Consider the following 57,671-nt stretch of genomic DNA (forward strand, 5'->3'; position numbering starts at 1 on the left):
CCCGCCTCACCTACCACCCCGCCTCACCTACCACCATGACACCGGCGGGTGGCGCCCAGGTCAGCGCGGCTCAGCGGTCTGCTTCCTATGGTGTCCGGGGGCGGACTGGCTACATAGCCCAACGAATTTCCTCTGCAGCGCCATTTAGCCCGTATTCGGCAACGTTTCAGGTCAGTATGGATCTGTCTCACTTCCAGAGCCCGCGCGGTTTGCCCCCGCCCGATTGGCGTCGGGTGGTGTCGTAGCGAATTGGCCGCAAGCCGCTCGGCGTCCATCCGACGGACGAAGCCGGCTCGGAAGGTGAGGCGCGGCCTCAATTGCGCGAACGATTCGGTTCCTCCTCCGCATCGTTGTGACCTACCGTTGGCCAGCTCCACCACGGTTCACAGGTGCGGGGCGGAGCAGGGATCGGCGTCGTGACGGCGGGCCGTAGGGCGGGGGCAGCGGTGACCGGACAAAGATCAAAGACAACCGGGGCGAGAGAAGCCGGATCAGAGATCCCGAGCGGAGGTCCGGATCTGGCGGCTCAGGCACCCGCCGGCCTCCGCCTGTTACTCGGCGGGGTAGTCGTCGCGTCGCTGGTGATCGTTGCGGTCATGCTCGGCGGGTCGTTGTCCCAGATGACCCCGACCGCGGATGTCGAGAACGAGCAGGGGTCGAGGGCGGCAGACGGCGTCGGTGGCCACGAAGGCTCGACCCCGGGGCTCCCGTCGCCGGACGGGGGCATCGACGGCGTTGCACCCGTGCCAGGCGAAGTCTCCGCACTGGAGACGGCGAACGGCGACTTGGGGCTGGAGGTGCCGATCTCCTCTCCTGCGTGCGACGGCACCTGGATCGTCTTCCTGGGCGCGGCGATCGACGCCGCCACCTATGAGAGCGACATCAGCCGACTACTCGCCGGCCAACCGGACGCGAAGTACCTGCTGACCGAGGGTGGCTGCTCCTCGATGCGGCAGCGGCTGCCTGACGGAAGCCTCATCTACTCGGCGTACATCGGCCCGTATCCCGACCAAGCTGCCGCGTGCGCGGCGAGGGCTGCGGTCGGCGGCGGCGCCTACGTAAAGCGGATGGACAACGTGACGTCGGCCGAGCAGCTATGGGAGTGCTGAACCGCTCGGGAGCGGCTCGCGTGAGGTTCCAGTGAGCGAGGCTCCGAGGGGCCTGAGTCGGCGTGCGTTCATCCGGCGCTGCTCCGCGGCCGCTCTGGCGATTCCGCTGTCGTTCGCGCTGGCGGACGCGGCCGTGGCCGAGCCGCCTTCGCTCCCGGGTGTCGAGGTCCGCCCCCGGTCGGCGTGGGCGCAGGGCCTGCCAACCCCCGGGCCGCTCGAGCAGGAGCAACCAACCGACGTCCGCTTCCTGATCGTGCACCACTCCGCGTCGCCGAACGGCTATGCGCCGGGTGAGGTCCCGGCAGTGCTCCGCGGTTTCCACGCCTTTCACACAGGTCCGGACAAGGGCTGGTCGGACGTCGCGTACAACTTCTTCATCGACCGATACGGCGCCGTGTGGGAGGGCCGGGCCGGCAGCATTGCCGGGCCGATCAAGCCTGACGCGACGGGCGGCAGCCAGGGCTTCTCGCAGATCTGCTGCTTCATCGGTGATCACACGGTCGAGCCGCCCACACTCGAGGCCCGCCAGGCGATGACGTTACTGCTGGCCGGGCTCGCCGACCGGTACGTCCTTGATCCGTTGGCGACGACCACGTTCATTTCGCGCGGGTCCAATAGGTGGCCCGCCGGCACGTCGGTTAACACTCGCACGATCGCCGGCCACCGAGATATGTCCATGACTACTTGCCCGGGTGATGCGGCGTATCCGCTGGTCCGAGATGATTTTCCCGGCGACGTGGCCGCGATCCTGGCAACGCGCTCAGCCCAGAGCGCGAGCAGTCCACCGGAGCCGACGGCCGGGCCCCCGGTGCCGCCGACGGCCGACGGTGCACCGCCGAGTACCCCGTCATCGACCTCCGAGTCCCTGACCGCCGGCGGCGGCACCCCGGGGGAAGGGGAAGGTGTCCAGCCGATCGCCGTGGCGCTGGTCGCAGCCGGGGTTGTCGCGGCCGGTACGACGTTGGGCTTGGTGCAGCACGTCCGGCACCGGCAGGCGTCGGTCAAGAAGGTCGAGGGCACCGTCTCGGGCACCCGGCCGACTCCGGGTTCGGACGACGCCGGCAATGGGCCGGGTGGCCCCTGACGACCGGGGGCTGAGACTGCCGGCGCGGCCTCGGCCAAAAGGGGCCCGTCCATCGGGAGCACCAAGCCGTCGTCGACGCGACTACCGTCGCGCCGTCCAGCTGGTGTTCATCGGCTCGGTGGCTGCGCACGGCGTCGGCCGATCTACGACCAGCTCCCGTTCCGAGACGGCTTCACATCGATGAATGCCTAACGCTATTGACAGGCCCCTAGCCAGGCGATGGACTGTGCCGCCCCGGGAACGATTCCGGGATGAACGGGGGGAGGGTGCGGGATAACGCTGTGTTCGCGCGCACGCTCTCCGCAGCCGACGACTCAAGTGTGTGCACCTGCTCGCATCCGGGGGGGAGTCATCGAGTGCTGACGCAGTCTTGGCTTGCTCCGCCTCCCGTCGGCACAGCCAGCATCTCCACGGGCTAAACGACCGCGCCCCGAGAGGTCGCAGCCGCAGATGTACCGGACTCCTCTTTCACGCGGACGCATCGAGGCAGGTATGACTGAATACACCGTTCGCGCCGACGCCGCGCAGATCGAGCCGGACGAGGCGCTGGCAGCCGCCGCGCGCGCGTCAGTTCACGACAGCGGAGCCGTGGCCCCAGTCGGGCGCGAAGCGGCACCGAGCGAGACCCTGGACGGCTCCACCTCACCAGCAGGTGAGCCCCGACAGGCTTTCGCACTGAGCCTCGAGGCTCAGACGGCGGAACTGCGTGATCTGCGCCTTCAGGTGCAGCGATTCCACGACCGCTCGCGGGCGCAGGAGGACGTCATCGAGCGCATGCAGACGCGGATCGAGAATCTGCAGGCGGACCAAGTGCGTGCGCTGCTAGGGCCGGTGGCGACCGAGTTGGCGACCCTGCACGGGGAGCTGTCCGAGATCGCCTCGCGCGACCCCGACACCCTGACCGTGGAGCGGGTCACCAAGGAGATTGCCTTGCTGGTCCAGCGCGTCGAGTCCGGCCTGGAACTGCTCGGCATGGAGCCGGTCGGCGCGGCACCCGGCGTCACGTTCGACCGACGGTGGCACAGCGCCACGGGGCGCGTGCCGACCGACGACCCCGACCGGGACCAGACGATTGCATCGGTGGTGAGACAGGGGTTCGGCGCCGAGGGCGCCGCCCGGGCCACCGTCATGGCACGCGTCGCCGTCTACCAGTACGACCCGCAACTCGCCGCGCCGCAGGACAGCCGGCCGGACCCCGCTGCCGACGGCCCCGCTCCGCCCGTCGAGTCCCCGTTCGCCGAGTCCCTGCCCGTCGAGCAGGCGGCCGTTGTTGCCCCGCCAGAGACCGTCGACGTGGCCGCGCCATCCCGGCCGGCGCCCAGTCCCCCCGACGTCCCTCGTCCGCCCACACCGCCCGGTTACGACGAAAGCTGAGCAGAGCATGAGCAATCCCGTCTTCGGCATCGACCTCGGCACCACCTACTCGGCGATCGCCTACATCAACGACTACGGCCGGCCCGAGGTCATCCGGAACAGCGAGGGTGCCGAGACGACCCCGTCGGTCGTCTTCTTCGAGAGCGAGTCGAACTACGTGGTCGGCAAGGAGGCGAAGAACGGTGCTCTCGTCTATCGCGACCAGACCGTCTCGCTGATCAAGCGACAAATGGGCACGGCGACGAAGCTCGAGTTCTTCGGGCAGCCGTTCTTCCCCGAGACCGTCTCCGCGCTCATCCTCAAGGACCTGGTCGCCGGGGCACGCGACATCACGGGGATCGACACCAACGACGTGGTCATCACGGTGCCGGCCTACTTCGGTCTCGCCGAGAAGGAGGCCACCCGCCAGGCCGGGGAGATCGCCGGGCTGAACGTCGTCGGCATCATCACCGAGCCGGTCGCCGCCGCGCTCTCGGCGGGCCTGCGGCACGAGGAGAGCAAGTCGCTGCTCGTGTACGACCTCGGTGGCGGGACGTTCGACTGCACGATCATGCGGGTCTCGCCCGAGGGCGTGGAGGTGCTGGTGACCGACGGCAACCGGCTGCTCGGCGGCGCCGACTGGGACTCTGTGCTCTTCGACGTGGTGGCCGAGAAGTTCAAGGTCCAGGCCGGCCTGGACGAGGACCCGGTGGACGACGAGGACTTCGCGCAGCGCCTGATCACCGAGGTGGAGGCCTGCAAGATGACGCTGAGCCGCAAGGAGAAGGCCAGCATCAAGTGCAGCTTCGGCAGCGCGATCGAGATGGTCGAGGTCACCCGCGCCGAGTTCGAGGCGGCGACCCGACACCTGGTGGATCAGACGCTGGAGATCGTCGCCCGCGCGATGGAGGCGGCGCAGGAGAAGAGCCCCGGCCTTGGCTACGACGAGGTGCTGCTCGTCGGCGGATCCGCGCGCATGCCGATGATCGAGGCCTCGTTGCGGGAGCGGTTCGGCTGGTCGCTGACCAAGACGGAGTTCGACCTCGCGGTAGCCAAGGGCGCGGCCATCTACGGCCAGGGCGCGGCCGACTGGGTCGACTCGATCCCGGCGCGCGGTTCCGCCACGTCGCCGGAGGCGGCGGTCGCCCAGGACGACGCCCAGGGGCGGCCGCTGATGATCGGCGGGCGGAAGATGACCATCGCCAACGTGCTGTCCCGCAGCATCGGCGTGCAGTTCGTCCGTGACGGCGCGAACGGCCAGGTGGAGGAGTACATCGGCTTCCTGGCGCATGCCCAGGACTCGCTGCCGCTGGACATCCGCGAGACGCCGGTGACCTACAGCGACGACACCACAGAGCTGATGATCCGCATCTTCGAGCAGAGCGGGGAGAAGGAATCCGACGTCGTCGCGGACAACCGGGAGATCACGCCGGACTCCGGGGCCACCTTCACCGGCCTGCCACGGCTGCCGAAGGGGTCACCCGTCGAGGTGAACCTGGCGATCGATGCCGAGGGCCTGGCGACCCTCTCGGCGGTCGAACCGCGCAGCGGCCAGCAATTGACGGTCACCGCAACCCTGTCGGTCATGCAGAAGGAGCAACTCGAGGCGGCCACGAAGATCGTCGCGGGCATGCAGCGAGCCGAGTGACATGGCCTTCTCCCCTGAGGATGCCGCGGAGTACCGCAAGCGTGTCTTGACGCCCTTCAAGAACCAGCGTCTCCCCGAGCTCCAGGCCGGCCTCCGGGAGCTGAAGAACGACCCGAAGGTCAAGGTCCCATCAGCGCTGGACATCGTCGACCTCTACGACGTCTTCACGGTCGGTTCGGACGCGGCGGCGGCCGCACAGGTCGCCGGTGTGTCCGACGTCTTCAACAAGAGCCATACGAACAAGAGCTTCAACAAGATTGGCCCCACGCTGACCGACCTGCACCAGTTGCTGGCCGAGCGCAACCCCGATCTGAGCACCGCCGCCTTCTGGCAGGCGCGGCTCGGTGAACGATCTTCCCGCGGCCGTCAGCGGCTGACCGAGTTTGTGGAGGTGGTCAGAGCCGAGGCGGGGGTGCTCGGGCTCGTCACGAAGCCCAAGCTCGAAGAGCTGGCCCGAGGGGTCGGGATCGGCGGGTCCGTACCGCTGGAGGAGATCGAGGCGGCCGTGCAGGCGGCCGGCATCGACGTCGTCGCGCCAGTGACGCCGCCGCCGACGGCGGTGCCGGCGGCAGTGCTCAAGGAGCTCGGCACCACCTCGTGCGCCAGCATCGTCGATGCGATCTTCCTGCAGGCGCCGCCGGCCGGCTTCCGGGTGCTCGACGGGTTCGCCGGCGCGGGCGGCGAGCGGCTCTCCCTGGCCATGGTGGTGGCCAGCCGGGAGATCACCGAGAAGCGTTCGTCCAACGACAACGAGAACGGCGCGATCAAGAAAGCACTGGGCGTCCTCGGCGCACTGTCGGACGACCGCACCCTCGAGCAAGTCGTTCAGGCGTGGTTCATCGAGGTTGGCCGGCAGGCCGCGCAGATCGAGCCGGCGCTGGCCCTCGCACTGAAGCGCCTGACCGACACCCGCCTCGACAGGCGCGACGCGGCGCGGATCCTCACGCTCTTCGCCGGCGGTCAGAGCAAGGCGGGGTTCCCCGAAGTCCAGCAGCGGGTGGCCGCCGGAGAGCTCAAGGACGCCCGGCGACTGTTCGAAGCGCTGTGCGACGCGGCCGGCGGCTCGGTCACCGACGTGCGTACCGAGGCGCAGAAGACGCTGGAAGGGGCCGAGCGGCGGGTCGCCGAGTTGCGCACCCGCGCGCAGACGGCGGTCGAGACCGGCGATCTCGCGACCGCGGCGCAGGCACTCAACGAGGCCCTCACCATCTGCACGGACGACGATTCCCTCGCGGAGATGCAGGCCGCGCTGCCCCCGGCCGCCCCCCTGAACCTCGTCGTGACGACCGCTGAGGACGGCCGGACCGTGCAGGTCACGTGGGAGCCAGGCTTCGGCAGCACGGCTGACGTGCACTACGTCGTCGTGTGCCGGGCCGGAACCGCACCCAAGAACGCGCACGACGGCACCGTCGTCGCCAAGGACGTCGCTGCCACCCGGTTCGACCACCGCAGCCCTGAGCTGGCCACGCAGCTGTACTACGGCGTTGCCGCGACACGAGGAGCCGGGTTCTCGCCGGTTGTGTCCCGGACGATCACGGTGCTGCCGCCGGTGCGCGATGTCCGGGTCGACGCCGACCCGGACAGCGTCGCCCTCAGCTGGAATCCGCCGGCCGGGGCACGCGCCGTGCGCGTCGTGCAGGTCGGCCCCGACGGACGGCAGACCGAGCTGAAGCCCAACTCCCACGGCTCGGTGTCATCGGTGGGGCTGACGACCGGGGCCACCTACACATACCTGCTCACGGCGCTGTACGCGACGGCCGCCGGTGAGCTGGCCGCCCAGCCGTGCCGGGTCACCGGCACGCCGCGGGGTCAGGTGAAACCGGTGCCGTTCGTCAACGTCCGCCTGCGGTCGGCGAGCTCGGGGGACACGGAGCTCGAGGTCACCTGGGCGCCGGTGACGGGGTTCGACGTCGAGATTTGGCACACCGCCGGCAAGCCACGCTGGTCCTACGGCTCCCGCGTCCCGATGGACGAGATCGCCGCGGAGGCGGTGCGGTTGACCGGCGCCTCCGCCGGAGGCGGCCGACGCGAGGGCGTGCGAGGCGTGGTCGCGCCGGGACTGCGCCACTACGTCGCCGTAACGCGTGACGGCGACAGCGGGGTGATCGGTCAGAGCAACGAAGTCGGGGTCTGCCCCCGGCTCAGCGACGTGACGGCGGAGCGCTTCCACGACGTGGTGCTCCTCAGCTGGCCCTGGCCCGGTGAGGCGTTCGACGTCCAGGCCTCCTGGGAGGGCCCGCGGCCCGGCGAGCGGCGCATCAGCCGCCCGCAGTACGCCGCCGAGGGTGGCCTGCGGATCGCCACGGGGACCGGTCGCACCCGCGTCCGGTTGCAGACGGTGCCCGCTTCGGGTGAGGAGATCTGGTCGTCCCCCGAGACGGTCGTGGAGGTCGACGGTGCGGCGCCCGGCGTGCGCTACACGACCTCCTGGCACAAGCGGCTCCTGCGTCCGCCGGGCGCGGTCACCTTGACGTTCGCGTGCGAGGAACGGCCGTCGGCCGTGCCCGTCGTGGTGGTCGGGCAGGCCGGGCAGATCATGCCGTACGCGAAGGACAGCGGCGTCGTGCTGGCCGAGGAGACGCTGGACCTCTCCACCGGGACGGCGTCGCTGACCGTCGAGCTCCGGGGACTCGGCCCCGCCTTCTGGGTGCGGGCGTTCTCGCAGCGCCCCTCCGAGCACCGACTCATCGACCCCCCGACCCGAGACCTGCGAGGAGCCTGATGCTCAACGGCAAGCGGCTGGCCCCCTGCCCCTACTGCTACGAGGGGGTGGACACCGCGATGCCGGCCTTCCGTTGCACCGGGCGCCCCGCCCCCGGTCGCAACCCGTGCGAGAAGCAGCAGGACGACGTCCGCGTGAAAGTCCTCGACGACGCGACGCCGGTGTTCCCGGCGTTCCGGCCGGACCGCGGACGGCGGATCGGCCCGGAGGTGGAGGCAGAGTGCCCGCACTGCTTCGGGCGGACCGGCATCCGGCTCTGCCCGAACTGCCACTCGATCCTGCCGGCCAACTTCACCGCCAGCAGCCCGATGTTCGGACTCGTCGGCGTTCGTGGCAGCGGCAAGACCGTGCTGCTCTCGGTGCTCTCCAAGGAGCTGACCAGCAGCGTCGCCCGTCGCTTCGGGGCCTCGATCGACACCGTGGGCAGCTCGGCGCTGCTCGCCCGCCTCGACGGATACCGGAAGGACCTGGCGCCCGGGGGCAGCGGGATCCTTCCTCCGCAGACCGCGGCGTTCCGCAAGGCGGAGACGGTGCCGGCGGTGTTCGAGTGGCAGATGACGAAGCAGCGCTGGGGGCTCGGGGCCGGGACGGCCTCGACGATCCTGTCGTTCTACGACACCTCCGGTGAGGATCTGAGCACCCTCGACAAGGCCCGGGAGCAGCACTACCTGGCGGCGACCGACGGGCTGATCCTGCTGCTCGACCCGTTCGGCCTGCCCGCCAACCGTGATTCCGCGCTGGCCCGCGGCGTGGATCCCAAGAACCTGACCGACACGCCAATGCAAGTGCTCACGGCGGTCACCGGGATGCTCCGCGAGGCGGACCGGCTCGGACCCAGCAAGAAGATTAAGCGCCCGTTGGCCATCGTCCTCGCCAAGATCGACGCCTTCTTCTCCGAGGTGGGGCCCGACGACCCGATCCGCAAGCAGCCGGCCGGCCGTCCGGTGTTCGACGAGCAGGAATCCCTGGACCTGCATCACCACGTCGAGGCGCTGGTCGACCGGTGGGGCGGTGACGATCTGCTGCGCCACCTGCAGCACAACTACAAGAACTACCGGTTCTTCGTCGCCTCGGCGCTGGGCGCCGAGCCGCAGTACGCGTCCGGCCGGGTCGACAGCAAGGGCCTGCGCCCGCACCGGGTGGCCGAGCCGCTGCTGTGGCTCATGGCCGACCGCGGCTTCCTGTCCAAGGAGAAGTGACCCGGCATGTTCGAGGTGCTGACCTACACCGACTGCGCGGCCGAGGAGTCGGTCAACGGCCGGAGCGGTTTCCAGTTCCAGGCGGAGTCCGAGGGGGCCACCCCGACCGATGAGGACCGGATCAGCAGTGGCCTGCTCCACGTCGTCCCGCCCGGCCTGGACCCGGAGCGACCCGAGGTCCACCCGCCCACCTGTGCGTACACCGCCGTGGACGGGCGCTACTACCTGTCTCGCGGCCGTTCGACCGGCCGGACGCTCAGCGGGCGGCCGGGCAACCAGGTCACCCAGGCGATCGTGACCGGGACGGCGACCGACATCCTGCCGCTGCGCCCGGCGCAGCTGTACTCGTCGTCGGCGTGGTCCCTCGAGCCCGCGGTCAGCAGGGAGATTCCCGGCTGGGAGGCGCCGCTCGAGATCAACCCCGCTTTCGAGACGGCCGGCCTGCACGAGATGGTGACGTCGGACCCGTGGGCGCGAGACCTGCTCCCGGGGTTCCTGACCATGGTCGAGCAGGCCACCGCCGAACGCCGGGTCAGGCTCATCGTCGTACACCCCGAGCAGGACGTCGTCATGCGCTGGATCGCGCTGGCCTCGCTGTTCGAGGACGGCGGGCAGGCGCTGAGGCTTACGTTCCGGGTCTACTCGCCGAACCCGGTGAGCGAGTCCGCGCACATTGTGGGGGCGCATCCGTCGATATCCCCCGATCTAACTGCGGCCGGAGGGGCCGGGTACAACCTCGTCGACCTCGACCGCCACATGATCACCTCGGTGGAGGTGTCGCCGTCCGCGGCGCTGCACGCCGCCTGGTTCCTCGAGCACGACCCGTACGAGGCGCTCGACGCCGTCGAGACGAGCCGGCGCTGGGCCGCCGTCCTGCCGGCCGGCTCGGCGGCGCAGGCCGCGGCGGTGGCCTGTCTGGACGGTGCCGAAGTCGCCGCCGACCGGACGGCGTTCGACGCGGTTCTCGGCGCATTGGCGGCTCTGGCGGACGCCGGGCAGGGCGACGAGCTCGAGGCGTACGGGGACGCGCTGCTCGACGCGGTCGTCGCCCGGCCCCCCCGACCCGACGACGACATCGAACTGCTGACGGCGGCGGTGTGGCGTCTGCACGGCGCCGGCGAGGACGCCCTGGCGGCCGGTCTGACGCTCGCCGGCCTCGAGTGGGCCGTGCGGCTTCCCGAAGCCGCGGGCGGATGGGCCGCCTCGCATACCGTTCCGCGAACCGCCTCTGAGGACCGGCGGCTCAGCTGGCCGGACGCCGAGGCAGCGGCGCACGCCGCGGACCTCGTCGGGCGGGCGCTCGCCGCCGCAACCGACAAACAGCTCCCGGCGTGGTTCTCCCTCGCCCGCTCGCTGGGAACCGGGCTGGCTGCGGACCGGATCGCTCCGGAGATCCAGCGGCTGGCACGCCAGTGGGGGCGTCGGCCGGAGCTGACGGCGTCGGCCTTCTCGTGGCTGCACATCGACCGCGTCACGGCCGGTCTCCAAGAGGAACTGTGCGCCCGGTTCGGGGCCGGGGATCCGGCGGCGATCGCTGCGCTGCAGGCGGGGGAGTGGGACTGGATGGTCGGCCGCGACTTCGTCGTGGAGCCTCGCGAGCGGCCGCTCTCGACGTGGCTCGCCAGCCGCACTCTCTCGACCGCGTCCCCGGAGCAGCGGCTGGCCACCCTCCGGCAGGTGGCCCCGCTGCTGCCCGACTGGGCCTCCGCCGTCTTCCTGGAAGCGAGGGGGGACCGGGTGGAGGTCGACGAGGTGGTGACTTGGTTGCACAGCCACCGCATTGTGTCGCCCGGCCTCGCCGCCGTCATCGAGGGGATCGTGCGGGTCCACTTCCGTGCCGGCCACCCCCGACTGCTGCAGCGGCTGGCGCATGCACTGCGGGGCGAGGGCATCACCGGGCTCCCGCCGTCGCTGCTGAACTTCCTCGCCGATCACGAGCGAATGGTGGCTGGGCTGCGGGAGGCGGAGCAGAAGGCAGCGGCCCCACGCAACGTCGCGCTCCGGGAAGTCGCGACGTTCCCTGGGGCGTGGCTCCGGTTGTACGCCGACGACCTGGCCGAAGTTCTGCTGTCGGTCTCGGACGAGGCCGCGATGCTCACGGTGTCGGAGGCAGCGGCGGGGACTCTGGACCAGGCCGTCGAACAGGCTGTCCTCCGGCTCGCCCGTCGTCCCGACGTCCGCGCGCTCGTCGGCACGCTGCGGCTGCTCTCGGTCGACCCGGGGCGTCTCGGCCGCGCGGGTCGCCGAGGGCTGACCGCGATCTGGGAGAACCCCCAGGAGGCGCCGGTGCGAGACCGGCTGCTCGAGCTGCTGCCCCCGAGGTGGGAGCCACTCATGCAGGACTTCGAGGCGTCGCTCGGCAAGGGGCGGCGATCCCGGATGGTGGTGCGCGGCGCCCGCCGCATTCTCGACACGAGGGGGCGGGACTGATGCACTGGGTCTTCATTATCGCCGCCGCCATAGGGCTCGCTCTATTGGTGGCCTGGATTATCGTTGCGCTGGTCGCCCGAGCCGTCTCCTTACTCGTCCTCTACTGGATGGTGAGCTTCACCCTCGCAGTGGTGGCCGGGCTGCTTTACGGCGTGACCGTTCCACTGAGGGTGCTCCGCGGTAAGGGGCGGGCGCCCTTCCGGCAGCTGTCTCCGCAAGATGTGGTCGACGGCACGGCGTTCCGGGCGAGAGCGCGAGGCGAGGCGAGGCACTACGGGTGGGACCGCGCATGGCCCACCTACTTCCCCTACCAGGCCCGCCAAGACGCGGACGGCGTGCGTGCCGAGTGCCGCGACCTCACAAACTTTGCCTGGCGGTGGGTGGCCGAACGATGCGAGATCGGCAAGGGCGCGTCGACCGGGAGCAGCCGTGGCACCGTCAGCGGGAAGGTCACCGCGGCCGCTCAGGGGAGCGCGCAGGTGGTCCCCGGTGTCGTGATGGGGGCACTCTTGCTCTCTCCGTTCGCGGGTTTCTACCTCGGCATCTGGACGTCGGTGCTCGCCTGGCTGCTCCTGATGTCTGTGGTCGGCGCGGTGGTGGTCGCGGCCCAGCGGGTGGGGCTGTTCCTCTACCGCTGGTCGGACGTGCTGCTCCGCCGGCGAGGGCGTGCGGAGCTGGCCTGCCCGGAGTGCTACACGCTCAGCACCCTGCCGAGCTACCGGTGCAGCAACTCCGACTGCTCGGAGGTCCACCGTGACCTGCTGCCCGGGCCGCTCGGGCTGCACAGCCGGCGCTGCGCCTGCGGGACGAAGCTGCCGAACACGGTCCGCGGGGCGGCTACCCGGCTCACGCCGGTGTGCCCCGTCTGCAACCGGGAACTGCCGGAGGGCAGCGGAAACCGCCAGACGATCCAGGTTCCCGTGATCGGCTCCGTTGGCGCCGGGAAGACCCGGCTCCTGGCCGCGGCCGCCGTGCAGCTCGAGCAGCGGCTGACGGAGGTCTCGGGATCGGTCCAGGGCCTGACGTCCGAGGCCACGACCTACCTCGAGGTCGCCCGGAACGTCGTCAGGCAGCATGCGAACACGACGAAGACGGCAGCGCTCCGGCCCGCCGGCATCCCCCTGCTGCTCACGGCGCGTGGGAAGTCAGTGGAGATTCAGTTGATGGACGCTGCGGGCGAGAACTTCCAGGACTGGAGCGAGACGGCCGGTCTGCGGTACCTGGACCAGGCGCGCGCGCTGATCTTCGTGCTGGATCCGCTGCCGTTCCCCGCGATCAGCCGCGAACTGGCGTTGCAGGGGCTGGCCCACAGCGTCCTCACCGCCTCCGGTGAGCAGGAGGAGTCCTACGCCTCAGCGATCGATCGGATGAGGTCGGAGAACGTGCGGCTGGAGGACCGGCAGCTCGCCTTCGTGGTGACGAAGGCCGACGTCCTCCTCCGCCTGCCGGCCGGCCGGCGGCTCGCCGGACACGACAGCGACTCCGTGCGCAACTGGCTGATGGACAACGACTTCGATCTGCTCGTGCACCGGTGCGAGAAGGACTTCCAGAAGGTCACCTTCTTCCTGACCGACTCGATGAACTCCACCGACTTGCGCGCCCGGACCAGCCCGATCCGGGTTCTGGAGTGGGTGCTCATTGCGTGCCGGAGCGCGGTGGGGGCCGCTATCGCAGCCGCCCCGGAACCCGTGGGAGCGGGACCGGTGGGAGACGGCGCCCCGACGGAGGTAGCGTCGTGAAGAACGGTGTGCCCCCCGCGTACCAGGCGTATCGCGGGCTCTGGAGCGTCTTGCACGTCGCCCTGCTGCTGTGGGTGACCTTCCTCCTCGGCAGCTGGTGGTTCACCGACACGAACGGCGGTGACCTCGTGGCCGGGTGGTGGGACTGGGCCAGCGGCGTGCAGCAGGCTCTCTTCCACTGGATCCCCTTCCCGTGGGACTCGTTGTGACGGCGTGTCCTCGGGACGGCAAGAAGCTCCGTAACGGTGTCTGCTTGGTCTGCGGGTACACCGCGCCGAACGCCACGATGTCGGCCAAACGACCGCCTGCCGGCACCGCGGGCAGCGGCAGCAGTGGCTGGCGGGGGCGCGCCGCTACCACCGTCTCGACGCCGAAGCCGGTCGGGGGCAGCGCGTGGGTGCCCCCCGTGTCGGCCCCGCCGCCGTCCTCGTCCTCTCCTTCCTCCGCCGGGTCCCCACCGCCGGGTCCGCCGCCGCACACTCCGCCCCCTCTGCAGGCGACGCAGGCGTCGCCGGCGCCACGGCCGACCAGTGGCCGTGTCGTGGTGTCCGGAACCGTCGTCGATGTCAGCCCGGAGCGCTACGACACTGTCCGGCTCGGCATGAACAACGCGCTCGCCGGTACCACGGTCGGTCTGCTCACGATGATCCCCAAGGCGATCGGGATGGCCGTCGCCATCGTCCTGAGCCTCTTCGCGCCCCGGCTCGGGGGTGCCGCCATGGGTATGCGGGGGCGCGGCGGGCGTCGTTACCAGGACGACCGCCCCGACGAGCTCCGCGTGCCGGGGACACCGTTCGTCCTCGACGGCGACGATGGGACGAGCTTCGACTGCTACCTGCGCGGTGAGATGCGCGGCGGCGCCATCCGCTTGGGCGACCGGGTCGAGGTGCGCGGCCGGATCGACCCCCGCAGCCGGGTGCTCCAGGTGGGCGAGCTGGTCAACGCTCGCACCGGGGCGACCACCCGGGGCTACGTCGACCCGTCGGCGCGGATGCCCGGCGTGCGCCTGGCGGTGCAGGCCGTCGTCCTGCTGGTCCTCGTCCTTGCGCTGCTCACGATGTGCGGAATGGTCTGAGGGAGAGGCGGGGATGACGCGTCTGGAAGGCCCCACGTCCGAGGCGAGCTCGGCGGGCGAGCCGCAGGATTGGCGTCCCGGGCAGGAGATCCGGCTGGGGAACACCGAGGGGCGGGAGCTGCGGGAGGCGCCGGGCGACGGCCAGGGCTACAAAGACGTCCCCTGCCGCGAGTTCCGTCAGCAGTACGAGGGCGAGTACGTCGAGCCCATGAGCCGGACCCGGCCGATCGAGCCGTTCGCCGATCCCCGCGAGACGGTCGACGCCGTCAACCCGGAGTTCGACCCGACTAGTAGCGGCGGCTACGAGAATAACTGCGCCGACTGCGCGCGCTGTTTCGAGCGCACCTGGCGCGGCGATCAGGAGGAGGCGGCAGGCCGGGCCGAGACGCCGGACGCCGACGGCAACATGGCGGTGCGTGGCGAAGCTCCCGAGCGCATCGAGGCGTGGGCGGGAGAGAAGTTCACCCGTACCGACGACGTGGCGGAGATCCGCCGTCGGCTGGAGGACGGCGGTCACGGCACCAGCGCCATCGTCGGGTCGCAGTGGGAGAACGACGGCGGGGCGCGCGGTGGCCACGCCTACAACGTGGTGAACCACCACGGGGGGATCCAGGTGGTGGACGCCCAGCACCACGAGGTGCTGCCGTTCGACGACGCCACCATCCATCCGTTCTTCGACAGGGCCCACGGCCACCAGATCATGATGTGGAACGACGAGGGGAAGCGGATCTTCTGATGGCGATCTCCATGGAGCAGGCGCGGACGGTCCTGGCGGCGGCCAAGAGCGAAGCGGCTGACGCCGAGCACTTCACCGGCGAGCGCCTGGACGGCGGGTGGGTCTTCACCTGGTCCGCCGACGGCGACGTGCCGCTGGGCACCACCACCTGGGTGGTGGCCGACAACGGCGCGGTCCGGCCGTTGGGCTTCCGGGACACCCCGCAATCCGCCCTGGCTGCCCTCGGCGCTGGCTGACCGCGGGCCCGGTGGACGTTCTCTCCGTCCTCGGCGTACCGACCGCCGCGGCCGCTGCCCGCTATGCGCCTGCCGAAGTGCTCGCGTGCCTCGGCGCCGGTCCCCACCGGGCCGGACGCTGCGCGCCCCCGGTACTCCCGCCCGGGGTGCGGTGGCTGCACGTGTCCGCTCTCCCCACAAGTCGGCCGGATGCGGCACAGCCGTTCGAGTCGCTCCTGACCACACTCGGCGGCGGCAGCGGCGCCAGCGTGCACGTTCTCGTCGTCCACGACGACTACGCGGGCCTGCGCCTGTACCTGGGCTCGGCCGACGCCGACACCCTGGCGCTGGCGCGCACCTCGCTCGCGCCGGCCTGCGACGTCGTCCCGTCCCCCGGTGCGGCCATGCCGACCGGAGGCGTGGCGGTGGGTGTCGCATACCGCCTGCTACCCGACCTCCGGCGGGACGGCGATGTCAGCCGGGGCCCCGTGCTTCTGGAGAAACTGGCGCTGCAGCCGGGCACCTGGGCGGTCCTGCTGACCCTGGAGGCGGCCGGACACGTCGACGTGGGCGTCGCCGAGTCGCAGTCGGTCGAGTTGGCGCACCTGGCGGCCGAGAACCTCACCTCCACCCGGCAGCGCACGGCGACGCAGTCGGTCGCCACGGTGTCGGCGCACTGGTCGCGGGTGCAGGAATGGCTGGGTGTCCTGCAGGGCTATCTCGCCCAGGGAAGCGCCTTCGGCATGTGGCTGGTCACCTGCTGGGCGATGGCCGAGGACGACCGGTGCGCCGCGCGGGTGCTCGCGTGTCTGCACGGCGCGGTGGCCGAGGACCAGGGCCGCCGGTTCCGGGCGCTCGACCTCGACCTGGACGAAACCGGTGCAGCGCTGCCGCCGCTGTCGGTGCTGACCTCCACCGACGTGGCCGGCCTGCTGGCCACGCCCGCGGCCGCGGCGCCCGGCCTGGCGGTGCGGAAGTCGCCGCCGGCTCACCGCCGGCCGAACCGGTCCGGCGACGCACTGACCCTGGGCACGTACTGGTCCACCGAACTCGAGGCAGCGATCAGCCTCACCGACTTGGAAGGGCACGCGTTCGTCACCGGCACGACCGGATCGGGCAAGACGACGACGCTGCACCGGCTGCTCGCCGAGGTCTGGAACCGCCACGGGGTGCCGTTCCTCGTCATCGACCCGGTCAAGGACGAGTACTCCTCCGCCGCGTCGCTGTTCCGAGGGGGCCTGACGGTCGTCACCGGCTCCGAGTTGCGGATGAACCTTATGCAGCCGTGGCCGGGGGAGGACCCGATCGCGCACGTCACCCGGGTGTCGCAGGCCTTCCGCGGGGCGTTCACGATGCCTCCGCCGACCCCGTACGTGGTCACCCAGCTCTTCGACGCCGTCGCCATGCAGCCGGGTGGTCCGGAGGGCACGGAGCTCTACGACGTCCGAGACCGGCTCGAAGGGCTGGTGTCGGGGCTTGGCTACGCGCCCGAGGCGCACAGCAACATTCTGGCCTCGCTGACCACCCGGCTGGCCGTGCTGCTGGGGCCGGTGCGCGCGCACCGCTTCGCCTGGCCGGACTCCGCCATGATCGACCGGCTGCTGGACCGGCCGAGCGTTGTCACCCTCGCCGATCTGGTCGACGACGAGGAGCGCGCCTTCGTGGTCCTGCTGCTCGCCATGGCCACGCAGGCGCGGGCCCGCGCACGGCACCGTCCGAAGCCGGTGGAGCACGTCCTGGTCCTCGAGGAGGCCCACCGGGTGATCCCGGAGGTGCCGGCGGCGCAGGAGGACGGGGCCTCCGGGAGCGCCCGGCGCATCTCGGCCGAGCTGCTCTCCTCGCTGCTCGCGGAGGTGCGCAGCTTCGGCGAGCAGGTGATCGTCGTCGACCAGAGCCCGGCCAAAGTCGCCAGCGACGTGCTGCGCAACACCAACGTCAAGATCGCCCACCGGGTGGTGCACCCGGAGGACCAGGCCTCCCTGGCCGGGGCCCTGGGTCTGCCTACGGAGGACGCCGACCTGCTCGGCGGACTCGCCCGCGGCCAGGCCATCGTGTCCACCCGGCGCGAGCCCAGCCCACAGACCGTGCACATCGCCCTCGCCGGGCCGTTCGCTCCGCCCGGTACGGCACGGACCGGGCCCTCCGCGCGGACGCCGTGGCCCTGCTGCGAGGACCACCCGGTCGAGCACTTCCGGGCGTGGCAGTCCGCGTCGCTGGGGGACGCCGCGATGGCGCTGTTCGTCGTCGCCACTCGCGTCGGGGACGGTGACGGGCGGGCGGTACGGAAGCAGGCCTACGAGGCACTCACCCAGGCGGGATCGACGGCGAACCTGCGCACTTCCTGCCTCGCCTGGTCTGCGCTGCGCCGGTCGCTGACCCGTGAACGGGGCGTGGCGGTGTTCCTGTCCGCCGCCGCGGTGGATGCGGCCCTCGCCGCGATGTACGAGCTGTGGCTGGCCGGAGTGCCGGTCACCGCCCAGACGGCCCTGGACTACGCCGTGCCCGCCCCGGTGCGCCGTACCTGCCCCGACTGCGGCGCGCGCTGCGGCGTCCGGCTGCCCGCCTGGACGATGCTCCGGGACGCGCCCCGGACGGGGCCGGCCAGCCTGGCGGGCCCGGCGTGGCGGCAGGACCTGCCCGACGTCGCCGACTACCTCAAGGACGACGTGGCCCGCCTGACCGGCCTGCTTGGGGAGGACGGCGCCCGCACCGTTGTCCGCTGCCAGGTGCACCAGGCCGTGGCGCGCAGCCGGCTGCCGCGCGACGTGACCACCAAGCTGCTGACCCGGGCCGGGATCAGCTGACGTGCCGGAGCGACGACTGGAGCAGCATCGGTGATCCCCATCGGCATCGACCTCGGCACCACATACTCGGTGATCGGGCACGTCCGCGACGACGGCGCGATCGACGTAATCCGCAACGACGAGGGGGAGCTGCTGACGCCGTCGGCGGTCTTCTTCGATGACGACGGCTCGGTCGTCGTCGGACGGGAGGCGAAGAACGGGGCGCCCATCTACCCCGACCGCACCGCGCTCGCCATCAAGCGGCAGATGGGGCGGGACCACCACCTGGTCTTCGGGGAGCACTCCTACCGTCCCGAGGGGGTCTCCGCGATCATCCTGCGCGCCCTGGTCGCGGCGGCGAGCGAGCACCTCGGCGTTCCCCCGGAGCAGATCGCCGCCGTCATCAGCGTGCCCGCCTACTTCGGTGTCGCCGAACGCGAGGCGACGGCCGCCGCGGCGCAGATCGCCGGTCTACAGTGCCTGGACCTCGTCGCCGAGCCGGTGGCGGCCGCCCTGGCCTACGGGATCAGCTCGGGGGAGACCGGCACCGTGCTGGTCTACGACCTCGGCGGCGGCACCTTCGACGCGACGATCGTGCAGGTGACCGACACCGGGCCGACCGTGGTCGCCGTCGACGGCTCGGAAGCGCTGGGCGGGCTGAACTTCGACGACCGGCTCACCGACCTGCTGCTCGAGCGCTACGTGCTGGCTTCGTCCGACGAGGAGGCAGCGGACGATGAGGATTTCGTCGCCCGGCTCGCTGGCGAAGCAGAGCACGTCAAAAAGGCGCTCACCCAGAAGAGCACCGCATCGGCCAAGGCCAGCCGGAACGGCAGCCGGTCCATGATCACCGTGACCCGCGAAGAGTTCGACAAGGCGTGCAGCGACCTGCTCGACGAGACCCTGACCGTCGCTGAGCGCGCGATCGCCGCGGCGGTCCGGGCCGGCGCACCGCGTCCGTCACGGGTGGTTCTCGTGGGCGGGTCGACCCGCATGCCGATGATCGCCGAGGGGCTGGCCCGGCGGTTCGGTCTACCCGTGCAGGTGAGCGATCCCGACCTGGCCGTCGGGAAGGGAGCCGCCGTGCACGCGCGGTCCCTGAGCGGCCGGCCGCTGCAGCTGGCCTCCGGTGCCGTCGTGCCGGAGAGCGCGCGACGGCTGCAGGCCAGCCGGCCGATCAGCTCCGTGGTCCCGCGTGCGCTCGGCATCAAGATCCTTGACAGCAACGACCCGAGCGGTGAGCGGATCATCGTCGAGCACCTGATCCCGGCCAATGCCCCGCTGCCGGTGCCCGGCGTGCAGGCGACCTTCGCCACGATCATGCCCGACCAGGACCGCGTCCGGGTCGAGCTCATGGAGCAGGCCGGCGCCGTCGCCTCGCCCGAGGCGGCCTACAACCGGCGGGTGCTCGACGGCGAGATCGTCGACATCCCGGCTGGGCTACCGGCCGGCTCGCAGATCGACATCACGCTGTCAGTCGGCTTGGACGGTCGGCTGCGTTGTGCGGCGACGGAGCCGAGGAGCGGTCGGACCCTGCTCCTTGAGTCCTACGTCGAGGGGGTGTCCGACAGCTCGGACGTCGAGACCCAGCGCGCCGTTGTGTCCGGTCTGCGGCTGGCCCGGTGAGGCGGCCGTGACCACGTGGATTAGGCGTTCTTTCGACGCACCGGGGCTCACGCAGTACCCCACCGGCCGGCATCTGGAGGCGGTCCAGAGCCAATTCAGTGGTTCTGTCGTCCTGTGCCTGGACGTCAGCGGCTCGATGAGCGGTTCTCCGCTGAGCCAGGCGGTGCAGGGCTGTCGCCGCTTCGTCGACGAGGCGCTGCAGGCCCTCTACGAGGTGGCCGTGCTCTTTTGGGACCACGGTGTCGTCGGGTACACGCTGCTGACCCGGGACCAGGGCAGGCTGCACGCTTTCCTCGACCGTGCGTCCATACACGGCGGCACCAACGTCGTACCGGCCCTGCACGAGGCCCATGCCCTGCTGACGGGCCAGAAGGGTGATCGAGTGGTCGCAATCTTCGGTGACGGCGATCTGGGGGATGCGGCCGGAGCGCGCCGCAAGTCCGATGCGATGCGGGCGGACAACATCCGCATCATCACCTGCGGGCTAGGGCTGGCGAGTGCGGAAAGCCTGGATGTCATCTCCACCGAGACCACCGCTGCCGGGCCGCGGGTGGCGGACGTGAACGACATCGCCGACTCCATCGCCGGCATGGCCGGCGGCCTGCGTCGGACGGGACGCCGCTGACGTGGCCGGCTGGCTGCGGAGGACGTACGACGCTCCTGGGCTCACGCAGTATCCGACGGGCCGGCACCTGGCGGCCGTTCAGGCGCGGTTGGGCGGCGCGGTGGTGGTCTGTCTGGACGTGAGCGGCTCGATGTACGGGTACCCGCTGTCCCAGGCGGTCCTGGGCTGCGAGCGGTTCGTCGACGAGGCGCTCGAGGGGCACTATGCGGTGGCGATGCTGTTTTGGCACCACGCGGTCGCCGGCAGCACCGGCCTGACCAGGGACCGCGGCGAGCTGGTCCGCTTTCTCCGGACGGCGACGGCGGGTGGGGGCAACAACATCGTGCCGACCCTCGACCGCTCCCGGGCCCTGTTGCAGGACCTCGCGGGGGACCGGGTGATCGCGATCTTCGGTGACGGCGATCTCGGCGATCCCGGTGCCGCGACGGCGCGAGCCGCACAGCTGCAGGCGGAGAACATCCGGATCATCACCTGCGGTCTCGGGCAGGCGAGCGCGGAGAGCCTCGACGTCATCTCGACCGAGTCGGGCGGCGCGGGGCCGCGGGTGGCCGCCGTCGACGACATCGCCGACTCGATCGCCGGCATGTCTAGCGGGCTCCGTCGGCGCGGGCGGAGCTGACATCGTCGGTCCCAGGCGACTCCTCCGCGGACGCGGGCCCGCAAATTGAGCCCTGGTAGTTCTCCCCGTCGGGGGACGCTAACTCAGTGCTGGCGCATTTCTCATGGGCCAGAGGTCGTGGTGACGTGCCGCTGGGGCGAGCCGCGGTGTACGTGGCGAGCTCACACTCCGAGTCGGAACAGGTCGGGGAGGCGCTGCGCTTCGCGGCTTCGGCGGTCGGCGCCGGCGTCGCGATGGTCACCGGTGCTCTACTCGGAGCCCTACACGGGGTCGATGTGCTGCCGGTGGAGGTGGTCAGTCGTCTGGAGCTGGCGTGGGCCACCGACACGCTGGCCCGAGACCTGGTCGCCGAGCTCTCGGGGGCGCCCGGTGGGCGCGAGACGCTGACGGAGATGTGTCGCAGGGGGGCAACCGGTACCTTTGCTGCAATCTGGCCTGGTCCTGGCGGTGACCGGTTGCACCGCCTCCAGTTCAGCGGATCCCTTGACATTGACTGGATGACCAAGACGCGTCCGAGCTCCACGCCAGCCGGTCGTTCGATGCAGTCCTTCAGACATCCAGCGGACGTGCCGACGTGAGAAGCAGAAGAACCCCCGCCAGCCTGAAGGCTGTGGGGGTTCAACTCGGTGTCCGAGGGGTCTTTTGGACCCCACCGGGATGGCTTGACGTGTCCAAGCGCTACGGGAGCACCTTACGACGGCTCGGTCCGTCAGCGGACCTGGGTCACCTGATCAGGTGGACGTCGCAGAAAGCGCCGGGGGCTGTTGCCCTGACGTGCCAGCACCGTCCCCGTGTCGGACAGCCGCCAGGTCGACGCCACGACCCGGTCGTCGCGTAACCACTCCTCACGGACGACGGGACGGCGAAGCTGCCGCAGGAGCCACTCCGCCGCCCAAGTGGCGTGCTGCTCCGGGCTGGCGTCCACCCCGATGACGGTGAGGCACTCCGGGTCGTTGCCGTCGTGGTCGTCGAGAGGGTGGTCGTCACCCCAGACGCCCTGCAGGACGTACCCGCTGGAACGTCCCGCCCAAGGTCCGCCGGTCCAGAAGCCGACCTGCAGAGGCCGACGAAGTTCGGACAGTCCAGGCACGTCGATGTCGACGTAGAGGGGAAGGCCGATGTCGGCCGCCCATGTGTCGCCCGGTGAGAGCCCATCGACGGTCCAGCCGCCGGCTTCCTGACGCAGCCGGGCCAGGAACGCGGTCTCAGCCTCGTTACGCCCCGGTTCTCCGCCGAACCACTGCGTCCCGCTGGTCACGCTAGCTCTCCAGCTTGCGGAGGCCCCTGACCGCCGACTGCCTCGTCGAGCGCCCGGCGGTACTGGCCCTCGTCGAATACGAAGGGACCGAACTCGGTGTAGTCCCGGCGCGGGCGGTGCGGCTGCTCGAAGCGATCCCAGACGACCCGGCCTGCAGCGCGGCGAATGCGGGCCCGCAGGGGCCAGCACCCCGGGAAGCCGCAGTCGCACTCCAGGAGCGAGACGGACCGAGCAGGCCACGGCCGCTCTCGTCCCAGGAACCGCTGTGCGTCACCCAGGTCGGCAAGGACGGCACGGTCGTATCCGCCCACGACGTCGAACGACCGGGCGCCCTCGTAGGCGGTCACCAGCTCGGTCAGCGGGACGTCGTCCACGTACGGCATGACCTCCCAGGCCCCGTCGTGGAAAGCAACTGCGAAGCGCACGGACGCTTCGCTCGCTCCACTGAGGTCCGCCACGCAGGCAGGGTAATCGGGGCTAAGGCGCAAGCTGCTGCAAGACGCGAACGACCAGAACGGTGGCCTGGGCGGCTGCGTAGGCGTCGACCCGGTCGATGTCCCCGTGCGTCACCTTCTGAGCCAGGTCCCACGCCACGGGGACGAACGCCCGTAGCTCTCGGTGCGTCCGCCCGGGCGCACGGGCAGCCAAGAATTGGTCAAGCCACGCCTTCGCGTCGGCGGCCTTCGGCGCCTCCGTGCCCTCGGGCACCAGGTCCGGGTCGGCGAGCAGCTTCGCGGCGTCGATGAGGACCTCACGGCATCGTCGCCCGACGTCCTGCAGGTCGTCCCGGCTCTGGGCCCCGGCCAGTTCGGCCACGATGCCCGTCACCCGCTGGTCGAGCTCCGCCCAGCTGGGCAAGCCTTCAGCACCCGGGTCCGAGACCTGCGCGCCGGTCAGCAGCGCCTCCAGGGCTTCACGAGCTGAGTGGGACAGCTCCGCCACTCGCTGCCGCCGGCTCTGGTACGTCCCCAGGCCCTGCGCCTGCCAGTAGCCCCGCCACGCCCACAAGTCTTCGAAGGGGAAGGGAACCGGCACACCCCGGTTGCGCAGAGCGCTGTCGAGCAGCCGACGGCGGCGCGTGTACCGGGCGTTGACGTCGTCGATACGCGACCCGCCTGTTGCGACATCGACCAGCAACGCGACCTGGGCGTCGAGCAGGTCCAGCAGACCCCCCAGAGTCGACGTGTCGGGGTCCGACTCAGGCTCGTGCCCTGGCGGGAAGAGGTCCCAGCTGCTCACAGGGGGCATGGTGCCCCACGGCTGGCTGCGCCCCCTGACACTTCGGCCGGAGACCGGACGGTCAAGCCCCATGACCACGACACCGCCGTCCTTCAGCCCCTTCGCCTACAACCGAGCCATTCGGGATTCCGACCTACCGGCGCTCGCCCGACACGTCGCGATGACCCTGGTCACCTATGCCGGGAAGCGTGGCGAGGGCTATCCCAGCCAGCAGACGCTCGAGCGGGGCACAGGCTGGTCCCGGCGGAGCGTCAACCACGCACTGGCTGCCCTTGAGTTGGGGGGCTGGCTCACCCGGGTGGAGAAGGGGCACAAGGGCAAGGCGACCTCCTATGTGCTGCACGTCCCGGGCAGTCCGAGCCACAGCGCAGCGCAGGCGCTCAAGGCGGCTCGGCTCGCAGCGACGAAGTCCGCCGGGGAGGCACGAGCGGACGCCACAGGAGTCGCCGATGTGTGCACCTCGGGCCCCGATGGAGTGCAGGACGCGGCCGACAGGGCCGGCGCCACATGCACACCAACACCCCCAGGCAGAGGAACAGCACATAGAACACCCACGGGAGGCGCACTGGCGCAGCCCGACGACGTCCCGGACGAGCTGTGGCAGGCCGCAGAACCGGTCCTGGCCCTGCTGCTGGCCAGCGTGACAGGGGCAGAGGCGGAGATGTTCGAGGCCACGTGGCCGCTGAAGAAGGCGCGGGACTTCTGCTGGCGCCTCACCGACCTTGCTGGGTGCAACCCCTTGAGCCGGCCACGCGAGGACGGCGTCCGGACGGCGGCTGACCTGGTTGCAGAGCTGACCGCCATCCCGCTCAACGGGGCGCTCGCTGGACCGAGGCTCTACAAGCGTCTCCTGCGCCTGGACGAGGGCCGGGAGGCAGTGCCTCCAGCACATGACCCCCGGGCCCGGCCCAGAGAGGCCTACGTGCTGCCGAAGGGCGAAGTCGGCGACATCGTCGGCGAACTGGCCAAGACCCTCGGCATGAGCATGCGCAACGTCTCATGAGGCCGCCGACAGGTACCGGGCGATTCGCGCAGGCGGGCGGACGGTCGATGGCATGACACTGAACACCTGGACCACCCCGCCCGAGCCGTCGAGCGCCGACCCGGTCGACGATGAGCTGCGCCGACTGGCCGCCGCCGTCCGCACACTTCGAGACGTCGCCGGACCGACCACAGCACTGGAGGGCCTGAGGGTCACCGTCGTGTGGCTCGTGCAGGAAGCCGCCGCTTTGACGGCGTCGCAGCGCCGTCGTGCAGCCGCCTATCTCGCCGAAGGGCTGACGATCGCCGAAGCCCTGTCCGTCGCTGCCCTCGACATCCCGGAGGCCGACCAGTGACGCGCCCAGACGCAAGCACCGCCGCTGCGCGACGCCAGGGCCCGTTGCCCTGGACCCGCCCCTTGCCCGCTGACGCGGCCGCATCGGGGGCAGGCCCCCGACACCCCCGGCGGCTCCCCGCTGCGCGTGGAGGTAGTCGGCCCCTCCTCGAAGAACATGCGACGGAGGGGCCGACTACCTCCACGCGGATTGTTCTGTGCCCCTCGCTGGCGCTCGGGACGGCACTGTCCGCAGTGGAGCCGCCTCGACCACCGGCACCGTCCCACCCCCACGACTGCGCTCCTGCTTCGCGACGGAGCCCAGCCGCCGGGGACCCCTGGCCCACCCCGGCGACCGACCAGGGGCATGCCCCTGGACCCCGGCGCCTCACTCGCCACCCGGCTCCCCCAACCGCCAGGAGCGGGCGGCTGGGGACCCCTACCGGTCGGCTCTCGCGGCGCTTGAGGGACGCCTGCGGCGTCCGGGAGGTGGCCCCGTGACAGACGTCGCCCCTGACCTGGACGCCTTGGTCCAGGCGGCCCGTGTCGCCCATGCCCAGCGGCGCAGCATGGACGCCGCCGCCGCTGAGGTCCTCCGCCTCCTCGCCGAGGCGGACGGCGCCCTGCCGCTCGACGGGCTCCTGGCCGCAGGTGCTCCCCGGGACGTCGTCGCCTACCTCGTCGCCGAGGACCCGGCGGACAAGAGGCGGAAGCAGCGGGCCCGACTCGGCTTCGTCGGCGGAGCACCCGTCGTGTGGCTCACCTCGACCGGCTGGCAGGCGACTGGCAGGGCCAGTGGTCGAGAGGTCGTCCCTTCCGCTGACAGCGTCGCCCACGCCACCGCACCGGCGGCCATCGGCCGATGGCTCCAGCAACGAGCGGCGACTCTGGGCGGCCACGGCATCACGGTTCGGGCTACCCAGGGAGCCGCCTGCCGGCGGTGGTCCGCAGAGGTGACCGCTCGGGCGTGGGCGGCGCTCCGCACCACCGGCGACGCCGACGGAGCCATCGGCAGCCTTACCGGCGGACTCCTCCCGGACGGCCTCATCATGGAGTCGTTCCCGCTCGGGAAGGCGGGAGCTGCGCTTCACGCTCGCCTCCGGGGCGGAACACCCGTTGATGACGACGACCTCGCTGAGACCACCTACACGCTGGAGGTGGAGTCGTCCTCGAAGGGAAGCTCCCCCCTCCGCTCGAAGGTGGACCGTAACCAGGCTGCTTGCGAACAGCTCCACGCCGCCCGAGCCGTCCTCTGGGTTGTCAACACGCGCGCCGTCGCAGACCGCCTGCGGGACCTCGGAGTTGACGACCCACGACGGCCCTCCCAGATCCTCGTGCCCGCACGGGACGTCGGGCTGGACGGAGAGGACCTCGGACCGGTCCGGCGGCCGTGGTGGGTGACGCGGGTGCCTCCGGACGAGGACCAGTCGGCGGCCTGAGGACCTGGGTCCCGTGTCCAGCCGCTACGACACCGCGGCGAACGCCGTACCGGACGCTGCCGGAGCAGCAACAGAGCCCGCACAGGGGTGCGGCTCGCCCCAGAGGCGGGAAAAGGCGGCTGCCACCTCCGGCAGACCGACCTTCACGTACGACGCCGTCGCCCCACGCACCAGGCGATGGCCGGCGAAGGCCGCCGCTGTCGCATAGCCGGCGACCTGCTCGACACTCGTGATGGCGTAGTGCCGCATCCAGTGACTCGATACCCCGAGGTCCTCGGCCCACGGGACCTGTCGTCGCACCCGAGCCCACACCCCGTCCATCTGTCGGCGAGTGAGGCCGTACAGCGGGCAATCGTCGGCCAGGAGGGCGAGTGTCATGGCTCTGCTGACCGGCTGCTCGCGTCGGGCGCTGTTCTTCTCGTCGAGCATGACGGTCTGTCGAGCGGGGCGGACATGCTCGGGGGCGAGGTTCAGGATGCCCTCGCGGCGACATCCGGTCTCCACGAGGAATCGCAGGATGACCGTGTCCTCGTCTCGCTCACACGACTCGAACAACTCCCGGACCTGGGCGTGCGACAGCGCGTGCCGGGTGACATCGGGCCGCTTGGGCTTCTCCACCTGGAGAGCGGGGTTGCGGGTGGCGTAGCCCTCGTCGATCGCCCAACGGAAGAGTGCTCGCGCCGCAGCGATCAGGTGTTCCTGGGCGTAGATGCCGTTCTGGTGGTTCCTTCTCCGTCCGCCCGCCTGCTGGTCACGAGCGATCTTGGACAGGATCCGGATGTGGCCCGGCGTGATGTCGTCCAGTTCCTTGTCGCCGTGGTACTTGAGCATGAGCTTCCAGTACGGCTCGTAGAGCCGGTCGGTCGCGGGGGAGTTGGTCATGGCGAAGCCGAAGAGGAAGTAGTCCTTGAGCTTCACGGGGCCACCACCGTGACGCGGACCCGCACGCCGGGCCGCAGGGGGAGTGCCTCGGTGAGGTGCCCGGAAGCGTCGACGACCGCCTCGAACACCTGACCTCGCATAGGAGGTAGGAAGAGGGGCTCGTACGACGCCACAGGGGTGGGCGGCTCAGATGCCGCCGGGACGGGGGCGGAGAACCTCATGCGGTTTCCTTCGGTTCGTATCCAAGGTGTCTTTACGACCACTTGGACACGAACCGACTTTTTCGAGTGTCCGAGGGGGGACTTGAACACCTAGAAGTGGGAGCCGTCCCACCGGCGTCTCCCGCTGGGGGAGTGGAGCGCGGTGTGCGCGGCTTCGTGGTCATTGTCGGAACGTAGCGCGCCGGTCGGACAAGATCACAGATCGTCGGCGAGTGGGGTCCTATCCCACGACGAGGCGCCCGACTCCGGTGGCTCACATCGAGATGCTGGCTGGAGGCACCGGGACCACTATGTCGTCTCCGTCTCGTCGGTTTGATCTATCGCCAGCCTGGCTTGTAGCGGGCACCGTCCTCCGTTCGCTCGCGGCCGCTTTCGTCGAAGGCGATGAAGTGGTAAGTCAGATTCCGATCGTCGTGGCGGAGCAGCACGGATACCTCCTTCCTTGTTAGCTGCCCTGACGAAGTAGCGCGGGCACGATTGCCGTGTCGCTATCGCAGTAGACGGCGTAGATGAGTCCCAGCGGATTGCCGTGCTCGACCAGGAACGAGCGGCGCAACCCCAGGACGACGTCGCCCACCGGCTTGCCGTCGAGGAAGTGGTCGAAGAAGCGGCGGGCCCACTCCGTGGCGAACACGGCTGGGATCTTCGACTCGGTGCCCACTACGCCTCGAGCACCCTTGCTCATGAAGTACGGCAGGAACCCGTCATAGAACAGCGGGGAAAGGCCGGCCGATTCGCAGGCGTTGACGAACACCAGCGGGTTGCCCGCCAGGGGCACACCGGGGGGCGCCTCGAGGTAGAGGTCCCCGAGCGTCAGCCGACCGTCGGTGAGCTCTAGCGAGGACGCGTCGATCCCACCAGGGTCCCGTGACCCGCTGGCTGTCGCATGGCAGTAGAGGTAGAAGATCTGGTCCGCGCAGTCGGTGTCCGCGAGCGCACTGAGGACCTCCTCTCGGCGGCTGCGTGGGATGACCTGCATCCGTGGCCGCCGCGACGAGGACTGCGACCACCAAGCCTTCTGGCAGGCGACGTAGTCGCCGTCCAGCTCCTGGTCGATGGCGGTGTTGAGATTCAGCCCGACGGAAAGCTGTGGATCGCTCGGGATTTCGGTGCCGATGTCCGGGAATCCGCTGCGGAAGGGGATGCACTCGACTACGTGACGCATGCCCAGGAAGAGGTCCCAGCTAAGGGGCTGCCGGACGTCACCCAGGTAAAGCAGTTGCCACGGCACCGGAAAAGACCGGGACACGACCTGTAGCTGAAGCGGTCGACCCGCCTCGCTAGTCAGCTGCCGCAGCACGTCCCCCAACCGCCGGGCGTCCTCGCCCCCAGCAGGATGCCGGAACACCTGTTGGAACATCCGCGCTCCGGCCCGCGCCAGCGTTTCCAGGGCGAAGTCCTCAGCGGGCCGTGGGATGTCGACGCCGTCGCTGAATGGGAGTCCGACACCGTCGCTGTATTCGACGACGGCGGTGATGGCGGCGCGAACGGTCTCGATCGCGCCCGCCAACTGCGACTCGGTGATCGGCATGTGCGCGTGGTCGGCCGTCGGCCCGATCACCAAGCAGTCGTAGCCTCCGCCAGGATTCGGCTTCACCACGAAGCTGCGGTCGCGGTCGCGGTGCCGCTCGGCAGCAGCGACGGGTCGTCCGATCGAGGTGAACTTGGCGGTGGTGCGGGTTTCTGCCCCGACCGGCAGTTCGAGCTGCAGTTGGTGAATGAAGTTGCCCCCACGATGCAAAGTGGCGGTGAGTGTTCCGCGGCCCTCGCGCAGGGGCACGATGTCGAAGCGCGCCTTGTTGTGGGAGACGCCCGAGCGTGGCACCCGTAGCAGCCGGGCGCGTTCGGACATCTCGAAGTCGTCGCTGTCAACCTGAACAGTGAGCTCCGTGACCGGCTCCTCGAGGTCGGTCGCGGTGACCAGGGCCATGGCTACCACACCGCTGGCGACGGCTTGGGGGCGCGGAGCCAGGTCGATGCTGAAGGCGACGGTGTACCTCTCCCCGACCTCGAGCGGCTCGCCCGAATCGTGTTCCTCGACCTCGGCGTTGAACGTTCGGCTTTCGGCGCTGAGGACTGGATGCTCCTCGGCTTGCCCGGCCGATTTCGTCGCGGCATCAAACTCGCGCAGCAAACGACTACGGTCCGGATCGTCGACGGCTTTGGCGGCTCGCCTGATCGCGCTGATGTTGCGCAGCGTTTCCGCGGCGATCGCGCTGCGCGCCTCCAGCTCGGCCCGGCTCAGGGCCTGGCGGTCGCGCTCGGCTTCGATCCTCAGCCGCTGCAGTTCGAGCTCGAGCTGTGCCGCAGCCAGGGTCAACTCGTGCTGCTGCCGCAGCTTCACCAGCTCGGGGTTGTTGTCGTCTGGAAGCGGCAGGCCACGCGCCTCCGCATCGGAGTGGGACTGAGCGTCCTCCGCGACGTCGACCCTGCGGGCCTGCACCGCCGAGCGTTGCTGGCCGTACTGCGGGTCGGCAGCGGCATGCTCGACGTGCACGCTGTCGACAACGAACAGGCCGCGCAGCAAGACTTCGCTCGCACCGAAGCCCGCAGGCGTCGGAGCGGCGAGCACCTCGGCGTGAGTGCGCGGTGCGAACAGGCGGCGCACGAATGCGCTGATCTCGGCCTCGAGTTCCGCGGTGAGGGCGGCCATGAACTGCAGCCCGCGCTCCTCGATCCGCGCCCGAAGGAGCGCGTATCCGTTGGCCGGGTTGAGCGCCACGAACGTCTGGACTCGGACCTCTGGCAACAGCCAGCCGTCCTGAAGGGCGACACCTTGCACGAATGCGTCGATCCTGATCTCGCGTGAGATGCGCGCGTAGGTCAGCCTGCCCGGTCGGTAGCGCAGCCATAGGGCGCGTGCCCGATCGCCGGGCGCGTAGATGGTCTGGAGCCTGCCGTCGCGGAAGACCGCGATGAGCTCGTCGTTCCTGGGCTCAACTCGCCCTGGGAGTGGTAGCTCCTCGCTGATGAGGCTCGGTACGTCCATGTGTCCCCCGCATGAGCTGACAGCAGCAGGCTTCGCCCAGCAACGGCTGGTGGATACGACCGGCGCTCGGTACCAGTCCGCTCCGAAACTACTGCCAGAGTGGTCGCAGCCGCCGCCCACGGCTGAGCGCGAAGTGGGCTGGTGCGTCGCGCATACAACGACAACGGCCGCCCGGTCACGTGGACCAGACAGCCGCTGCAGTTGGAGTACCGGCCCGACCGTCGCCTCTCGGCGAGTGGCCGCTCGTGGCGGCAAAGGAATGGAGCCCGGGGACTGTCACCGGGCCGGCACTGGTATCAACGGGCGCGGGCGCGGGCGCGGGGCATTCCCACGGTCAACTCGCGGGCCGCGGCACCGCTGGCAGGGGCCAGCCGGGCAAGGACGGCTCCAACCACGCCGGCTGCGCCCCCACTCCCATCCGCTCGCAGACGAGGTCGACCGCACGCTGGCCGCGCAGGTAGCGGGCGAGCGAGGCCAGGCTCATCGCCACCGTACGGGCCTCCTCGACCTGCCCGCGCAGCGTTGCGACCAGATCGGCGAGCGCGGCCGGCGCCGACCCCGGGTCGCGGTGCAGGCACGGCTCCTCGCCCAACGGCAGCAGGCAGGTGCTGCCGTCCAGCAGGAGCGCCGGGCACAGAGGCAGGGCGCCGTTGGCGGGCTCAGTCATGCGCGGGTTCTACCGCGGGGCACCGACACGACCAGGCCGTTCGCCGCCAAACAGGGTGTCCGCATCGGGGGGCCACGGCTGGCGTGGCCTGTGACCGATAGATCGGGCTGTCCGTGACGCAAGCAGGGGGCATGCAGAGCCTGCGGTTGAACGAAGTCGTGCCCATTCCGAAGGTCCCGTTTCGCGCCGGCAGGCGTGTCGGTCTGGAAGGCTGACGACGGGTCCTGCTGGCAGGGGGAGCGCATGGACGGCGAGATCGCGGCGGGGGCAGCGCAACGCGGGGGCGCACCGATACGGGTGTTCATCTCCTACGCGCACGAGTCAGCGGAGCACGAGGACCTGGTTCGGAGGTTCGCGATCTTTCTGCGCCACAACGGGGTGGATGCGAAGATCGATGTACCAGCGGCCGAAGAGCGGCAGGACTGGCCAGCCTGGATGAGTCGTCAGGTGCGTGCGGCCGACTGGGTGCTGGTGATTGCTTCCCCATCATCTGCCGGGAAGGCCCCGTCGTCTGCCGGGAAGGCGGAGAGCCGTCCCTCCGCCAGAGTTGGGCTGGGCTCGCGCTGGGAGAGCACATTTCTGCGCGAGACCCTGTATCAAGATGATGCGCCCGCTTTGCAAAGAGTAGTGCCGGTGGTACTGCCAGGCGGTCACCCCGAAGACCTGCCGAGCTGGGTGCATCCCACATCGACCACGGTGTACGCAATCAGCGACTTCACGGTCGCGGGCGCGGAGAAGCTGCTGCGGCTGCTAACGCATCAGACATCCGAGGTGGTCCCTGAACTCGGCTCGGCGCCGATGCTGGCGGCCCGGGCTGCGCCGAATGTGCAGCTGGCTGCCGCACGGGGTGTCGTCCAGCATGCACTGGCCAACTGGATGACCGACCGGAGTCTGGCAAGCACGCGTCGCGAGCAGCTCAGCGAGCTCCTGCGAAAGCCGGTCGGCGACCGAAGTACCCGGACGGACCTGGACGGGCGGATCGACGCGCTAGTCCGAAGCGTTGATGCGGAACTGGAGTGGCTCGTCCGGTTGGAGTTTTCGCGGCTCGCCCCAAATGAACGCTCGGCTGCGCTGGCACTCGTCGTCGACATCCTCGGCCGCGCGGATCTCTCCGCCGAAGAGCTGTTCGCCGTTGACTTCGATTCTTCGCGCCTGGCGAACCGGCTGCGTACCGACTCCGCAGCTCTCATCCGGTCAGCCTCGCTGAGCGAGGCGGCCAGTGTGCTGTTCGACCGAGTGCTGGAGCGTAGCTGCGAGCTCTACGTTCGGGTGCTCCGGCAGATGCCCGCATTCGGAGCGAGGGGCCAAGAGGAAACGCTCTCGCGGCTCTCCGAGCTCGCGGAGCGCGCGTCCCAGTCATTGCCGCTGTCGGCCGGTTCGCAGCGTGACCAGCCGGAGTACTGGGCGACTGTCCGGGAGGTGCAGGTTCGCACCCCGAGGCTGATCGAACGGCAGGCGGAGCTGGCGGAAATCGCTGAGTTCGCGACCGGGCCGCCGGGCTACCGGTGGCTCGTTGGCGGTCCCTGGGCAGGCAAGACGGCGCTTCTCGCGGAGGCGGTGGTCGCCGCGCTCCCGGCTGAGGTAGACGTGGTGGTGTACTTCGCGTCGCGACGCGAGGCTGACGCCGACGCCCACCGCTTCCTTGCCGCTGTGGTGCCGCAGCTAGAGCAGTTGCTCGATGAGGAGCCGGCGGCTCCGGACGTCCATCGGATGCGACGACTGTGGGAGCGTGCTGTGCAGCGCGCGGCGTCGGTGGACCGCGACCTGCTACTAGTTGTTGACGGCCTCGATGAGGACCTACAGCCGCCGAGCGTCCCGAGCATCGCCAGCCTGCTGCCTGCACGCCTGGGTGCCCGCGGGCACGTGTTGGTGGCGAGCCGCCTGCATCCGAGCCTGCCGGCTGACGTTGACCTCGCACATCCGCTCCGGGCGACAACGCCAGTAGTACTGCGCCCATGGGGAGAAGCCGAGCACTTGGCTACCCTGTCGCAGGCTGAGCTCGAAACGCTTGGGTCCTTGGAGCAAGAGTTCGACGTTCTGCTTCGCGGGGAACGGGCCGGCCACTCCGAGGCTGAGGTCACCCGTGGGCTTCTGGAGCTTCAGCGGGAGCGACTGCGGCTTGAGCAGTCCCGGCGCGGACTGACTGCCGCCGCGGCCGCTGGCCACCTCAATGCCCAAGTCGGCCTCGGGCTGCTTCTGGCGACTCAGTGGGATCCGCCGCAACTCGCCGAAGCGCGCTGGTGGTTGGAGGCAGCCGCCCGAGCCGGAAACACAGAGGCTCAGGTCGGCCTTGAGCAACTCTCACGGCGGATGGAAAATCGGCCAGCCGCGGATCCGGACCCCGGGAACCCCGGGCGCTTGCCTCCCGACCAGGACCCGGAGGCGGTTCCGGCTGGCGGGGTACCTCCCGGCGGTCTGTCACCTCCTCCGGTGCCGCCTGGGCACAGCCCGCTCAGCCTGGATGAGCAGCCCCAGGATCGGCGGGTATTCAGCGCCGAGCTTGAGGACCACACACCAGATGCCCCGCTGCAAGTCGGTGCGGGGTACACGCTTGCGTTCGGGATCTACCCCAAACCCCGAGCGCAGGCGATCGCACAGGCGTTGGTCCTGGATAGCCTGCTCCACTCGCCTGACTCCGACGAGTCAGTCACCGAGCTCACTGTTCAGGTCGACACCGATGACTTCCGGGTCTTCGATAGAAGCCGGCCGCTCTTCGTACCGAGATCTGGGCGCTCGCTGAACAAGGCGCGCTTCGACTTTGTGCCCTTGCGGAATGGGCCCGCAACCCTCACCGCGATCGTGCACCGCGAGGGCAACTTCATCCACCAGTTGAGAATCGTGCTGCCGGTGGGAGCGCCGGGCGCGATCGAGGTCAAGTCGACAGGGCGGTCCCTGGGAGCCGCCGAAAAGCTCACGCGGCGGGATCTCATGCTCGTACTCGAACCAGGAGTGAACGGCACCTACGAATGTCGCGTGATTGGGCCGGTCGCAGGACATGCGACGCTCCCCGTCACTCGGGAGCAGCTTGCAGATGCCATCGAGTCGGCGCGTGCGGCTATCGGCCAGGTGGTGGAGCAAACCGAGGGGGACACGTACCCGTTCAGCGACGGCCTGGACATCCCCAAGGTTGCTGAGCGCTCGGCCCTCCAGGTCCTGGCACGTGCGGGCGCGAGGCTGTTTCAGAAAATCTTCTCTGCGCCTCGGGGCGGAGAGGACGCCCGGGTCATCGGTGAAGGACTGCAGAGGATGGCCACCGATGGTAGGCATCAGCTACAGATACAGGTCGTATCGCACGACTTCCCGGTGCCGTGGCCGCTGCTGTATCTCGGGGACGTACGACCCGGGGCAGACTTGAGCTGGGATCTGTTCCTCGGCATGCGTCATGTGATCGAGTGCATCCCGTCGCGACACGGTTTTCCCGCGTTGGACGTCGAGATCGCGAGCCACCCGCAACTGTCGGTGGGCGTCAACCTCAATACGGCTATCGACAAGGAACTGAACGGCGACTACGTCGCTTGCCAGCAGACCTGGTGGTCGGAGACTGCGCTTAGTCGCCCGCGGGTTCACGTCATTCCGCGCAGCCTGCGAGATGAGGTGCTGACAGCGCTGGCCGACAACGAGTGCGCGGACCAGATCTTCTATCTCTACTGCCACGCGAGGGCGAAAGGACGTGGGGACCCTGGTGGGATCGATGCGTCGGCGCTCGAGCTGACCGATGGGTTCCTGACGCTCGAACAGCTGAACCTAGATGCCCCCACGAACGCTCGCCTTCCCGGGAATCCCCTGATCTTTCTCAACGCCTGCGAGTCCGCAGAGCTGTCCCCCTTGTTCTACGACGGCTTCGTTCCCTACTTCATGAGCAAGGGAGCGAGAGGCGTGATCGGCACCGAGTGCCGCATCCCGGCGCGATTCGCAACCGAGTGGGCTCAGCAGTTCTTCGACCGCTTCCTCGACGGGGTACCGCTCGGTGAAGCGGTCCTAGGGCTGCGCCGCTCCTTCCTTGAGGAGCACCGCAACCCGCTGGGCTTGATTTACGCCGTGCACTGTGACAGCGACACGGTGATCGCCCCCGCATTGCCCCGGCACGCCGGCCACTCCCAGGAGTGGACATGACGCTGCGCCTTGTCCGCGGCGGGGAGTTGTCCTATCACCTGCTGGCGTTCGACGAGGACGGCCGCCCGCGCAGGGAGACCGCGCCGTCTTCCGCCGGTGGGGAGGTCTGCGAAGCCGCGGCCGATCCCAAGAAGCCCATCACTGACGTCTTCATATTCAGCCACGGGTGGCTGGGTGATGTTCGGGCGGCCGTTCGGCAGTACGACTCCTGGCTGACGGCGATGGACCACCCGCGAGACCTAACTGCGGCCCAGCGGTCCCGCCCGGATTTCAGGCCGTTGATGGTCGGCCTGCACTGGCCAAGCCTGCCCTGGGGCGATGAGCGACTGCACCGCGGGCCTGCTCTGCTGTCCGGAGACGACGGCGCGAGCAACGAGTTCGCCTCCGAGAACGCCACTGATGTGGACACCCTCATCGACGCGTACGCGCGGCGAATCGCTGACACTCCGGCAGGGAGAACGGCGCTGCGAACCATCCTGTCCGCCCGCCCAACTGCGCACGTGCTGCTCCCGCAGCAGGTCGAGGACGCATACCGCGTCCTCTTTGCCGAGTCCGGTCTCGCTTGTGATGGGATGTCCGGCGCACCGGGCGCCGACCAGGACAGCTTCGATCCGGGGGAGACGCTCGCCCAGAGCGAGGAGCTCGACCGCGGGACAGGCCCGGCACTGCTTGGCGGAAGCGTTGACCGCTCCCTGAACCTCCTGCGCATGCCGCTTCGGCAGCTGTCCTTCTGGAAGATGAAGGACCGCGCGCGCAGGTTCGGTGAAGGCGGTGCCCACAGGCTGTTGCGCGAGCTCCAAGAGGCGGCGCCCGGCGCGCGCTTTCATCTGATGGGACACAGCTTTGGTTGCATCGTTGTCAGCGGTGCCGTGTCCGGCCCTCCCGACAGCTCAGAGCGACCTCGCCCGGTCGCGACGCTCTTCCTCGTACAGGGTGCCCTGTCGCTGTGGGCCTACGCCGACCATGACGGAAATCCCTACCAGCGGGCAACGCCCGGATACTTCCGGCGACTGCTCGCCGATCGGCTTGTACTAGGTCCGGTGGTCACCACCCGCTCCACCTTCGATACCGCGGTCGGCTGCTTCTACCCCGTGGGCGCGCGGCTGGCCCGCCAGAAGGTCCTTGGAGCCGCCCTGCCCAAGTACGGCAGCATCGGCTCGTTCGGTATTCAGGGTGTGCGGGGCACCGTCGACATCGAGATGGTCAACGACCGCCAGTACTACGACTACGCACCCGGTCGTGTCTACAACCTCGAGGCGAGCAGGGTCATCCGCCAAGGCCGGGGCCCTGCGGGTGCACACAGCGACATTGCCCACGCCGCGGTCGCCCACGCGTTCTGGCAGGCCGCCGCACGCACCGAATGACAATGCGCGGTGTTTCGCCGGGCGGGCGGCCTTGGTGGTCGGGGCTAGCCGGCTCCGGCAACCGTGGCTATCCCGCCCTCACCCCTCGGGACGCCGGGGGGACTTGAACACCGGAAAGTGGGAGCCGTCCCACCAGCGGCCCCCGCAGTGGGGGAGGGGCGCGGTGCACGCGGCTTCGTGGTCATTGTCGGAACGTAGCGTGCCCGTCGGACAAGATCGTCGGGCTGCCTGAGACGACTTCTCGCCGCCGCGAGGACGGTCCAGTCCAGATGCTGGTTCAGCCGCTGCGGAATCGACCAGCATGAGCCAGCCGGGGGAAGCGCTGACCACACCTCCTAGCGTCCGACCGGCCGCCGACCATACCCGCGTCGATGCCGCGTCCTCAGCCGGAACCATCGCGACGACGCCCAGGCCGAGGGCATGACCCGACTCCACCCTCCTGGCCACCTCGTCGAAGTCGTCGACTTCGGCAAGACGGTTGCCGACCACCAGTCCGAGCGCCTCCGACCTCCGCACCGCGTCGTACCAGGGCGCCTGCGCACTGTCGAAGCGGCCGAAAACCAAGTCGCAAGAGCTACCGTCGGCCGCCAGCGCAAGCACTCGGGCCCCGGTAGTAGACCAGCCCGGCGAGTACGAGGCTCATCAGCAGCGCTGTCTCGCGCGGGCCGGCGAACTCGCGGGCGAGTACGACCGTCGGCCGGGACAGGACAGCGGCCCAGTCGACGGCGGCGGCCGGGCTCCCCATGAGCACGAACCCAGGCTGCCGTCAGTGAGCAGCTCCAGGCGGTTGACGAGCGCCGCCTCGATCTCGCCCTTGGTGCGATCGGAGTAGTCGGAGTGCCGCACCATGTCGCGCACCGTGGCGTACAGGCGGAGCAGGGTCGGTGCCGGTTCGCCCAGCACCGGGTGGTCGGCACGGGCAAACACGGTGCCCGCGGCGGGGAAGCCGGTGCTCAGAGGTGAGACTGAGGATCGCGTGCATCGGCGCAAGACAACTCGCGCCTAGCTAGCCCCCGCCCTCGGAGTGCCAGCGGGGCAAAGACCGTTGTGCGCATCCGCCAGCCGTCTGGTGCAGCGCCGACAGGTGGGCCGCCTCGCCGATAAGTGCGGCACCGTCGTTCCTGTTATGGCCAAGCGCCGCAGGTCCAGGCATTCTGTCCCATGCCGTCCGACGAGCCCGGCGACAGAACTCCCTGCAACGAGGCGGCGCTGTGCTGGTGCGGATGTCCCATGCCTTGGGGGGCCACATGAGGGTTCGTAGGGGAGGCACACATTCGTCGGTTCGCCGCGTCCCTTTGCCTCACCCGGGCGGCTGGCTGGTTGCGACACTGTTCGCGGCCGCAGGAGGGCTCGCGGTGCTTCGCTTCTTACGTGGCACCTGGTCCCCCTTCCTGGCCGCTCTCTGCGGAATCGCGGCGATCTACGCCTATCGGCGCATGCGCTTCTCTTGGCTCGCCCGCCGACCAGGTCCCGTCGAAGTCAAGCCCTTCGTCGACACCACCGACCATAAGATCTGCGTTGACGACGTAATGTCGGAGGTTCGCACTGCTCTGGATCGCCTGAACCTCCAACTGCCATCAGCGGGGGCGATTGGAAGCAACTCGGTCAAGATGTTGGACGTCGTCCGATCCACTGCGAACGAAGCGAAAACTCCACTCGCCGCGACCGCTGGCCTGCTGCAGGCCCTGGTCGTTGTTCATGCCTATGAGGTGAAGTGCACCGTTCGTCTCCGCGGTGGTGCCGATCCGCTGGGACTCAGCGTTCAGGTGGCTGTGCTGCCCTCTGTCCATTCCCGAAACCAAACGTACTGGGGATCGGACTGGTCGCGCGTTGCGGAGCAGGCCGCAGCCTTTGTGGGCGCCTTCGTACTTCCCCGGTCGCGACTGTGCCGCAAGCCGCCGTGGGAGGAGTGGTACGGGCTCACCCTCCCCGTCGATCTCTTCGACTCGTACCTGCAAGCCACCCGTTTGCGGGATGCGAACCGCCTCGAGGAGGCCCTCGATCGATTTCACGGCGCGTTGCGCCTCGACCCGCTAAACCCTCACCTGCGGTTCGCCATCGGAGGAATCCAGAAGCGACTGTCCCTACACCTCGACGCGCTCGCGACCTATGTCGGGGTGGTGGCGTTGGAGGCATGGTCGGATCGGCGATTCTTCCGCCGCTTCCAGTCGGTCCTAACGCCGAACATCGACGTGCTTCCACCACGGAGGCTCGCGCTCCGTCCCCACCGGCGTGCCCTAATGGTGGCTAGATACAACTTTGCTGAGGAGTTCGGGACCGGCGAACTGCTCACACGGCAGTGGACGGACACGCACGCGCATCGTAGCGGCGGTACAGCCCGGGATCGTGAGCGGCAACGCTTACGTCTCCTGCTCGAACCCTGGGTTGAGCACTACATCGTCGGCTTTGTTCGATGGCTAGGAGATCCGCAGCTTGCCAAAGCAGAAGCTAGCCAGTCGGCAGCTACGACGCTGAGTCACCTTGAACGTGACATCCCGAAGCTGCAACTACTCTTCCAGTACATTGCCTGGGTAGAGCACGTGTCAATGGCGAGGGACTACTCGTGGCGCGGAGGACGAATCCGCTCCCGTCTTCCAGTGTCGCAGGCGTCCTTGCGAGTCATGCTCCTCTGGGCTGTGCTACGAATGGCATGGACCTGGCACGAGACACTGGCCCCTGAAGCGCGGGCTCGAGCGGTCGGTCCCCGGAGTGACCATTCCGCGATGGCCAGCGAGCTCAGATCGGTGTTCGCCCCCGAGTCGTGGCCGCCCGAGGCCGGCTGGCTACGAGCGAGAGTCAAGGAGAGCATCAAGCCAGCGTGGTACCGACAACCTACCTACGCCGACTATTACAACGCGGCAGCAGCAGTATCCATCTGCCTGCTCCCGAAGTCTGCCGCTGCACCGGATCCGACTCCGACGCGACGGCTTGACCGCGAAGTGCGAAAGCAGCGCAAAGATGAACGCAGGCGGCTGGACGTGAGGCGAGCCGAACGTGCGCCAAGCATCGCGTCCCTCGCCGTGCACTACCTCGAGCTCGCGATGCATCAGACGCAGAGCGGTTGGCTCGCGAATCGTTGGGAGTGGGTGACCACAGGAGACCCGGATCTCGCTGGATTGCGGCCAGAAGACGCATTCGTCCGCTTTGAGACGGATTACCTGCCGACCTACGGGCCCGCTCTTCGACGTCCGACCGAAGTTCTGCGGCTGCAGCTTGCTCATCATAACATTAGGACAGTCATTGCCTACGCATCGCTGAGGGCAGAGTTCTGGCGACTAAAGGCAGCTGAATCGCCGTTCTCTGGAGATTCTCAAATTGATGGTTTGATCTTTCAGGAACGGCGCGCTTGGGAACTCCTGTGCCGCACAGCAGCTGAGGTGAGACATTGGCCTGCGCGACTGGAGCTTATCAACGCTGCCGCCGAACTTGCCGTCGAGACGGGCAGTCAGTTCCGGTCTCCAGCCTTCCCGGCCTTCCAGGACGACCCTATCGCGGACGCGCTGCGGGAGAACGAGGACGAAAAGGATTGGATTCGTAAGGCGATCCACCAGCGAAACGCTGCACTAGTCGAACTGAACAACAGGCTCGTCGCGGCGCCTTGGCCGACTAGCGCTAATGGACAAGGGGCACCGGACGGGAACCGTTCCTTTGCGCTCTCTTCGCAGGCGTTCCGTTCCAACAGTGCAAGCACGTGTCAGCTTCAGGCGAACCAATGGGATTCTGTGGTCAACTGGCTGCAGGCCGTGCTTCGGGACGCGGACCCGGACGCGGCTCACGGCCGGTTTGTTGAAAGCACCCGCAACCTCTGGACGGCGGCCGGCCTCGCGCTCGAACTGCGATCGGAAACCCTGGGTCGACGCCAGTCTGGTACAGCAGGATCTGTACCGCTACGGGCAACCTCTGTTGATGGCCACAGAAAGGAGGCGCGAAGCCCGACGAGGCGTCGCGGCAAACGAAACCGGTGATCCATCGCGGCATCCAGGCCGGAGCATGACAGGCAAGGCGGCTCGGAGGGCCGCCACGGCGCCTGGCGGGCGACGTCATTTCGGTGACGCTTCGTCTCCGTCAGTCCGAGACGAAACGAAAAGGGGTGGTTGGGCAATCCAATGGGCCCCGTCCGTCCTCGGAAGGGGCGCAATCAGGGCCACGTATGGACTGCCCCCGCTGCCCGCAAACGGGTGCTCGCCGGGGGCTTGGGCACCGCGAAGTGGGAGCCGTCCCACCGGCTTTTCCCGCTGGGGGAGTGGAGCGCGGTGTGCGCGGCTTCGTGGACATGGTCGGAACCTAGCGCGACTGTCGGACAAGATCATTCCGATGCTCTCGCGAATGCGCTGACTGAGCAGGTGACGCGCGGGCGGTGGCGAGCGATGCACAGCTCGCCTCGCCCGTCCGCCCGTAGTAGCGGCGCGTGGCGTGCGAAGTCCGGCTACGTCGCGACCGGGGAGCGGCCGTCCATCGGCGGACAGGCCGAGGTGCCCGACCACAGGGCGCAACCCTTGCGGCGCACCATGACCGACTGACTCAAGGTGGCCACGCAGTACACCGTCCCGGTGTAGCGCACACGCGTCACGTTTTGCTTCCGCACGTCCGAGTCGACCGGAACCCCGGGATCGCTGACCATGAACGTGGCGCGCCGGCGCGTGAACGCCCGGCCGGTGGTGCTCATGACGCTCGCACTGCCGGCCTCGGCCATGACCCGCACCTTCCGGCCGCGACCCACCTTGCACAGCACCTCGTGCAGGTCGTTGGCGAGCTGCAGGCTGCTGGTGATGTAGCGACGGCTGTCCTCGTGAGTGTGGACGGCCCCGTCGCCCCGTCCAAAGGCGTCGAGGAACACGTCGATCATGTCCGCGCCGGCCTCCTTGATGGAGACGGGAATCCGCTTGTGCCCCGACCCGACGCCGCAGTGCTCCTGCAGCCACAGGGACAGGCCCTTGTGGTGGAACTTGAGCGCCAGCGCGCCCCGGTAGTAGCGAATGCCCATCCGCCCGAGCAGGTCAGCGATCTGCTCGTATTTCACCCCGGGCTTCTGGGCGATACCGATGGACCAGGAGCCGCGGGCCTCGGTGTGGGTCCAGCCCTCTGCGACGTACCAGCCCAGAAACTCCGCCCAGTCGTCGAAGGCGAAGGTCAGGGTCCGCTGATAGCCGGGCGTCCTGGGTGGAGTGGCAAAAGTGATCTGGTCTGGGTGGCTCCCTGCCCAGATGTTGGTGCGGCGCACCTTGAAGTGCTCGGGCAGGTCCATGTAGGGACGCAGCTGCCAGCGCGGGGCGTCCAAGGCGCCGGCGCGCAGTTTCCCGTCGCGGCGGCCATGCGCGACGTCGCCGATGGTTCCCACGCTGACGCCGTACCGAGCGGCGAGGACCGCCTGGGGGACGCCGCGCCGGCGGGCCTCCTTGATCGCCTCGCCGTCCTCGACGGTCAGGCGGGAGTGCCTGCGGTAGGTGGTCTCCCGACCGCGGACCAGCAGCCGGTGGCTGTCGGTGACGGCGAAGTTGACCCGGTCGCCGTCGTGGAGATTGAGGTAGCCGTCGAACGCGTGCCGCCACAGCCCGGTGATCGGCGCCCACTCGGCGACGTCCTCGTTCAGGGTCAGCGCCCGTTCCTCACCGGTGACCTGGGGGAGTGCCTTCCAGCTCTGATCGGTCAGCAGTTCGGTCTGGTCGTCGAAGCCGTGGACCTGCGCGGCGGGCATCGATGTTGACGACCCGGAAGATGACGGCACGCCGGCGACCGTAGGGGACGCCACTGACACAACGACCGGGCGCGACTGGCTCGGTGTCCGGGAGTCCTGCGGCCCATCTGGGTGGCACTCGGGTGCTCACTCGAGCTGCGGTTCGCGCACCTGCAGCAGGTCGTAGACGTTCCCGAAGGGTGTCTCCCTCACCTGGCGGAGCGTCGCTCCGCGCCCTTTCGCGTGTCGAAGGCTGCCAGTGAGCCGGGACGGCCTCGGGCAGCGCCAGCAGGTCGGGCCGCCGTCGACGTCGCTCGCGGTCGTCACAGCGATGTGGCTCATGTGCGGGGGCTGCCCGGCCGTGGGCTCACGCCTGCGAGCCACCGGACCGCTCGACTGGGTCAGCCCGCCCGTCGTTCAAGGCAGGCGTCCTCGGAGCGAAGGTGTCCACATCGAGGCCGGCTGCTCGGTAGCGGTCGAACGGGTCGCGCCCGTCCCATCCGGCTGGCATGGACCGCGACAGGCCGGCTGTGCCGAGCCGGACGTCCTCCTTCGCGGTGATGACGGCGACGACGAGCCGGTTGGCGACGATGCGGGCGTAGGCCTCGATCGTCGGTTCAGCTGCCAGCAGCTCCTTGGACAGCAGGTTGAGCGGGAAGACGTGCTCGGAGCGCAGGGGCGCGCCTGCGACGTTCGGAAACGCTCGGGCGGCCGCGGACCACAGCACGTCGGACGGGCGCCACTCGCCGGGGCGCCGAGGCGTGAACCAGTAGTCGAGCGAGCGCATGGCGCCCTGCCGCGTCACACGGACGAACTCCATGAGTGGGGCGTCCGCGGTCAACTGCGCCTCGCTCTCGATGCCGGGTCCGGCGACCGTCAGCGCGCGCAGGAGGGCTGAAAGCACGTTGAGGACGTGGCTCGCCTCGGACGAGCACCCACGAGGAAGGCTCAGCTTGGGCGGTGTCGTCACGATCGGACGGTACGGGTTCGTTGTGGCGCCAGTTGGTCGGCAGGTGCTCCAGGCGGAGGTCCACGGCCTCGCGATTGTTGCCCCGTGGCCTACAGCGGACGTCCTCGACCTGGACCGCGATCCCGGAATGCTTCGTAGGCCGAACCGACGAGGTCGGCGACGCGGTCAGTGACCTTCTGGCTCATGAGCTCGAGAAGCCTCTGATCGTCGTAGCGCTCCGTCAGCGGGTTCTCAGACAGGTGGCGGACTGCCTCGTTGCCTCGGACCGACGCCTCCTCTGCCATCAGCCGCCAAGTTTCTGTCGTCGAGAGGCCGTGGTGCTTCGCGAACGCGTAGACGAGCCGGTCGGCCCTCACGTAGCCGGCGATGAGCTCGTTCTCCGCCGCGTCGTACAGGTCGGCGAGGTCATCCTCCATCTGCGAGTCCATGTGGGCAGCGTGCCATCGCGGGCATCGCCCGGCGGGCACCTCGACAGTTCGCGCGGGATGCCGGTGACGGCGTGGCTGACGCCGAGGGCGGCAAGCAGGTGACGCCGGGCCAGGAGTAGCTGGCGCGATCGATGTGTCCGCACCGGCGGGCGGGGACGCCTGGCGGGCTTCGTTGTTCCGTGGTGCTGCACGCAGAGGCAGAGGCCGAGGCGGTGGGTGATGAACCGTCGGCAGGCCGAAAGCAGGACCAGATGACCGCAGCGCAGATCGCCACGCTAGACGCGCTCGGATTCGTCTGGGGTACCTCGCGCAAGGCCGGGCAGTTCTGGCTCAGAAGTCCAGTATTCCCGGGTCCCCTCATCGGCGATGGTCTGATGTGGCTCGGAGGCGTTGCCGATAGGGGCTCGGCTTCGGCCGTGTCGATGGTGCGCTCCGCCTGGCCGCTACGGCACGCGGTGACCGTACGGGAGCCGGCCCGGCCGCGATGATGTGTGCTACGCCGTGCCGGGCTGCCGGCTCTTCCACTCGCGGTACTCAGCCCGCATGCAGTTGCCGCACGGCCGGTAGCCGGCGGCGATCGCGGTGGCCTTGTCGGCGAAGAAGACGCGGATCTCCTCGTAGCCCCTGCCGAGGGCATTGCCGGCGGTCCCGCAGGTCAGCTTCCCGTAAAGCTTGTCCTTCGAGTTGCCGCCGAACTCTCCGGGACTGGGGCTTTGGAAGGAACGGCCGTCGGCGCCGAGGAGGGTGTACACGGGTCGATCCTGCGGCACGGGTCATGCCGCGTCGTGGAAGACGAGGCCGAGGGTGCCGGACGCCGGAGCGGATCGTCCTGCCCCCGTGCCGCATCGGTGCCCTCCGCAGCCTCGTCCCCGATCCCACACTCACGGCTGTGTCGTCATTGGCCGCGGCGACATCGGCGACCGGCTCTTTGGGCGGCCGCGTCCGGCTGCCTGGAGGGCGACGCTCGCGATAGCAGGCGCACCGGCCTGACGGCGCACCGCATGATCTGGAGCGCCCTGGCCGCGTGAGCGTGGATGTCGAGCGCGGCTCCGGGGTGACCCGGCTGGACGCCGGATCATCCCTGGAGTGAGGGCTTGGAATCCCCGGCACTGGCTCGGCAGGTGTAGTAGCAGGCGATGATCCCATTTCACCCCGCGGGGGTGAGAGCGGTTTCGAGGTTCGCGTCCCGTTGACGGTTGCGGGCCAGCTTGGTACGCGAGTGGGCGGCGTTGACCCGGGGCTGGTTGCCGTGCTCCTGACAGCCGTGCCAGAGCAGCCGCGGACCTCGACGGCCGTGCGGGGCCCGCGTGAAGGCGATGTCCACGGTCCTGCGCGCACCGGGCACGGGGTGGATGCCTGGGCACTGGCCAGACCGCCTACCGACACTCGACGGTCTGCGCCGATAGTCCTGCCGGGGCACGCGCCCCAACTACGATCAAAGCCCGGAACTGTCGCCGCAGTCAGGCACAGTGGACTCGTGCCCGAAGCGACTATCACCCCCGCGAAGTTGTCGAAGCTGGCTGACGCGCCGTATGCCTTCCCCTACCAGGGCAGCAAGCGCGCGCTTGCCCACGCCATCGTGCCGCTCATCCCTACCGGCACCCCCCGGCTCATCGAGCCCTTCGCCGGGTCGGCTGCCGTTGCCATCGGCGCACTGCACTCGGGGGCGGTTCAAGCTGCCCACATTCGCGACCTGAACGCCCCACTCATGGCCCTCTGGGACGCCGTCCTCGCGACCCCCGCGCAGCTGGCAGACGAGTACGAACACTTGTGGAAGCTGGGCCACGACGATGCCGCCGGGACGTTCAGACTCGCTCGCGACCGGTTCAACATCTCACACCGGCCAGCGGACCTCCTGTACCTGCTGAACCGAATCGTCAAGGCTGCTATCCGCTACAACGCGAAGGGGGAGTTCAACCAAGGCGCTGACAATCGCCGTCTGGGCGCGAAGCCCAAGGTCACACGAGATCGCATCATGCGCACGGCGAAGTGCCTTGGCGACCGGACCACAACATCCACCGGCGACTACGCCGAGTTGCTTCACATGGCCGGGCCAGGCGACGTCGTGTACATGGATCCGCCTTATCAGGGCACGAGTGGATCCCGCGATAGTCGGTACGTCTCCGGCCTACCCCGAGAAGCGTTCGCCCGTGAGCTTGCCCGGGCGGTCGATACAGGCGTGAGCTTCCTAATCTCTTACGATGGCACGACAGGAGGCCGCAGCTACGGCGCTAACCTGCCAGATGAACTCGGATTGCTGCACTTGCACCTTCGCGCGGGCACTTCGTCGCAGTCGACACTTCAAGGCGGAAGCGAAGAGACAATCGAGTCCTTGTATGTGTCGCCAGCCCTGGTTGCGCGGCTCGGGGGTATCGACGGTGCGCTGAATCGGCTCAGGCCGACGCTCGGGGAGCTGCAGCTTCCCGCCTGATGGGCAGGGCGGCACGTATGGTCCCCGCGTGGACCCCGCAGACCTGCCCGGTGAGTACGTGAAGCGGTTGCGAGCCGTCGAAGCGAAGCGGCCCCGGACCGTCATCGAAGAGATCTTGAAGCACGGGTACGTGACAACCGAGAGGCTTGGGGAGCTGGGCTACAACCATCCACCTCGCGCAGCGCGGGACGTACGCGAGCTCGGCTTCCCACTTGAGACAACGCGGGTCACGAGCAGCGATGGCCGGAGCATCGGCGCGTACGTATTCGCGGATCCAGCCACGATCAAGCGGGGGACTCTGGATGGTCGGAAGGTCTGGCCGAAGGAGCTGAAGACTGCCCTGGTACAGCGCGACGATTGCCGATGCAACGTATGCCTGGAGCCTTATGAGGACAGGTACTTGCAGATTGACCACCGCATTCCCTTCGAGGTCAGCGGTGACGACGGCAGCATGGACCCGACGCACTTCCAGCTTTTATGTGCCTCCTGCAATCGGTCGAAGTCCTGGAGTTGCGAGCACTGTCCCAACTTTGTCCAGAGAGATGACACGGTGTGCGAAACGTGCTATTGGGCAGACTCGCAGGTCTACGAACACGTGGCGACGCGGCCAGAACGGCGCGCCACGGTCGTCTGGTCGGGCGACGAGGAAGTTCGCGCATTCGACGAAGCCCGCGCCCGGGCCGAGGCGGCAGGGATTGGGGTAGTGGCGTGGCTCAAGCGCCGGCGCCGATGACCTGCTGGTCATAGGCCCGGGAAATCGTCTTCCAATCCGCTTCAGGAACGTGAGTGACCGCGTTGAAGAAATGGAATCGCCAGGCACCCTTATTCGTGATGAAGTCCAACTCGTCGACCAACGGCGCCACGCGGAGCCCTTCGCCCGGTTTCACGATGTGTTCGAAGTCTAAGGGAATCTGGTAGGCGACGTCGCGATACGATACTTCGACAGGTTCTGCGACAGCGGAGCCCGCGACGCGCCCGATCGCGAAAATTTGCGCTTGCCCATCCGGGGAGACGCGGGTCGACGCGTAGAGGGCTATTGGATCCCCGGGTTCGATGAGCCGCGCAGTCTTTGATCGGCTCGCACCGAGACCCATGCGGCGGTTCGCAACGACCCAATCGAGGGCATTCGACTCGCCGAGGACGAAAACCCATGCCATGTGAAGATTCCTCGCTGTCGCTCGTGCGGAGTCCCTTGGAAGGATCGTAAGGGCCGTACGCCTAGGCAAGAAGGTTGGCCTGCGTACAGGCGCATGGTGCTGGGTGCGTTCGTCCCTCCTGCCCCGAGAGGTGATGCCCTGTTGGCCGCGCAGCCGGTGACGGCGCCGAACGTGCGGGCGCCGGTCAGTACAGCTAGCAACCAACTGACCGTCGGCTGCACCCGCTGTCCCGGCTCGGCTCGACATGTCGGTGTCTCGTGGTGGGGGAGCAATCGCGACGACACTGGACTCAAGGTCGCGTCGCAGGGTGCCGATACGAGACAACAGCGTCTGGTCGCCATCCCCGGTGATCGACTACTTCCGCTCCTGACCTCGATCGTGGATGGTGCCTCGTTGTCCGAACTCTCTGCGGTGGCCTGCTACGGGCCCGCGCGCCGAAACACTGGAGCCCCGAAGTCCCTCGACCTCGTCGGCGAGCTTCTCGTCGGCGGTAGTGGACTGTGGATCTTCCGCCAGCAGACCGGAGAGCGGACCGAAGTGCGAATGCGCTCGAATGCTGCGTTCGCAGACGAGGTCAAGGCCGGCTTCGCGCTGTCGGGGCTGTACGCCGAGGTCACGCCGGACGTCGAGCGGCTCCTTGGGGTGGACTGGCCCCAGCGCGAGGTGGACGTCCAGCCCTCCGTCGTTCGACAGCTCGCCGAGCTGGTCGTCGACGTCCCCGTGGCCGTAGTACTCACCGAGCTCGGCTCTGGGCAGTCGTCCTATGACCCAGCGGCCTGGGAGAACACGAGCTGGTCGGTGACCGTCACCGTTCCGGCTGAGCGGCGCCTGCTCACGCAGTGGAGCTAATCGTTCCGGCGGCTCATTCGTGGCCGTCCGCTCGGGCAGGATTGCACATTCACCGATCGGAAAGCGGGCAAGCGTTGGTGGAGGCGCTCGCCCGGGTCCTTGCGGATCCGCCTGATGATCCGTTCGAGCGAGACATCGTCGCGGTTCCAGCGCGCGGAGTCGAGCGGTGGATAACCCAGCAGCTGTCGGCGCATCTGGGCGCTGCTGAAGCGCAGGACGGCGTGTGCGCTCGCGTGGAGTTCCCGTTCCCAAGCGACCTGCTGTTAGGCGCCGTTGCGGCTGCTAGCCCCGGGCACTCGGCGGCGGTCGATGCGTGGCGTCCCGATCGTGCCGTCTGGTCCATGATCGACGTCTTGGATGAAGTCCTGAGCCAGCCTCCCGACGGCAAGCCGGACTGGTGCGCTCCGCTGCGCCAGCACCTGATGACGGAGGACGGTGCGCCCAGCGACCGGCGCTACGGTCTCGCCCGCCGGCTCACCGATCTGTTCACCGCATACGGGTCGGCGCGTCCGCACCTCCTGCGCTCCTGGGCCGCAGGGAGCGATGAGGCTCCCGCTGACCTGGGTTGGCAACCGGAGCTGTGGCGCTGCCTTCGAAGCCGGATCGGCGTGCCAGCCCCCGCTCAGCTGCTGGACGAGGCCTGCACGGCCCTGCGGGCGCGACCGGAAGTCGCAGATCTCCCGGCGAGGCTGAGCATCTTTGGCGCCAGCCGCCTGGACGCCGTGGACCTGCAGGTGCTGTCAGCGCTCGCGGCAGACCGCGAGGTGCACCTGTGGATCAACTCAGCCAGTCCCGTGCTGTGGGAGTTCCTAGCCCGCATGGAGGCGGTCAGGGAGCGTCGCGCTGACCTCCGAGTTCCAGTCACGCACCCCTTGCTGGCTTCGCTCTCCCGCGATGTGCGGGAACTGCAGTTGAGGCTCCGAGAGCTACCCATCGAGAGCGACACCCACCATGCCCCCGCCGGGCAAACGGATCCGCGAACCCTGCTCGAGCACGTGCAAGCCGACGTGCGGAGTGACTGGCTGCTCCGGGACAAGCACAAGCTCGCCGCCAATGACCGCTCCGTCCAGGTCCACGCCTGCCACGGCCGGGCACGTCAAGTTGAGGTACTGCGCGAGGTGGTAGTTGGCCTGCTGCAGGACGACCCGACGCTGGAACCACGCGATGTCCTCATCATGTGCCCCGACATCGAGGCCTACGCACCGCTGATCAGCTCGGTCTTCGGTGCCGACAGGCACCCGGGCACCAGGCTGCGCCTCACGACGGCGGACCGGTCTCCGCGACGGGTCAACCCACTGCTCCAGATCGCCGCCGAGCTGTTGGACCTCGCCGGCGGCCGAGTGACGGCCACGCAGGTTCTAGCTCTGGCCGGTGCAGAGCCGGTCCGACTCCGGTTCGGCTTCGATGAGGACGGCCTCGAGCGGCTGCGTGGCTGGGCAGTGTCCGCCGGCGTGAAGTGGGGGCTGAGCGCCGAGCACCGCGACCGGTGGCAGATGGGGCACCTTGACAGCGGCACCTGGCGCTCGGGCATCGACCGACTACTTGCCGGGGTGGCCTTCGAACAGGACGACGTACTGCTCGGCACCGCGCTGCCGGTCGATGACGTCGACTCGGCTGCGGTGGATCTGGCCGGCCGTTTCGCCGAGTTCGTCGACCGACTGGACAGCGCACTCACCCGACTCGGCGACCGGCAGACCATCACCGACTGGCTGGACGTGCTGCAGACCTCGATCGAGGTTCTGACCGCCGTTCCTGCCAAGGAGGCCTGGCAGTCGGCGGGCCTGCGTCGCGAAGTTGGGCACCTCGCAGAGGCCTCCGCCGGATCCACGGCAGAGATCGGGTTGGTCGAGATGACTTCGCTCATGGCGGGGCGGCTGGAGGCACGGCCGACCTCCTCCGGCTTCCGGACGGGGGGCGTGACCGTGTGCACCCTTACGCCGATGCGGTCAGTGCCGCACCGGGTCATCTGCCTCCTAGGCATGGATGACGGTGCCTTTCCGCGACAGCCCCACGTCGACGGGGACAACCTTCTACTCCGCGATCCCTGCCTCGGCGAGCGCGATGCCCGGAGTGAAGACCGGCAACTGTTCTTGGATGCGCTGGCCGCTGCTGGGGAGCACCTTGTCGTCATCTATGGCGGAGCGGACATCCGGACCGGGGCCCAGCTTCCTCCTGCGGTCCCTGTTGCGGAGCTGCTCGACGCGCTGGACAGCATCGCCGTGACCGCTGACGGCCTTCCGGCGCGGAGTTCGGTCGTGATCAATCACCCCCTGCAACCGTTCGACCGGCGCAACTTCCTCCCGGGGGCGCTGGGACGGCCGGGGCCGTTCTCGTTCGATGCGAGCGCTCTCGCCGGAGCGGTAGCTGCAGCCGGCCCCCGTGTCGGCGCCCCTCCATTCCTCAGCGTTCCGCTGCCACCGATTTCGGAAGCTGTCGTTGGGCTGACCCAGTTGGTGTCCTTCTGGCAGAACCCATCCAAGGAGTTCCTCCGCCAGCGGCTGGGGGTCGTACTACCGGCGCCCAGCGAGGAGCTCGATCACGCCCTGCCAGCCGAAGCTGATGGACTTGCGCTCTGGGCAGTGGGCGACCGGGTCCTCCAGGCCCGCCTACGGGGTGTGGACGGTGAGGCGGTTCGGGCACTTGAGCGCGCCCGGGGTGTACTACCGCCGTCCCCGCTCGGGGACCGGACTTTGGATGACGTCTGCGGTGAGGTCGACCGGCTGCTCATCGAGAGCGCGGTCCATCGCAGCGTCCCGGCGGAAAGCCTCGTCATAGACGCCGTTCTGTCCGACCATCGACGCGTACTCGGCTCTGTGCATGGTGTCCGGGACGATGTGCTGCTCAGCGTCACGTACTCAAAGGTGCAGGCGAAGCAGCGGCTGCGGGCCTGGATCGAGCTCCTCGCGCTCAGTACGACTCACCCCGACCGGCAGTGGCAAGGCGTCGTTGTGGGCCGGGCAGACGACGGCCAGATCGCCATCCACAGCCTCGGTCCGGTCGGGGTCGGCGCCGCCCGCGAAGCGTTGGCCGGGCTTCTGCGACTGCGCGACTTCGGCTGCTGCGCGCCCCTGCCGCTGCCGATCGCTGCGGGCGAGGCCTACGCCGCGGCGCGTGCGCGCGGCCAGGACCGGGATGTCGCATGGTCGCGGGCTGCGGGCAGTTGGACCTCGGCACACCGGAGGCCGGGTGAGGACGTCGATCCGGCCCACGCCATGCTGTGGGGAAAGGGGGCACCGATGGCGGTGCTGGAAGAATGGACTGCACCGGCCGGTGTCCTCGGGCCAGATGCTCCGGACGAGCCCACCGACTTCGGCCGGCTGGCACGCACCGTTTGGCAGCCCCTCCTCGCCCTAGAAGGCCGGGTGCTTCGGTGATGGGAGTTGCCGCCCCGGACGTCGTTCCGGTCGATCTTGCTGGCCGCCTGCCCGAGGGCACAACCGTCCTCGATGCCAGTGCCGGGACCGGGAAGACCTACACCATCGCCGGTCTGGTCACCCGCTACGTCGCCGAGGGCCATGCCCGCCTGGATCAGCTGCTAGTGGTCACGTTCGGACGCGCGGCGACCGGTGAGTTGCGCACCCGCGTACGGGAGCGGCTGTTCAACACTTGCGCCGCGCTGGCCGACCTGGGGGCGGCCTCGGAGTCAGCTGACCCGGTCGTCGCCTGGCTAGCCCGCGGTTCCGCAGACGAGGTCGCCGAACGGCGGGCCAGGCTCACCGAGGCGTTGGCAGACTTCGACGCAGCCACCGTCGCTACGATCCACCAGTTCTGCCAGGAGGTCCTCCGCGGCCTCGGTTCGGCGGCCGACCTGGACCCCGGTACCGAACTCGTCGAGACCCTCGACGACCTGGTGAGCGAGGTCTGTGACGACCTCTACCTCCGGTTCCACTGCCGCCCCGGCGCCCCGGCGCCCCAGTTCACGCACGAGCGGGCCCGCGCGGTCGCACGTGCGGCGATCGAGGACCCGCACGCGCATTTGGTCCCCTCGGACGCAATCCGCGACTCGGCCGCCGACGTGCGCGTGCGGTTCGCCGTCGCGGTGCGCGCCGAGACCGAGCGGCGTAAGCGAGCGCGCCGCATTCAGGGCTTCGACGACCTTCTGGGACGGGTCCGTGACGCCCTCGCTCACCCCGTCACGGGCGACATCGCCCGTACCCGGCTGCAGGACCGCTACCAGGTCGTCCTGGTCGACGAGTTCCAGGACACCGACCCCGTCCAGTGGGACGTGTTCCGGCTTGCCTTCCATGGCAGCCGCACCCTCGTTCTCATCGGGGATCCAAAGCAGTCGATCTATGCCTTCCGTGGGGCGGACATCCGCGCTTACCTGTCGGCCGCGGCCGCGGCAGGCACTCGCGCCACCCTGGACACCAACTGGCGCAGCGATCCCCGGATTCTCGACGGCCTGCAGACGATCTTTCGAGGCGCCGCGCTCGGCGACCCGGCAATCGTCGTCCGCCCCGTGCGGGCCGGACACCGCCGGAGCGCGTTTGAACCGCTGGCCCCCGAGCCGGTGCAGCTGCGCATGCTGCCGCGGGCCGGGTTGCCGCTGGTGCAGAACGGAACGATCCGGGTTCCCGCCGCCCGCGAGGCGGTAGCTGCGGACGTTGCTGCGCAGGTACGCGCCGTCCTCTACGGCGGACACACCATCGCTCCACGCTCCGACGGCAGACCTCGCGCGCTGACATGTGCGGACATGGCGGTCCTCGTGCGTACCGGTGCCCAAGCTGGCCTGGTGCGCGACGCCCTCCTGGCCCAGGGAGTGCCCTCGGTGCTGACCGGCGCGTCCAGCGTCTTCGCCACCAGCGGCGCAGAGGACTGGCTCCGGCTCCTGGAGGCGCTAGGTCAGCCGCACCGTCGTGGGTTGGTCCGACGGCTCGCACTCACTCCGTGGATCGGCTGGTCCGCCGCCGAGCTCGACGCGCGCGGGGACGCAGCCACCGACGAGCTGGTCGACGCCCTCCGGGACTGGGAGGAGGTCTTCTCCCGTCGCGGCGTGGGAGGGCTCTTCACCGCCGTGGCCGACAGCCGAGGTCTCTCAGCCCGCTTGCTTCAGCGCCCGGACGGTGAGCGGTTGCTCACCGACCGGCGGCACATTGCGGAGGCACTGCACGCGGAGGCTGCAGATTCTCGGCTTGGCGTGAGCGGCCTGGTGGCCTGGCTGCGCGACCGGCTGACGGAGTCCGGCGGCGATCAGGATCAAGAGCGTTCCCGGCGACTCGACACCGACGACGCCGCGGTCCAAGTCGTCACTGTGCACGCCAGCAAGGGCCTGGAGTTCCCGGTGGTGTTCGTCCCGTTCGCCTGGGATACCAGCGGCGGGGGGTCCCAGGAGCGGCTGCCCCGAATCTACGACGACTCCGGTCGGCGGATTCGGCACGTCGGCGGCAGCAACGGGCCAGGCTACGCGCAGGCATGTAGGGCCGAAGCCCGTGACAGCGCGGGGGAGGAGCTGCGGCTCCTCTACGTGGCGGCGACCCGGGCGGTCTGCCGGCTCGTGCTGTGGTGGGCGGGCTCCAGCAAGACGGCCACGAGTCCGCTGCACCGGGTGCTGTTCAGTGCCGACCCCGCCGTGGAGGTGCCACTGAGGGTGCCGGTCCCTGCTGACGACGACGCGGAGGCCCGGCTGCGGATGCTCTCCGGGGCCGCTCCGGGTGGTGTCGATGTTGCCGTGGTCGCCAGCACGGCCACCGGAGGCATCGCCGCCCCGAGCCCCGCGGCGGCCGACGCAAGTCGGCTGGCCGCCGACGAGCTGCGGCGCACCCTCGACACGGGGTGGCGGCGAACTTCCTACACCCGGCTCACCCGGGACGCGCACGAGGCACCAGCTGCGGTCGTCGCTGAGCCGGAAACCGACGGCCAGGACGACGAGATTGACGAACTTTTGGCGGACGACGACGCCGACGGTTCACCCGCGCTGCAGCGCCTCCGGCAGATCCCCTCGCCGATGGCCGACCTCGCCGGAGGAACGATCTTCGGAACACTCGCGCACGCGGTGCTCGAGAAAGCGCTGGGCGGCCAGGGGGACCCGTTGAATCGGCTGCGCGCCGCCGCGCACCACCAGCTGCTGGGTCATGGGGGCGGACCGAGCGCCGAAGAGCTGGCCACCGCCTTAGAAACCGCGGTGTCGACGCCCCTCGGCGTGCTCGCTGACGGGCGGCGGTTGACGGACATCGCTTCGCGCGACATTCTCACCGAGCTGGACTTCGAGCTCCCGCTGGCCGGCGGAGACGTACCACTGGGTGACGTGCGGCTCGGGGCGGTGGCTGATCTCCTACGCAGGTACCTGCCCGCGGCCGACCGGATGGTCGCCTACCCCGATGCTTTGGGGATACCGGAGCTGGCCGATCAGCCGCTGCGCGGATTTCTCACCGGCTCCTTGGACGCTGTCATTCGGCTGGGGGAAGCAGAGGAGCCGCGGTACGTCGTCGTCGACTACAAGACCAATCGGCTGGCCCCCCCGACCGTGCCGCTGACCGCGTGGCACTACCGGGCCTCTGCTCTCGACGCGGCCGTGATTCGCGCGCACTACCCGCTGCAGGCCCTGCTCTACCAGGTCGCCCTTCACCGCTTCCTGCGCTGGCGACAGCCGGGCTACCTGCCCGACCGGCACCTCGGCGGGGTGCTCTATCTATTCCTGCGCGGCATGTGCGGTGCCAGGGTCGGGGCTGCGCCAGAGGACGAGATCCCCGGCGTCTGGTCCTGGTGCCCGCCGGCGTCCCTCGTAGTTGCCCTGTCGGACCTGCTCGCGGGAGATGCACGATGACGGACGCACCGGACCCTCAGCTCGCATTGCGTGCGGAGGGGCTCCTAGCGGACTTCAACCGGGCGGGTGTGCTCCAGGCTGCTGATGTGCACGTGGCGCAACGATTGGGACGGCTGAGCTCGGAGGTAGACGACCGCGTCCTGCTGGCGGCGGCGCTCGTTGTCCGCAGCACTCGGCAGGGATCGGTGATGCTGTCACTCGCCGACGCGCCGAGGATGGCTGCCGCGCTCGACGCACCGGTGGGGGACCGGGAGCCGCCGACGCTGCCGTGGCCTGATCCGGCTGACTGGCTGGACGCCGTTGCTGGCAGCCCGCTCGTAAGCCGCCACGACAGCGACGGCCGGCGCCCGCTGCGCCTACACGAGGGGGCGCTGTGGCTGGACCGGTACTGGCGGCAGGAGGTTGGCGTGGCCGAGGATCTGCTTCGGCGGGCGTCTTCGGCGCCTGTCATCGATACCGAGCAGCTCCGGACTGTGCTGGCGCGACTCTGGCCGGGGTCCACAGCGGATGATCAGCGACTTGCGGCCGCCGTGTGCGTGCTGTCCCGGGTGGCCGTGCTGGCCGGGGGGCCGGGCACCGGCAAGACGACCACCGTGGCCCGTCTCGTCGCCACGTTGCATGCACTCGCCGAGCCCGGAGCGCCGCTGCGGCTTGCGCTGGCCGCCCCCACGGGCAAGGCCGCGGCCCGTATGAAAGAGGCGATGCAGCAAGCCGCCGAGACAGACAGCGTGCTGGTCCCCGCTGACCGAGAGTTGCTGCGGGGGACGACTGCATCGACCCTGCACCGGCTGTTGGGTGTGCGCCGCGGTTCCACACGGTTCTGGCACGACCGGCACAATCCGCTGCCGCTCGACGTGCTCGTCGTCGACGAGGCCTCAATGGTGTCTCTGACGCTGTTCGCCCGGCTCCTGGAGGCGCTGCCCCCGACGGCTCGGCTGGTGATCGTCGGAGATCCCGGCCAGTTGGCCGCTGTGGAGGCCGGTGCTGTCCTGGCCGACCTGACCGCGGACGCCGTTAGCGGTGGGCGTACCGCCGTCCGCACAGCACAGCTGCGGGCCGCGGTTCCGCACGATCTCGCCGCGACTGTGTCCGTGGAGGAGGATTCCCCGGCGCAACGAGTCCGTGACGGCATTACCTTCCTGCGGACGGTCTATCGCTACGACGGGGACGGTCGCATCGCGGCCCTGGCGGACGGGATCCGGGACGGCGACGGAGAACGAGTGCTCGCGGTCCTACGGGGCCGAGGCGATGCGGTTGCGTTCCACGAGGTGGCCGACGACGGGCCGTTGTCCGGCTCAACCGTGACGGCGCTTCGTGCGGAGCTCGTCGACCACGCAAATAGCGTTGTGGAGGCATCCCGGGCGGGCGACGCACCAGCGGCCCTCGAGGCTCTGGACCGGCACCGACTGATGTGCGCTCACCGTCGAGGACCGCGGGGCGTGGCGGTGTGGGAACAGCTCGCCGAGCGGTGGATAGCTGAGGACGTGGGCGTGGTGGCCAGGCGCGACGGTCGCTATGCGGGTCTACCACTCATCGTGCTCGCCAACGACTACGACAACGGGCTGTTCAACGGGGACACCGGCGTCATCGTGATGCGCGGGAACGACTTTGTCGCGGCGTTCGGGACCCCCGACGCGCCGGTCGAGGTACCGCTCGGGCGGCTGGGCTCCGTCGCACCCCTGCGAGCGCTCACGGTGCATCGCAGCCAGGGGTCACAGTTCGACCACGTGACCGTGCTGCTCCCGGCGCCGTCGTCCCCCCTGTTGAGCCGAGAGATGCTCTACACGGCGGTGACCCGTGCCCGGGGAGCGGTGACCGTCGTGGGGTCGGCCGCGGCCGTATCCAGCGCGGTCATGCAGCCGGTCGCCAGGGCGACTGGTCTCCAGCGCCGCCTCGCTGGCCTCCAGGGAACATCGGCGGACTGCCCTTCGGCCGACTGCACTCAGTGGAACGAATAGAGCCGACAGCCGCCGGCCGGGCTCAATGCGGCGGGTGTCGCTGCCGAAAGCAACAGCGGTCGCCGAAGCTAGGACGGCACCGACGCAACCGACGAAGGGTGACTAGTGACCGAGGTAGTGGGGTGGGCCGCCAATGAGGACCGAGTGAGGTCGAAGATCCTCGATCGGGCTGACGCCTCGGAACTGACCGAGCCAGCGAAACTGTTCATTCTCGCGGCGTACGAGAGCGATGAGCAGCTGACGTCGGCGCTTGAGGGCGCTGCCCGCGGCGAGCGTCCGGCCATCGCGGCTCCGGTGGCGGTCGACGTCCCCAGCACCTACCTGACGAACATCACGGTCACCGGCTTCCGGGGTATCGGGCCGCAGGCATCACTGGACCTTGAGGCCAAGCCGGGGCTGACCCTGGTGGTTGGCCGCAACGGTTCCGGCAAGTCGAGCTTCGCCGAGGCCGCCGAGATCGCGCTGACAGGGGCCAACGCTCGCTGGGAGAACCGTGGCACGGTCTGGCGTGACGGCTGGCGCAACCTGCACTGGGGAGACTCGGCCCCGACGGTGAGTGTCCATCTGGACGTGGACGGCGAGGGCGTCACTGTCGCGCGCACCTGGCACGGCGAAGACGTGGCCGATTCGTCGGTCTGGACGCAACGACGCGGCGCCCGGCGTGAATACGCGGACCTGGGCTGGAGGCACGCGCTGGCGGCCTACCGGCCCTTCCTGTCTTACTCCGAGCTGGGCGCCATGTTGCAGGGCAAACCCTCGGAGCTGTACGACTCCCTGTATTCGATCTTGGGGCTCGAGCAGGTGGCAATTGCGCAGCAGCGACTGGCCGGCGCCTTCCGCGAGCTGGACGGAGAGGTCAAGGAGACTGCCGCCGACAAGAAGCGGTTGATCATCGAGCTGGCGGGGGTGGACGACGACCGAGCCCGTCGGGCGGCCGCGGCGCTGAGCGGCCGGGCGGCAAACCTCGATGCGGCAGACGAGGTCCTGCGCT

General features: G+C 69.4%; 41 protein-coding genes (1 of these 41 cut by a window edge). 30 read left to right on the top strand and 11 right to left on the bottom strand.

What is annotated here, in order from left to right; genetic code table 11:
- Positions 1-416 precede the first annotated feature (416 nt).
- The 17 genes from O2W20_RS09355 to O2W20_RS09435 all read left to right on the top strand — a co-directional run bounded on the left by O2W20_RS09355 (position 417) and on the right by O2W20_RS09435 (position 21,541).
- The gene (locus O2W20_RS09355) at positions 417-1,109 is read left to right on the top strand and encodes a hypothetical protein (protein WP_269172902.1); all 693 of its coding nucleotides are present in this window, start codon (positions 417-419) and stop codon (positions 1,107-1,109) included.
- 31 nt (positions 1,110-1,140) lie between these two features.
- The gene (locus tag O2W20_RS09360) at positions 1,141-2,193 is read left to right on the top strand and encodes an N-acetylmuramoyl-L-alanine amidase (protein ID WP_269172901.1); all 1,053 of its coding nucleotides are present in this window, start codon (positions 1,141-1,143) and stop codon (positions 2,191-2,193) included.
- A gap of 492 nt (positions 2,194-2,685) precedes the next feature.
- Positions 2,686-3,567 carry a nucleotide exchange factor GrpE gene (gene grpE, locus O2W20_RS09365; RefSeq protein ID WP_269172900.1) on the top strand — a complete coding sequence of 294 codons (882 nt, stop codon included), beginning with the start codon at positions 2,686-2,688 and terminating at the stop codon, positions 3,565-3,567.
- Positions 3,568-3,574: 7 nt separating this feature from the next.
- Complete coding sequence (locus O2W20_RS09370; protein WP_269172899.1) at positions 3,575-5,194, top strand: Hsp70 family protein; 1,620 nt, start codon at positions 3,575-3,577, stop codon at positions 5,192-5,194.
- Between the two features lies 1 nt (position 5,195).
- Positions 5,196-7,916: a hypothetical protein gene (locus O2W20_RS09375; RefSeq protein WP_269172898.1), complete on the top strand. Its 2,721-nt coding sequence runs from the start codon at positions 5,196-5,198 to the stop codon at positions 7,914-7,916.
- Complete coding sequence (locus O2W20_RS09380; RefSeq protein WP_269172897.1) at positions 7,916-9,115, top strand: hypothetical protein; 1,200 nt, start codon at positions 7,916-7,918, stop codon at positions 9,113-9,115. The genes O2W20_RS09375 and O2W20_RS09380 overlap by 1 nt, the downstream gene beginning before the upstream one ends.
- A 6-nt stretch (positions 9,116-9,121) precedes the next feature.
- A complete protein-coding gene (locus tag O2W20_RS09385; protein WP_269172896.1) occupies positions 9,122-11,545 on the top strand; it encodes a GAP1-N2 domain-containing protein in 2,424 nt (807 codons plus the stop codon).
- Positions 11,545-13,284, top strand: coding sequence for a TRAFAC clade GTPase domain-containing protein (locus O2W20_RS09390; protein WP_269172895.1), 1,740 nt, complete (start codon positions 11,545-11,547; stop codon positions 13,282-13,284). The genes O2W20_RS09385 and O2W20_RS09390 overlap by 1 nt, the downstream gene beginning before the upstream one ends.
- 50 nt (positions 13,285-13,334) lie before the next feature.
- Positions 13,335-13,493, top strand: coding sequence for a hypothetical protein (locus O2W20_RS09395; RefSeq protein WP_269172894.1), 159 nt, complete (start codon positions 13,335-13,337; stop codon positions 13,491-13,493).
- A gap of 335 nt (positions 13,494-13,828) precedes the next feature.
- Complete coding sequence (locus tag O2W20_RS09400; protein WP_269172893.1) at positions 13,829-14,359, top strand: hypothetical protein; 531 nt, start codon at positions 13,829-13,831, stop codon at positions 14,357-14,359.
- Between the two features lie 13 nt (positions 14,360-14,372).
- A complete protein-coding gene (locus tag O2W20_RS09405; protein ID WP_269172892.1) occupies positions 14,373-15,095 on the top strand; it encodes a toxin glutamine deamidase domain-containing protein in 723 nt (240 codons plus the stop codon).
- Complete coding sequence (locus tag O2W20_RS09410) at positions 15,095-15,331, top strand: hypothetical protein (protein ID WP_269172891.1); 237 nt, start codon at positions 15,095-15,097, stop codon at positions 15,329-15,331. Before O2W20_RS09405 ends, O2W20_RS09410 begins: the two co-directional genes overlap by 1 nt.
- Positions 15,332-15,492: 161 nt before the next feature.
- The gene (locus tag O2W20_RS09415; RefSeq protein ID WP_269172890.1) at positions 15,493-18,114 is read left to right on the top strand and encodes an ATP-binding protein; all 2,622 of its coding nucleotides are present in this window, start codon (positions 15,493-15,495) and stop codon (positions 18,112-18,114) included.
- Positions 18,115-18,144: 30 nt separating this feature from the next.
- Positions 18,145-19,719: an Hsp70 family protein gene (locus O2W20_RS09420; RefSeq protein WP_269172889.1), complete on the top strand. Its 1,575-nt coding sequence runs from the start codon at positions 18,145-18,147 to the stop codon at positions 19,717-19,719.
- A 7-nt stretch (positions 19,720-19,726) separates the two neighbouring features.
- Positions 19,727-20,344, top strand: coding sequence for a vWA domain-containing protein (locus O2W20_RS09425; protein ID WP_269172888.1), 618 nt, complete (start codon positions 19,727-19,729; stop codon positions 20,342-20,344).
- 103 nt (positions 20,345-20,447) lie between these two features.
- Positions 20,448-20,963 (top strand): vWA domain-containing protein, encoded by a 516-nt coding sequence (locus O2W20_RS09430; RefSeq protein WP_269172995.1) that lies wholly within the window; start codon positions 20,448-20,450, stop codon positions 20,961-20,963.
- Between the two features lie 86 nt (positions 20,964-21,049).
- Positions 21,050-21,541 (top strand): hypothetical protein, encoded by a 492-nt coding sequence (locus O2W20_RS09435; RefSeq protein ID WP_269172887.1) that lies wholly within the window; start codon positions 21,050-21,052, stop codon positions 21,539-21,541.
- Positions 21,542-21,672: 131 nt separating this feature from the next.
- Here O2W20_RS09435 and O2W20_RS09440 read toward each other — a convergent pair whose 3' ends face one another.
- The 3 genes from O2W20_RS09440 to O2W20_RS09450 form a co-directional block, all read right to left on the bottom strand.
- Positions 21,673-22,221: a hypothetical protein gene (locus O2W20_RS09440; RefSeq protein ID WP_269172886.1), complete on the bottom strand. Its 549-nt coding sequence runs from the start codon at positions 22,219-22,221 to the stop codon at positions 21,673-21,675.
- Positions 22,218-22,604, bottom strand: a complete 387-nt coding sequence (locus tag O2W20_RS09445; protein WP_269172885.1) for a hypothetical protein — start codon at positions 22,602-22,604, stop codon at positions 22,218-22,220. The genes O2W20_RS09440 and O2W20_RS09445 overlap by 4 nt, the downstream gene beginning before the upstream one ends.
- Before the next feature lie 94 nt (positions 22,605-22,698).
- Positions 22,699-23,460 (bottom strand): hypothetical protein, encoded by a 762-nt coding sequence (locus tag O2W20_RS09450; RefSeq protein WP_269172884.1) that lies wholly within the window; start codon positions 23,458-23,460, stop codon positions 22,699-22,701.
- Between the two features lie 70 nt (positions 23,461-23,530).
- On the opposite strand from O2W20_RS09450, the gene O2W20_RS09455 reads away from it, so the two are divergent.
- The 3 genes from O2W20_RS09455 (at position 23,531) to O2W20_RS09465 (ending at position 26,214) form a co-directional block, all read left to right on the top strand.
- Positions 23,531-24,463: a helix-turn-helix domain-containing protein gene (locus O2W20_RS09455; RefSeq protein WP_269172883.1), complete on the top strand. Its 933-nt coding sequence runs from the start codon at positions 23,531-23,533 to the stop codon at positions 24,461-24,463.
- Between the two features lie 52 nt (positions 24,464-24,515).
- Complete coding sequence (locus O2W20_RS09460; protein WP_269172882.1) at positions 24,516-24,797, top strand: hypothetical protein; 282 nt, start codon at positions 24,516-24,518, stop codon at positions 24,795-24,797.
- Between the two features lie 475 nt (positions 24,798-25,272).
- Positions 25,273-26,214, top strand: coding sequence for a hypothetical protein (locus O2W20_RS09465; RefSeq protein WP_269172881.1), 942 nt, complete (start codon positions 25,273-25,275; stop codon positions 26,212-26,214).
- Positions 26,215-26,238: 24 nt separating this feature from the next.
- Here O2W20_RS09465 and O2W20_RS09470 read toward each other — a convergent pair whose 3' ends face one another.
- From O2W20_RS09470 to O2W20_RS09480, 3 genes are all read right to left on the bottom strand, one after another.
- On the bottom strand, positions 26,239-27,132 hold the full coding sequence (locus O2W20_RS09470; RefSeq protein WP_269172880.1) for a tyrosine-type recombinase/integrase: 894 nt from the start codon (positions 27,130-27,132) through the stop codon (positions 26,239-26,241).
- Between the two features lie 630 nt (positions 27,133-27,762).
- The gene (locus O2W20_RS09475) at positions 27,763-30,306 is read right to left on the bottom strand and encodes a hypothetical protein (protein ID WP_269172879.1); all 2,544 of its coding nucleotides are present in this window, start codon (positions 30,304-30,306) and stop codon (positions 27,763-27,765) included.
- 334 nt (positions 30,307-30,640) lie between these two features.
- Positions 30,641-30,973, bottom strand: a complete 333-nt coding sequence (locus tag O2W20_RS09480; protein ID WP_269172878.1) for a hypothetical protein — start codon at positions 30,971-30,973, stop codon at positions 30,641-30,643.
- 243 nt (positions 30,974-31,216) lie between these two features.
- On the opposite strand from O2W20_RS09480, the gene O2W20_RS09485 reads away from it, so the two are divergent.
- The 3 genes from O2W20_RS09485 to O2W20_RS09495 all read left to right on the top strand — a co-directional run bounded on the left by O2W20_RS09485 (position 31,217) and on the right by O2W20_RS09495 (position 40,415).
- On the top strand, positions 31,217-35,086 hold the full coding sequence (locus tag O2W20_RS09485; protein WP_269172877.1) for an NACHT N-terminal Helical domain 1-containing protein: 3,870 nt from the start codon (positions 31,217-31,219) through the stop codon (positions 35,084-35,086).
- On the top strand, positions 35,083-36,450 hold the full coding sequence (locus tag O2W20_RS09490; RefSeq protein WP_269172876.1) for a hypothetical protein: 1,368 nt from the start codon (positions 35,083-35,085) through the stop codon (positions 36,448-36,450). The genes O2W20_RS09485 and O2W20_RS09490 overlap by 4 nt, the downstream gene beginning before the upstream one ends.
- 1,355 nt (positions 36,451-37,805) lie before the next feature.
- Positions 37,806-40,415 carry a hypothetical protein gene (locus tag O2W20_RS09495; RefSeq protein WP_269172875.1) on the top strand — a complete coding sequence of 870 codons (2,610 nt, stop codon included), beginning with the start codon at positions 37,806-37,808 and terminating at the stop codon, positions 40,413-40,415.
- Positions 40,416-40,876: 461 nt separating this feature from the next.
- Here O2W20_RS09495 and O2W20_RS09500 read toward each other — a convergent pair whose 3' ends face one another.
- The 4 genes from O2W20_RS09500 to O2W20_RS09515 all read right to left on the bottom strand — a co-directional run bounded on the left by O2W20_RS09500 (position 40,877) and on the right by O2W20_RS09515 (position 44,274).
- Positions 40,877-42,175, bottom strand: coding sequence for a helix-turn-helix domain-containing protein (locus O2W20_RS09500; RefSeq protein WP_269172874.1), 1,299 nt, complete (start codon positions 42,173-42,175; stop codon positions 40,877-40,879).
- Positions 42,176-42,491: 316 nt separating this feature from the next.
- Positions 42,492-43,094, bottom strand: coding sequence for a hypothetical protein (locus O2W20_RS09505; RefSeq protein ID WP_269172873.1), 603 nt, complete (start codon positions 43,092-43,094; stop codon positions 42,492-42,494).
- An 89-nt stretch (positions 43,095-43,183) separates the two neighbouring features.
- A complete protein-coding gene (locus tag O2W20_RS09510) occupies positions 43,184-43,522 on the bottom strand; it encodes a hypothetical protein (protein ID WP_269172872.1) in 339 nt (112 codons plus the stop codon).
- 494 nt (positions 43,523-44,016) lie between these two features.
- Complete coding sequence (locus O2W20_RS09515) at positions 44,017-44,274, bottom strand: Ada metal-binding domain-containing protein (RefSeq protein ID WP_269172871.1); 258 nt, start codon at positions 44,272-44,274, stop codon at positions 44,017-44,019.
- Between the two features lie 725 nt (positions 44,275-44,999).
- On the opposite strand from O2W20_RS09515, the gene O2W20_RS09520 reads away from it, so the two are divergent.
- Both O2W20_RS09520 and O2W20_RS09525 read left to right on the top strand, forming a co-directional pair.
- Complete coding sequence (locus O2W20_RS09520; protein WP_269172870.1) at positions 45,000-45,953, top strand: DNA adenine methylase; 954 nt, start codon at positions 45,000-45,002, stop codon at positions 45,951-45,953.
- A 28-nt stretch (positions 45,954-45,981) separates the two neighbouring features.
- Positions 45,982-46,686 (top strand): HNH endonuclease, encoded by a 705-nt coding sequence (locus tag O2W20_RS09525; protein ID WP_269172869.1) that lies wholly within the window; start codon positions 45,982-45,984, stop codon positions 46,684-46,686.
- Here O2W20_RS09525 and O2W20_RS09530 read toward each other — a convergent pair.
- Entirely contained in the window at positions 46,667-47,110 is a 444-nt protein-coding gene (locus O2W20_RS09530; protein ID WP_269172868.1) for an EVE domain-containing protein, read from the bottom strand. The genes O2W20_RS09525 and O2W20_RS09530 overlap by 20 nt on opposite strands.
- Before the next feature lie 141 nt (positions 47,111-47,251).
- Here O2W20_RS09530 and O2W20_RS09535 point away from each other — a divergent pair, with 141 nt between their 5' ends.
- From O2W20_RS09535 to O2W20_RS09555, 5 genes are all read left to right on the top strand, one after another.
- On the top strand, positions 47,252-47,959 hold the full coding sequence (locus tag O2W20_RS09535) for a hypothetical protein (protein ID WP_269172867.1): 708 nt from the start codon (positions 47,252-47,254) through the stop codon (positions 47,957-47,959).
- A complete protein-coding gene (gene recC / locus O2W20_RS09540; RefSeq protein ID WP_269172866.1) occupies positions 47,950-51,333 on the top strand; it encodes an exodeoxyribonuclease V subunit gamma in 3,384 nt (1,127 codons plus the stop codon). The genes O2W20_RS09535 and recC overlap by 10 nt, the downstream gene beginning before the upstream one ends.
- Positions 51,333-54,722, top strand: coding sequence for a UvrD-helicase domain-containing protein (locus O2W20_RS09545; RefSeq protein WP_269172865.1), 3,390 nt, complete (start codon positions 51,333-51,335; stop codon positions 54,720-54,722). The genes recC and O2W20_RS09545 overlap by 1 nt, the downstream gene beginning before the upstream one ends.
- Positions 54,719-56,680 carry an exodeoxyribonuclease V subunit alpha gene (gene recD, locus O2W20_RS09550; protein WP_269172864.1) on the top strand — a complete coding sequence of 654 codons (1,962 nt, stop codon included), beginning with the start codon at positions 54,719-54,721 and terminating at the stop codon, positions 56,678-56,680. Before O2W20_RS09545 ends, recD begins: the two co-directional genes overlap by 4 nt.
- Before the next feature lie 144 nt (positions 56,681-56,824).
- A protein-coding gene (locus O2W20_RS09555; protein ID WP_269172863.1) for an AAA family ATPase crosses the window boundary here: on the top strand, positions 56,825-57,671 show its 5' end (the start). 1,589 nt of this gene lie beyond the right edge of the window; only the first 847 of its 2,436 coding nucleotides appear in the window; the start codon lies at positions 56,825-56,827; its stop codon lies beyond the right edge, outside the window.

Origin of the sequence: Modestobacter sp. VKM Ac-2982 (genome assembly GCF_026967935.1) — a bacterium.
Taxonomy (GTDB): domain Bacteria; phylum Actinomycetota; class Actinomycetes; order Mycobacteriales; family Geodermatophilaceae; genus Modestobacter.

Coding starts and splice junctions, on each gene's coding strand:
- O2W20_RS09455 (WP_269172883.1), top strand. CDS start 23,531: ATGACCACGACACCGCCGTCCTTCAGCCCCTTCGCCTACAACCGAGCC.
- O2W20_RS09410 (WP_269172891.1), top strand. CDS start 15,095: ATGGCGATCTCCATGGAGCAGGCGCGGACGGTCCTGGCGGCGGCCAAG.
- O2W20_RS09460 (WP_269172882.1), top strand. CDS start 24,516: ATGACACTGAACACCTGGACCACCCCGCCCGAGCCGTCGAGCGCCGAC.
- O2W20_RS09475 (WP_269172879.1), bottom strand. CDS start 30,306: ATGGACGTACCGAGCCTCATCAGCGAGGAGCTACCACTCCCAGGGCGA.
- O2W20_RS09480 (WP_269172878.1), bottom strand. CDS start 30,973: ATGACTGAGCCCGCCAACGGCGCCCTGCCTCTGTGCCCGGCGCTCCTG.
- O2W20_RS09485 (WP_269172877.1), top strand. CDS start 31,217: ATGGACGGCGAGATCGCGGCGGGGGCAGCGCAACGCGGGGGCGCACCG.
- O2W20_RS09545 (WP_269172865.1), top strand. CDS start 51,333: ATGGGAGTTGCCGCCCCGGACGTCGTTCCGGTCGATCTTGCTGGCCGC.
- O2W20_RS09375 (WP_269172898.1), top strand. CDS start 5,196: ATGGCCTTCTCCCCTGAGGATGCCGCGGAGTACCGCAAGCGTGTCTTG.
- O2W20_RS09530 (WP_269172868.1), bottom strand. CDS start 47,110: ATGGCATGGGTTTTCGTCCTCGGCGAGTCGAATGCCCTCGATTGGGTC.
- O2W20_RS09385 (WP_269172896.1), top strand. CDS start 9,122: ATGTTCGAGGTGCTGACCTACACCGACTGCGCGGCCGAGGAGTCGGTC.
- O2W20_RS09490 (WP_269172876.1), top strand. CDS start 35,083: ATGACGCTGCGCCTTGTCCGCGGCGGGGAGTTGTCCTATCACCTGCTG.
- recD (WP_269172864.1), top strand. CDS start 54,719: ATGACGGACGCACCGGACCCTCAGCTCGCATTGCGTGCGGAGGGGCTC.
- O2W20_RS09390 (WP_269172895.1), top strand. CDS start 11,545: ATGCACTGGGTCTTCATTATCGCCGCCGCCATAGGGCTCGCTCTATTG.
- O2W20_RS09380 (WP_269172897.1), top strand. CDS start 7,916: ATGCTCAACGGCAAGCGGCTGGCCCCCTGCCCCTACTGCTACGAGGGG.
- O2W20_RS09445 (WP_269172885.1), bottom strand. CDS start 22,604: ATGCCGTACGTGGACGACGTCCCGCTGACCGAGCTGGTGACCGCCTAC.
- O2W20_RS09510 (WP_269172872.1), bottom strand. CDS start 43,522: ATGGACTCGCAGATGGAGGATGACCTCGCCGACCTGTACGACGCGGCG.
- O2W20_RS09370 (WP_269172899.1), top strand. CDS start 3,575: ATGAGCAATCCCGTCTTCGGCATCGACCTCGGCACCACCTACTCGGCG.
- O2W20_RS09405 (WP_269172892.1), top strand. CDS start 14,373: ATGACGCGTCTGGAAGGCCCCACGTCCGAGGCGAGCTCGGCGGGCGAG.
- grpE (WP_269172900.1), top strand. CDS start 2,686: ATGACTGAATACACCGTTCGCGCCGACGCCGCGCAGATCGAGCCGGAC.